Origin of the sequence: Rathayibacter sp. AY1C2 (assembly GCF_002931195.1) — a bacterium.
In the GTDB taxonomy this organism is placed as follows: Bacteria; Actinomycetota; Actinomycetes; order Actinomycetales; family Microbacteriaceae; genus Rathayibacter.
Window position 1 is genome coordinate 54,166 of the sequence record NZ_PSWG01000004.1, and the last position, 55,439, is coordinate 109,604.

The window sequence follows — 55,439 nt, forward strand, 5'->3', positions numbered from 1 at the left end:
AACCTCGAGCTCAAGATCGGCGCGCACGTGATGTTCCTGCGCAACGACTCCGAGCAGCGCTGGGTGAACGGCACGATCGGCCGGGTGACGAAGGTCGCGGGAACGGTGTGGGTCGAGGTGGACGGCGAGGTCCACGAGGTCGAGCCCGCGACCTGGGAGCGCTACCGCTACTCCTACTCCGCCGCGACGAAGAAGCTCACCCGCGAGATCGTCGCCGAGTTCGCGCAGTTCCCGCTCCGCCTGGCGTGGGCGGTCACGATCCACAAGTCGCAGGGCAAGACCTACGACTCCGCCGTGGTCGACCTCGGGCAGCGCGCCTTCGCCCCCGGGCAGACCTACGTGGCGCTCAGCCGCATCACGAGCCTCGAGGGGCTCTACCTGACGCGGCCGCTCCGGCCGAGCGACATCATCGTCGACAAGGACGTGCTGCGCTTCATGTCCGAACGGCGAGCCGAGCCGGCCGCCGTCGCGGAGGCGTCCGCGGACTGACGCCCCGCGGAGGAGGTCGGAGCAGGCCCTCAGGCCGCCGCGCAGGTCCGGGCGAGATCGCGGAACAGCTCCGTCGTCAGCCGGTACGCCTCCGCGACCTCCGCGATGACCCGCTCCCGCTCCTCCTCGTCCCAGCCCGCGGCGTCGAGCTGCTCGCGGTAGGTGGCGCGGAAGGCCGACGGTGCGGCGATCTCGCCGAAGAGGAAGAAGCCGACGCCGTTGGTCTCGAAGCCGAACCGCCGCTGCAGCAGCCCGCGGACGATCGCGCAGCCGGAGAGGTCGCCGAGGTAGCGCGTGTAGTGGTGGGCGACGAAGCCGCCGCTCCAGCCCGAGGCCACGGTGCGGATCCGGTCGACGTAGGCGCTGGTCGAGGGCAGCGGGCGGATGCGCTCCCGCCAGTCCTCGCCGACGAGGAAGCGCAGGTCCTCCGCGATCGCGGGGAGCCGGGTGAGCTTGGCCGAGAGGAAGGGCTCCGCGACCGGATCGCCGGCCATGTCCTCCGCCACGGCCTCGAGGGCCTCGTAGACGAAGTAGTGCTGCGAGATGAGCGCGATGTAGTCGTCGCGGCTGCCGGAGCCGGTCATCAGCGAGGTCATGAAGGCGGCGCCCTCGTCGTCCGCGCCGGACTGCCCGATGCGCAGGCGCAGGGCCTCGGAGAACGGGATGACGTTCGACACGGTGGCCTCCCTCGACGACTGAGGTCTGCCTTACCTTAGCCGAGCGGGGCCGCCGGGACCAGAGGGCGTCAGTGCCCGTGTCCGCCGTCGACGACGGAGTGCATCATCCCGCCCATGTCGCCCGTACCGCCCGAGGAGGCGGCCATGGCGGGGGTGGCGAGGGCGGAGACGGTGAGCGCGCCGGCCAGGAGTCCGACGAGAGCTCGCGACGGCGAGACGGCCTTCTCCTCGACGCGCGGAGAGCGGAGCGAGACGGCCACCACGGCGACCGCGATCAGTTGGAGGGCCGCGGCGGCCAGCGCGGGGAGGGGCTCGGCGAGTGCGCCGAGGGCCAGAGCGAGGGCGAACGCCGCCAGGGAGGCGACCGCGACGACCAGCGCGGAGCGCGGAGCGACGATCCGGCCGCGCGCCAGGACGAGGACCGCCCAGAGGATCTCGACAGCACCGAGCGCTCCGATCACCGGGGCCTGCACACCCTCGCCGCCGGCGGCGAGCGAGAGGTGGACGAGCCCGGCGCCGAGTCCGGCGAAAGCGGCGTTGCAGCGGGCCACGGTGATCATGGCGGCTCCTTCGCTGGATCGAGGAAGAAGAGGAGGCCCCGGATCGACACACCGCATCGTGTCGTCCGGGGCCGTTCAGTCCGTCCGCCGCGGAAAACGGCGGGCCCACGGCGGACGGAGTAGAGGGGGGCGGCGGGTGCCGCCCGGGTCAGGCGGTGGCGGCGGTGCGCGTCCTCGCCGTCTTCTCGGTGCCGAGTCCGACTCCCAGGAGCACCAGCGCGCTGGCCAGGTGGAGGAAGTGGTCGGCGGTGTTCAGCGCCAGCACGTTCAGGGCGGTGTCGACCAGGAAGAAGCCGACGATGCCGAGCAGCAGGTACACCGCTCCGACGGTCACGTTGACGGTCTTCGCCGCGGCGACGGTCGACAGGCCCGCGATCAGCAGCGCGCCTCCGATGAGCAGGTGGGCGATGTTGTGCAGCGGGTTCACCTCGAAGACGCCGAGCAGGAGCCCGCCTTCGGTCGAGAGGAACTGCACGCCTCCGGTCACGACGAAGCCGAGGAGCCCGACGACGACGTAGACGGCTCCGAAGAGAGTCGCCAGCAGTCGATTGGGGGATCTGCGCATGGTCTCTTACCTCCTTCGAGCAGCGCCTCTGCGCTGTACTCCCTCTCTTCGTAACCCGGCGCCTGCCGGTTTGGGAACGGGGTGGACTCCGCCGGTCACGGTCAGGACACGAATCGCGATCGCGCGCTCAGCGGCCCTCTCCGGCCCGACGGAGCCCCCGTACAGTGGTGCCGTTCGCAGACGACGGGGGAGTCGCACGGCATGGGATCTCGCAGACGGACGCGGACGGGACTGCTCGTCGTCCCGGTCCTCGTGCTCGCACTGGCCGGCTGCACGCCCGCCGCCGCCTCGCGCGTGGCGGAGGCGCCCGCGCAGGCGGCGTCGGAGGAGCTCGCCTCCGCCCTGTCGGGGTTCCTCGACGAGACGGTCGGCGTCGCCGGCGCGACCGGAGCGGTCGCCGGGGTCTGGTCGCCGTGGGGCGGCAGCTGGGAGGGCGCGGTCGGCTGGGAGTCGGACGAGCGCACCACCGCCCTCACCACCGACGCGCACCTGCGGCTCGGCACCGGCGGCACCGAGGCGATGACCTGCGACGTGGTCCTCGCCCTCGCCGACTCCGGCCGGGTCGACCTCGACGCCGACGTCGGCGAGACGCTGCGCTCCCTGCCCGGCATCGACGGCCTCACGCTGCGCGAGCTCTGCGCGCACACCTCCGGCCTGGCCGACTTCCGCTCGGCGCTCTGGCCGACCGTGCTCCAGAACCCCCCGCGGCAGTGGCCGACGCTCGAGCTGCTCGCCGCGGCCCAGGTGCGCGGCGCCTCGGCCGAGCCTGGAGCGGCGTGGTCCGACTCCGCCACCGGTCCGCTGCTCGCCGGCATCGTCGCCGCGCAGGTGACCGGTCGGAGCATCGGGGAGCTCTACGACCAGTACGTGGTGCCGCGGTACGGGCTGCGGAGCACGGAGCTGCCCGGCGCCTCCGAGGTCGACCTGCCCGCTCCGTCCCCCCGCGGCTATGCGGTCGCGCTCGACCCGGCGACCGGGGAGAAGCGCTGCGACGTGCGCCTCGACGTCACCGCCGCGTCCCCGTCCGCCCTCGGCGCCGCCGGCGGAGCACTGACCGATCTGGAGGACCTCCGGCGGCTGGCGACGGGTCTCGCGGCCGATCCCGCGGACGACGCCATGTGGCGGGACCCGGTCGTCCAGGGCCAGGGCCGCGCCGACTACCTCCGCGCCGGGCTCGGCGGGCACGAGGCGGGACCCCTCCGCGGCTTCTCGGGCCTCGCGCCCGGCTTCGTCACCGCGGCGTACTCCGACCCGGTCTCGGGCCTGACCGTGGCCGTCTCGATCAACAGCTCGACGCCCGGCGGGGACTTCGCCGCGACGGTCGCCCGCACCCTGGCCGCCATCGCGGTCGAGCAGGGAGCCGCGGCGGGAGCCGAGGGCCTGCCCCAGCTCCCGTGGACGGCCGACGGCGAGCGCGGCGCCGTGCAGGGGACCCCGACGCGCTGCTGATCCGGCGGCGCCCTACTCTGGTGCCATGCCGATCACTCCCGACACCAAGGACTGGACCTGGGTCCTCGAGCGCCCGTGCCTCGAGTGCGGTTTCGACGCCTCGCTCGTCGACGCCGACGAGGTCGCCGAGCTCATCCGCGAGAACGCCGCCGCCTGGCCCTACGTGCTCGACCGCGACGACGCGGCGGGCCGGCCCGACGACGAGACCTGGTCGCCGCTCGAGTACGCCGCGCACGTGCGCGACGTGCACCGCATCTACCGCACCCGTGTGCAGCTGATGCTCGCCGGCGACGACCCGCTCTACCCCAACTGGGACCAGGACGTCACCGCCGTGGAGGAGCGCTACGACCAGCAGGACCCCGCGACGGTCGGCCGCGAGCTGGTCGAGGCGGCCGAGCGCATCGCCGAGGTGTTCGACTCCGTCGCCGGTGCCCAGTGGCAGCGCCGAGGCCGCCGCAGCGACGGCGCGGCGTTCACGGTCGACACGATCGCCCGCTACTACCTGCACGACGTCCAGCACCACCTGCACGACGTGCAGGGCTGAGCTCAGGTGTCGATGAGCTGGGGATTGAGGAACGAGAGCGTCCGCGCGTAGGCGAGCGCCGCGGAGGCGGGGCTGACCGCGTCGCGCAGGTTGCCGTTCGCGAAGTGCCGCTGCGTGTCCGGGTAGGTGTGCGCCGTGACCGGCGTCCCCGACTCCTTCAGCCGCCCGACGAACGACTCCGGGTCGTCGCCCGCGGGCCACTCGTCGCTCTGCGCGTAGTGCAGGAGGGTGGGGCACGGGACCAGCACGTGCTCCTCCCCACCGAGGGTGGCGTAGTACGCGACCACCGCGTCCACGAGCCCGGTGCCCGCGGCGAGCAGCCCGAGGCGGCCGCCGAAGCCGAAGCCGATGACGGCGCTGCGCGGCGCCCCGGCCGCGACTCCGGTGCCGACCGCCTCGGCGACGGCGGCGAGGGTGCGGTCCTGCGCGGCCATCGCGGCGAGGTCGCGCGCGTCCTCCGGGGCGAGCGTGGCCCAGCCGTCGTAGAGGTCGGGCACGAGCACGTGGTAGCCGTGCTTCGCCACGGCCTCGGCGAACGGCTCCAGCCACGGCAGGCGCCCGAACACGTCGTGCAGCACGACCACCACGGGCCGGCCGGGGTGCCCGTACTCGAGGGCGACGCCCGGCGACGGGATCTGGACGAGCTCTGTCACCCCTCCACCCTGCCCTCTGCGTCCCGCGATCCCGCGCGCTGCCGCGGATCCGCCCGGCGTGTCGCGTCGAAACGCCGCGCGGGCGCCTCACCGCTCCGCGCGGCCGTGCGGCTTCAGCGGCAGGACGACCTGCTCGCGCAAGTGCTCGTAGACGACCGAGGTGCGCACGTCGGCGACCTCGCGGCGCTGCGTCAGCTCGTCGATGACGAAGGCGTAGAGGTCCTGGTTGTCGCGGACGGCGACGTGGATGATGAAGTCCTCCGAGCCGGAGGTGACGAACACGCCGACCGTCTCGTCGAGGCCGGCGACCCAGTCGCGGAAGGCCTCGATGATCTCGCGCGACGGCGGACGGATGCGGACCGCGATCAGCGCCTGCACGCCGCACCCGAGGGCCGCGAAGTCGAGAGTGAGCGTCGCGCCGGTGATCACGCCGCGGCGCCGGAGGCTCCTCGTGCGGTCGAGGGCGGTGGTCGGCGAGACGTGCACGGCGGCTGCGAGGTCACGGTTCGTGATCCGTGCATCCGACTGCAGGACCTGCAGGATCCGGACGTCGAGTTCGTCGAGTGCCGCTCCTGGGCCGTTCTGCTGGTCGTTCATACGGAGATCCTGCCGCAGGGGACCCCTCCTGCCTACTGTTCGTGACGTCACTGCGCACGAACCGAGGAGCATCATGACCATCCCCGCCCCCGACGCCGTCGGCTTCCACCCCGACGAGATCGACACCGCCGCGCCCACCCGCTCGGCCCGCCTCAAGTGGGTGGTCGTCGTCGACGAGTCCCTCCCCGCCGGCCGCGCCGTGAACGCCGCGATCTGCGTGGGCGCCGCGACGGCCGCGCACGTCGCGGGGCTGCTCGGACCGAGCCCCGCCGACGCGTCCGGATCGCTGCATCCCGGTCTGCCGTGGGCCGGCTGCACGGTCCTCGCCGCCGACGCGGCGACCCTGCTCGCGATCCGCGCGAAGGCCGAGGCGCACGACGGGACGTTCGTCGCCGACACGCCCGCGTCGGCGCAGGCCACCCGGGTGTACGACGAGTACCGGGAGGCGGTGGCGGCGAGCGGCTCCGACGAGCTGCAGTACCTCGCGGTCAGCCTGGTGGGGCCGAGGAACCGGATCGACAGGATCGTCGGGCGGCTGCCGCTGCTGGGCTGACGGACACCGCGGGGCTGCCGGACGCCGCTGCGCTGACGGACGCCGCTGCAGCGCCGGAGGAGGAGCCGCTCGCATCGGGCCGGAGGACCGGCCGCAGACGAGGGGAGAGGAGAGCGAGTGACGGGAATCGAACCCGCGCCATCTGCTTGGGAAGCAGAAGTTCTACCATTGAACTACACTCGCGCGGCGCCGCTCGGGCGCACCAGGACATCGTAGCAAGGCCCGGAGCCGGCCCACGCCCCGGGGTCGCGCCACGCCCTAGGATCGCAGCGTGCTCCTCTCCGACCGCGACATCTCGCTCGAACTCGCCTCCGGCCGCGTGGGGCTCGCCCCGCACGATCCGTCGATGCTGCAGCCGTCGTCCGTCGATGTGCGCCTCGACCGCTTCTTCCGGTTGTTCGACAACCACCGCTACCCGTACATCGATCCGGCCGAGGACCAGCCCGAGCTGACCCGCCTGGTCGAGACGCCGCAGGGCGAGCCGTTCATCCTCCACCCGGGAGAGTTCGTGCTCGGCTCGACCTACGAGGAGGTGTCGCTGCCGGACGACATCGCGGCGCGCCTCGAGGGCAAGAGCTCGCTCGGACGGCTCGGACTGCTGACCCACTCGACCGCCGGGTTCATCGATCCGGGCTTCACCGGCCACGTCACCCTCGAGCTCAGCAACGTCGCGACGCTCCCCATCACGCTCTGGCCGGGGATGAAGATCGGCCAGATGTGCTTCTTCCGCCTCAGCTCGCCCGCCGAGAAGCCCTACGGCTCGGCGGAGTACAGCTCGCGGTACCAGGGCCAGCGCGGTCCGACCGCGTCGCGGTCGGCGCTCAACTTCCACCGCACGGACGTCTACACCGACTGACTCCGGCGCAGGGATCAGGGCGCGGGGGTCAGCCCAGCAGGCGGGGGAGCTGCAGCACGAGCCAGGGGGAGAACGCCCAGGGGGTCGAGCGGACGGCGGCGAGCGTCGCCTCGGCGTCGACCCACTCGTAGTCCATGACCTCGTCGAGGCGCGGATCGAGGGCGTCGCGGCTCGACAGCGTCGCCGTGTAGACGGGGCAGATCTCGTTCTCGACGACGCCGGACGCGTCGACCGCGCGGTAGCGGAAGTCCGGCAGGGCGACCTCCAGCGTGGCCAGCCGGGCGCCGAGCTCGCGCTCGGCCCGGCGGACGACGGCGTCCTCGATCCGCTCGCCCGGGGCGGGGTGCCCGCAGAAGGAGTTGGTCCAGACGCCCGGCCAGGTGCGCTTCTCGAGTGCGCGGCGGGTCACCAGAAGCGCGCCGTCCGGGGAGAAGACGTGGCAGGAGAACGCGAGGTGCAGGGGAGTGGCCGTGTCGTGCACGGTCGCCTTGTCGGCGACCCCCACGGCGTTCCCGGCCTCGTCGAGGAGGACCACCTGCTCGATCCGGTCCGTCTGCACAGTGGCGGCTGGCGAAGTCATACCCGCAAGTCAAGCACGCCGCAACACATCAGCCGGCTTATCGTCCTGGTTCTCTCCTTTGTTAGCCTTCCCACGTGGATACGCGCGACCCCGTGGTTCTGTCCCGGTTGAGGCAGGAGCACGTCGATGCCGTCCTGGACAGGTTCTTCTCGTTGGCGAGGTCCCGGGCGGTGCGTCTCGGACCCCGCTACCTGACCCTCTGGCAGACGCTGGAGGCCAACACCCGCGGCGGCAAGCGCTTCCGCCCGCTGATGGTGATCTCGGCGTACGAGGCTCACGGCGGCCAGGATCCGGAGGCCGCCGCCCACCTCGGCGCGGCGTTCGAGCTTCTGCACACCGCGCTGATCGTGCACGACGACGTGATCGACCGCGACTTCGTGCGCCGCGGCGGCCCGAACGTCTCGGGCAGCTACCGCGACGAGGCGACGACCGCGGGCCTCTCCATCCCGATCGCCGAGCACCGCGGCACCTCGGTGGCCGTGATCGCCGGGGACCTCGCCCTCACCGGCGCCCACCGCCTCGTCGAGGGCGTCGGCGCCTCCGACGGCGTGCGGGCCCGCCTGCTCACCCTGCTCGACGAGGCCGTCTTCGCCTCCGCCGCGGGCGAGCTGGCCGACGTGGACTTCTCCCTCATGCCGGGCATGCCCTCGGTCGACGAGGTGCTCGAGATGGAGCGCCTCAAGACGGCCGTCTACTCGTTCGAGGCGCCGCTGCAGGCCGGAGCGATCCTCGCCGGGGCCTCGGACGCCGCGGTGGACGCCCTCGGCGAGTTCGGCCGCTGGATCGGCATCGCCTACCAGATCGTCGACGACCTGCTCGGGGTCTTCGGCTCCGAGGGGCAGACCGGCAAGACCACGCTGGGCGACCTCCGCGAGGGCAAGCGCACCGTCCTCATCGCCCACGCGGCCGGCACGGACTGCTGGCCCGACATCGAGGCGCTGATCGGCGACGAGCACCTCGCGCCCGAGACCGCGGAGAAGGTGCGCGGCATCCTCGAGGAGTGCGGCGCCCGCAGCTACGCCGAGGGGCTCGCGAACCAGTTCGCAGACCGCGCCTGGGCGGCGCTGGAGACGCCCGCGGTGTCGGAGGCCTTCCGCAACGAGGTCCGCCCGCTCGTGGCCAGCGTGGTCGGGCGCACCCGATGAGCGCTGTCCGCCACGCGCGGATGCGTGCGACGATGCGCTCCGCCCGGCCGAGCCCCCGTACGGTGGCACGATGAGCCGCCAGAGCGAACTGTACGACCGCGTCGCGCACGAGTCGTCCGCGCAGGTGATCCGCCGCTACTCCACCTCCTTCGGGCTGGCCACGCGTCTGCTCGCCCCGGGCGTCCGCGAGCGGGTGGAGGACGTCTACGCCCTCGTGCGCGTCGCCGACGAGATCGTCGACGGCGTCGCCGAGGAGGCCCGTCTCGATCGGGCCGCGGTGGAGGAGTCCCTCGACGCCTTCGAGGCCGAGACCGAGCGCGCGCTCGCCTCCGGCTACAGCTCCAACCTCGTGATCCACGCCTTCGCTCGGACCGCGCGGGCGACCGGATTCGGCACCGAGCTCACCCGGCCGTTCTTCGCGTCGATGCGCGCCGACCTCCGCGAGACCGAGCACACCCCCGAGTCCTTCGAGGCCTACGTCTACGGCTCCGCCGAGGTCGTCGGGCTGATGTGCCTGCACGTGTTCCTCGCGGCGCCGGACGCGGGGCTCGTCTCCGAGGCCGCCCGCGCGCGGCTCGTGGCCGGAGCGCGCCGCCTGGGGGCCGCGTTCCAGAAGGTCAACTTCCTCCGCGATCTCGCCGCCGACGTCGACGGCCTCGGCCGCAGCTACTTCCCCGGAGTCGACCCGCGGGCGTTCTCCGAGCGCGACAAGGCCTCGCTGCTCGCCGACCTCGACGACGACCTCGCCGAGGCCGCAGCCATCGTGGCCGAGCTCCCGCGCTCGAGTCGGCGCGCGGTCCTGCTGGCCCACTCCCTCTTCGCCGCCCTGGCCGACCGGATCCGCGCGACGCCCGCCGAGGAGCTCCTCCGCGCCCGCGTCAGCGTGCCCACGGCCGCCAAGGCGGCGCTCGCGGCCAAGGCGGCCGTGTCGACGCTCGGCCCGCGCCTGGGCCCCGGCCCCGTCCGCGCGACCCGCTCGAGGACCGGCCCGCACCGCGCCGTCGTCATCGGCGGGGGGATCGGCGGACTCGCCTCCGCCGCGCTGCTCGCGCGCGACGGCTACGACGTGACCCTCCTGGAGGCGCGCGAGGCCGTCGGCGGCCGCGCCGGCTCGTGGGAGCACGAGGGCTTCCGCTTCGACACCGGTCCCTCCTGGTACCTGATGCCCGAGGTGTTCGACCACTTCTTCCGCCTCATGGGCACCAGCGCCGAGGAGCGCCTCGACCTCGTCACGCTCGACCCCGGCTACCGGGTCTACAGCGAGGGCGTCGACGAGCCGATCGACGTGCTCGCCGACCTCGAGTCGAACCTCGCGCTCTTCGAGAGCATCGAGCCCGGAGCGGGCGAGCGGATGCGCGCGTACCTCGACTCCGCGCGCGACACCTACGAGATGGCCAAGCGCCGCTTCCTCTACACGAGCTTCTCGTCCTTCCTCCCGCTGCTGCGCCGCGACGTGCTCAGCCGGACCGGGAGGCTCGGCCGCCTGCTGCTCACTCCGCTCGACACGTTCGCGGCGACGGCGGTCACCGACAACCGGCTGCGCCAGATCCTCGGCTACCCGGCCGTCTTCCTCGGCTCCTCGCCGTTCGCCGCGCCGAGCATGTACCACCTGATGAGCCACCTCGACCTCGCCGACGGCGTGCTCTACCCGATGGGCGGATTCACGAAGCTGATCGAGGCGGTCGCCGACGTCGCCGAGGAGGCCGGCGTCACCGTCCGCACGTCCTCGCCCGCGACGCGGATCCTCACCACCCGCTCGCCCCGCGGCCGACGCCGCGGCGCCGAGGTCGTCGGAGTCGAGTTCACGGGCCCCGACGGCACGGAGCGGATCCCCGCCGACCTGGTCGTCAACGCCTCCGACCTCTTCACCACCGAGCAGTCGCTCCTCCCCGAGGAGCTGCGGACCTACCCGCCCGCCTACTGGGAGAAGCGCGAGCCCGGCCCGAGCGCCGTCCTCGTCCTCCTGGGCGTGCGCGGGGAGCTGCCCGAGCTCGAGCACCACACCCTGCTCTTCACGAAGGACTGGCGCGACAACTTCGACAAGATCTTCGGCGAGCACCCGACCGTGCCCGACCCCGCGTCGATCTACGTCTGCCGCCCGAGCGCGACCGACGCGAGCACGGCTCCGGAGGGGCACGAGAACCTGTTCGTGCTCGTGCCGATCCCGGCCGACACCTCGATCGGCCACGGCGGAGTCGACGGCGCGGGCGACGCGCGCGTCGAGGCCATCGCCGACCAGGCCATCGCGCAGATCGCGTCCTGGACCGGCGCGACCGACCTGGCCGAGCGGATCGTCGTCCGCCGCACGATCGGCCCGGCCGACTTCGAGAGCGACCTCGGCGCCTGGCGCGGCTCGATGCTCGGACCGGCCCATGTCCTCTCGCAGAGCGCCTTCTTCCGGGCCGGGAACGTCAGCAGGCACGTCGACGGACTGCTCTTCGCCGGCAGCTCCACGATCCCCGGCATCGGCCTGCCGATGTGCATCATCAGCGCCGAGGTCATGCTCAAGCGCGTGCGCGGCGACGTGTCGACCGAGCCGCTGCCCGTGCGGGAGGCGCCGTCCGCTCCGGTCGCGCCCGTCGCCGTGGGGGAGTAGGCGTGGGGATCCTCTACCTGCTCGCGCTCCTCGTCTCGATCACCGGGATGATCGTGCTCGACCGCCGCTTCCGGCTGTTCTTCTGGGCGGACGCGCGACGCGCGGCGATCGTGCTGCCCGTGGGAGTCGCGTTCTTCCTGGTCTGGGACCTCGTGGGGATCGGCCTGGGTGTCTTCTTCCGCGGAGAGACCTCCTACATGACCGGCCTGCAGATCGCGCCGGAGCTCCCGGTCGAGGAGGTCCTCTTCCTCACCCTGCTCTGCTACCTGACGATGGACGTGCACGGCTTCCTCTCGCAGCGGGTCGCCCGGCGGGCGGAGGCGCGCGCGTGACCTACCTCCTCCTCAACGCCGTGTTCCTCGCGCTGGTGCTGGTGCTGCTGCTGCTCGCGCTGCGCCGACGCGTCCTGCGCCTGCCCGCCGTCCTCGGCACCCTCGCCGTGCTGCTGGTGATGACCGCCGTCTTCGACAACATCATGATCGGAGTGGGCCTGCTGGTCGCCTACGACGACGACCTGATCTCGGGGATCCGGATCGGCGTCGCTCCGATCGAGGACTTCGCCTACGCGATCGCCGCGGCCCTCGCCCTCCCGGCGCTCTGGGTGCTCCTGCCCTCGCGTCGTCGGAGCGAGCCGTGAACCGGCTGCGCGCGCTGTTCGTCTCGAGCCGCCCGCTGAGCTGGGTCAACACCGCCTACCCGTTCGCGGCGGCGTACCTGCTGACCACCCGCGAGATCGACCTCGCCTTCGTGCTCGGCACGATCTACTTCCTCATCCCCTACAACCTCGCGATGTACGGGATCAACGACGTCTTCGACTACGAGTCCGACCTGCGGAACCCCCGCAAGGGCGGCGTCGAGGGCGCCGTGCTCGACCGGAGCGAGCACCGCGCGACGCTGATCGCGGCGGTGGCCACGAACGTGCCGTTCCTGGTGGCGCTCGTGCTGCTCGGGTCACCGGTCTCGTGGCTGGTCCTCGCGATCAGCGTCTTCGCCGTGATCGCCTACAGTGCGCCGGGGCTCCGCTTCAAGGAGCGCCCGTTCGTCGACTCGCTGACCTCGGCGACCCACTTCGTCAGCCCGGCCGTCTACGGGATCGCCCTCGCGGGCACCGTGGTCACCGGACCTCTGGTGGCGCTCCTCGTGGCGTTCTTCCTCTGGGGGATCGCGAGCCACGCCTTCGGCGCGGTGCAGGACATCCTGGCCGACCGCGCGGGCGGCATCGGCTCGATCGCGACCGTGATCGGAGCGAAGGCGACCACGCGCTTCGCCATCGCCGCCTACGTCGCGAGCGGCCTGCTCCTGCTCCTGCTGCCCTGGCCGGGGACCCTCGCGGCGATCCTCGCGGTGCCGTACGCGGTGAGCATCTGGCCGTACCGGTCGCTCGAGGACGCCGAGGCTGAGCGGGCGAACGCGGGCTGGAAGCGCTTCCTCGCGCTGAACTTCCTGACCGGCTTCCTCGTCACGCTCCTGCTGATCGTGTTCTGGATCGCCACGGTCTGATCCGCGGCCGGCGGCGCGCGGGGAGGGGCCTCGCCAGCGTCTCCGCGGGCCGGGCCTCGTCAGTCCCGGCGGGCGGGCGGAGCGAGCCGCGGCTCCGGCACGACGGGGGCGGTGGCCGGCGGGCGGCGCACCGGCAGGAGCAGCACCAGCCCCACGGCGAGGACGAGGACGAGCCCGAGGATGCCCCAGTACTGCACGTTCGCCTCGCCGCTGCCCGAGACGGCCGCGGCGATCGAGACGGCGGCTGCGAAGGCGGCGGGCGCGAGGAACGAGGCCGCCCGCCCGGTGGTCGCGTAGAGGCCGAAGATCTCGCCCTCGCGTCCCTCCGGGATGAGGCGGGCGAGGTAGCTGCGGCTCGCCGACTGCGCCGGGCCGACGAACAGGCACAGCAGCAGGCCGAAGATCCAGAACACCGTGCTCCCCCCGTCGTGCAGGACGAAGACGGCGGTGCCGCAGACGACCAGGCCGATGAGCGAGGCGACGATCACGGCCTTGGGGCCGATGCGGTCGTCGAGCGCGCCGACCGAGATGGTCGCCACTCCGGCCACGACGTTCGCGGCGATGGCGAACAGGATCACCTCGCCGGCGTCGAAGCCGAAGGTGCCCTGCGCCAGCACGCCGCCGAAGGTGAAGACCCCGGTGAGCCCGTCGCGGAACACCGCGCTGGCGATGAGGAAGGCCACGGTGCTGCGGCTCTCGCGCCAGAGGGCGGCGACCTGCGCGAAGAGCGCGCGGTAGGAGGCGATCACGCCGACGCGCTCCGCCCGGCTCGCCTGTGCCGGCGTCTCCGGCACCGCGACCAGCACCGGGAGGGCGAAGACGGCGAACCACACGCCGGCGACCAGGATCGAGACGCGCACGTCGAGGCCGTCGTCCCCCGTCACTCCGAAGAGCCCGACCTCGGGCGAGATGAAGCCGAAGTACACGATCAGCAGCAGGACGATCCCGCCGACGTAGCCCATGCCCCACCCGAAGCCGGAGACGCGGCCGATGGTCGCCCGGGTCGAGACCTGGAGGAGCATCGCGTTGTAGTTGACGCTCGCGAACTCGAAGAAGACCGTGCCGACCGCGAGCAGTCCGAGTCCCAGCCAGAGGAGGGCCGGGTCGGGGCGCACGAGGAACATCAGCAGGATGCAGAGGACGACGACGGCGGAGTGGATCCCCAGCCAGAGCCGGCGGCGCCCGCCGAGGTCGGCCCGGCGGCCGGTGATCGGCGCGATCACGGCGACGACCACGCCGGCGGCGGCGAGGGACCAGCCGAGCGCGGCCGAGACTCCGCTCGAGGTGCCGAAGAGCCCGTCGGTGGTCAGGTAGACGGTGAAGACGAAGGTAGTCACCACCGCGTTGAAGGCCGATCCGCCCCAGTCCCACAGGCCCCAGGCGAGGACGGGCCAGCGGCCGGTGCGCGTCGTCATGGGCCCACCGTAGGGGGAGGAGGTGAACGGCCGGAAGCGGCGGGACCCGCGAGTCTGAGAGTTGAGCCGATGCGACTCAACTTCTTGCCTCCGGACTTGACGCGAGACGACGGATGCGTAAACTTGAGCGTGCGGGGCTCAACTCCCGCAGAGGATTCCGCACCACCCGTCAACTGACCGGCAGCCGCCCGCGCGACGCCGATCGCGAAGGAGAACAACGCATATGTCCCGTGCCGTAGGCATCGACCTGGGAACCACCAACTCTGTCGTGGCCGTCCTCGAGGGAGGCGAGCCCACCGTCATCGCCAACGCCGAGGGCTTCCGCACCACGCCGTCCGTCGTGGCGTTCACCAAGGACGGGGAGGTGCTCGTCGGCGAGACCGCGAAGCGCCAGGCCGTCACCAACGTCGACCGCACCATCGCGTCGGTCAAGCGCCACATGGGCACCGACTGGACCTTCGGCGTCGAGGACAAGAAGTACACCCCGCAGGAGATCTCGGCCCGCATCCTGGGCAAGCTCAAGCGCGACGCGGAGCAGTACCTGGGCGACAAGGTGACCGACGCGGTCATCACCGTCCCGGCCTACTTCAACGACGCCGAGCGCCAGGCGACCAAGGACGCCGGCGAGATCGCCGGCCTCAACGTCCTGCGCATCATCAACGAGCCCACCGCGGCCGCGCTGGCCTACGGCCTCGACAAGGGCAAGGAGGACGAGCTGATCCTCGTCTTCGACCTCGGCGGCGGAACGTTCGACGTCTCCCTCCTCGAGGTGGGCAAGGACGACGACTTCTCGACCATCCAGGTCCGCGCGACCTCGGGCGACAACCGCCTCGGCGGCGACGACTGGGACCAGCGCGTCGTCGACCACCTGGTCAAGCGCTTCAAGGACTCGACCGGCGTCGACGTCTCGAAGGACAAGATCGCTCGCCAGCGCCTCAAGGAGGCCGCGGAGCAGGCGAAGAAGGAGCTCTCCTCGAGCACCTCGACCAGCATCCAGCTGCCCTACCTCTCGCTCACCGAGAACGGCCCGGCGAACCTCGACGAGACGCTCACCCGCGCCAAGTTCGAGGAGCTCACCAGCGACCTGATCGAGCGCACCCGCAAGCCCTTCACCGACGTCATCGCCGAGGCGGGCGTCAAGGTCGAGGACATCGCTCACGTGGTCCTCGTCGGCGGCTCGACCCGCATGCCGGCCGTGGCCGAGCTCGTCAAGAAGCTCACCGGCGGCAAGGAGCCCAACAAGGGCGTCAACCCGGACGAGGTCGTCGCCGTCGGCGCTGCGCTGCAGGCCGGCGTCCTCAAGGGCGAGCGCAAGGACGTCCTCCTGATCGACGTGACCCCGCTCTCGCTGGGCATCGAGACCAAGGGCGGGATCATGACCAAGCTCATCGAGCGCAACACCGCGATCCCGACCAAGAGGTCCGAGACCTTCACCACGGCCGACGACAACCAGCCGTCCGTCGCGATCCAGGTCTTCCAGGGCGAGCGCGAGTTCACCCGCGACAACAAGAACCTGGGCACGTTCGAGCTGACCGGCATCGCGCCGGCCCCGCGCGGCATCCCGCAGGTCGAGGTCACCTTCGACATCGACGCCAACGGCATCGTCCACGTGTCCGCGAAGGACAAGGGCACCGGCAAGGAGCAGTCGATGACGATCACGGGCGGCTCGTCGCTGCCCAAGGACGACATCGACCGCATGGTCCGCGAGGCCGAGGAGCACGCCGCCGAGGACAAGGCCCGCCGCGAGGCCGCCGAGATCCGCAACAACGCCGAGACCCTGGCGTACTCGATCGACAAGCTGATCAAGGACAACGAGGACAAGCTGCCCGAGGACGTCAAGTCCGAGGTGCAGGGAGACGTCGACGCGCTGAAGACCGCGCTCGCCGGCGACGACGACGCGGCCGTCAAGACCGCGTTCGACGCCCTCAACGCCTCGCAGACCAAGATCGGCCAGGCGATCTACTCCCAGGACCAGGCCGCGCAGAGCGCCCCCGCGGAAGCTCCGGCCGACGGTGACAAGAAGGACGACGAGGACATCGTCGACGCCGAGGTCATCGATGAGGACGAGCCGAAGGACACGAAGTAGCCATGGCAGCCGAGAACGAGCCCCAGGACCTCCCCGAGGAGCAGCCGGCCACCGGCGGCGAGGCGGGAGCCGAGGCGGCCCAGGACGCCCAGGACCAGGAGGGCCTCATCGAGGCCGAGGGGCCCGACGTCGAGACCAGCCTCTCGGACGCCGACCTCTCGTTCCTCTCGGGACAGTCCAGCGCCGAGACGCTCGCGGCCGAGCACCTCGCCGACCTCCAGCGGGTGACCGCGGAGTACGCGAACTACCGCAAGCGCACCGAGGCCAACCGCCAGGTCGACAAGGAGCGGGCGATCGGCGACGCGGTGAAGGTCATCCTCCCCGTGCTCGACGACCTCGACCGCGCCGAGAAGCACGGCGACCTCGCCGAGGGCGGGCCCTTCACGGCGATCGCGCAGAAGCTGCGCGGCGGAGTGGAGAAGCTCGGCCTGGTGAAGACCGGCGCCGTGGGCGACCTGTTCGACCCGAACATCCACGAGGCGATCTTCCAGCAGCCCACCCCCGGCGCCGAGACTTCCACGGTCGCGGACGTCGTCGAGGCGGGCTACTACCTCGGAGGCTCGCTGCTGCGGGCCGCCAAGGTGGTCGTGGCAGTCCCCGCCGACTGACCCCGCCACCGGCACCACCACCGCGGAGGACCCCGCCCCGCTCGGCAGCACGCTGCCGGACCGGGGCGGGGTCCCTCGCCGCATTCGACACAGGAAGAGGCACATGGCCAGCCAGGATTGGTTCGACAAGGACTTCTACAAGGTCCTCGGCGTGTCCAAGGACGTCTCCGCCGCGGACCTGAAGAAGACCTACCGCAAGCTCGCCCGCCAGTTCCACCCCGACTCCAACCCGGGGGACGCGAAGGCCGAGGCGCGCTTCAAGGAGATCAGCGAGGCGTACACCGTGCTCTCGGACGCCGAGCAGCGCAAGGAGTACGACCAGATCCGCGCCATGGGGGGCGGAGCGCGCTTCACCGCGGGAGGCCAGCCCGGAGGGTTCGACGACGTCTTCGGCGGCATGTTCGGCCAGGGCGGGCGCACCTCCTACAGCACCCAGCAGGGCCCGCCGCCCGGCTTCGAGGACATCCTCGGCGGCATGTTCGGCGGCGGAGGCAGCCGCTTCGGCCAGCCCAGCGGCGGCTACCGCGGCTTCGGCGGCCCGCAGAAGGGCGCCGACGTCACCGCCAGCACCACCATCGACTTCCGCACCGCGACCCGGGGTGACACCGTCCAGCTGCAGACCGGCGACGGGCGCACCCTCTCGGTGCGCATCCCGGCCGGCGTGGCCGACGACCAGAAGATCCGCGTCCGCGGCAAGGGCCGCCCCAGCCCGGACGGCGGCGATCCCGGCGACCTGGTGCTCACCGTCTCGGTCCGCAAGCATCCGGTGTTCGAGCGCGACGGGCTGAACCTGCGCGTGACGGTCCCCGTGACCTTCGTCGAGGCCGTCTTCGGCGCGACGATCGAGGTGCCGACCCTCGGCGGCGAGCCCGTCAAGCTCCGGGTCGCCGCAGGCACCCCGAGCGGCCGCGTCCTGCGCGTCAAGGGCCGCGGCGTCACGACCCCCAAGGGCACGGGCGACCTGCTCGCCGTCCTGCAGGTCGCCGTCCCGAGCCACCTGTCCGCCGCCGCCCGTGAGGCCCTCGAGGCCTACGCCGCCGCCGAGCCGGACGAGGACCCGCGCGAGGACATCCTGGAGAAGGCCCGCTACTAGCACCGGATCGGCGCGACCGGTCGGAGGAGGAGACATGGACGAGAACACGCCCGTCTTCGCGATCGCCGTCGCCGCCGAGCTGGCGGGGATGCACCCGCAGACGCTCCGGCAGTACGACCGGCTCGGGCTCGTGAGCCCGACCCGCACCGCGGGCAAGTCGCGCCGCTACTCGATGCGCGACGTGGTGCAGCTGCGCGAGGTCGCCCGGCTCTCCTCCGAGGGCGTCTCTCTCGAGGGCATCGCGCGCATCCTGCAGCTCGAGAACCAGGTGCAGTCGCTCTCGCAGCGGGTGCGCGAGCTGGAGTCGGCCCTCGCCGACGAGCTCCTGAACCGGCCGGGCCGCCGCGTGTTCGCCGCCGGACTCGAGGGGGACGTGGTCACTCTGCGCCACGGCACGCGCGCGCAGCGCCGGACCGAGCTGGTCGTCTGGCGCCCCGCGCCACGATCAGGGGCCGCCGACGACGCCACACCCTGAACGAGGGGTAGCCTGACCGGGCGCCGCCCCGTCATCACGGCGCCCGTCCCTCCGCTCGGGGCGGAGAGCAGGAGGACCGCCGTGGACCACGACAGCAGCACCCCGCGCGACGAGCGCGACGCCCGCCGGGAGCAGGCCGCCCAGGAGCAGGTCCCCCAGGAGCAGGCGTCGGACGCCTCGCGACAGGAGCAGGCGCCGGACGCCACGCGCGCGTCCCGCAGGACGCCCGTCGTCCCCGACAACGGGTTCTCCCGCGAGTCCTACGCGATCCACGCCACCCGCAGCGACCTCCCCCTCTTCTCGGATGCGCTGAACGCCGGCCGCGACGACTCCGGCTGGCTGTCGTCGCTCTCGAGCACCCTCGCCGGTCCCACCGGGCCGGTCGGCTCCCCGGACTCGGCCGCCGAGACGGCGCAGGCCGCGCTCGACCGCCGCACTCGCCGTCGGAGCGACGAGTCCGACTCCTGAGCCGCGGCTCCGGCTAGTCGCGCAGGCGCGTCGCGGCCATCCGGGCGTCGACCAGGCGGCCGCCGCTGAGGCGGGCGAGGATCACGGAGCCGAACGGCAGCGCGCGCACGAGGGGCAGGCCCTCGACCCGCTCCTCGTCCGTGTAGCCGAGGAGGACGTACATCCCGACCACGGCGATCGCGGCGATCGTCGCGACCCGCGCCGGGATCTGGTCCATCGTGCCGCCTCCGCCGTCGATCGGCTCGGCGAGCGTGACGCACATGAGGAAGATCGACGCGTAGACCGCCAGGTGCACGTGGGAGCGGCTCCACGGGCGCGCGAGCGCGGCGATCGGCAGGATCCAGAGGGCGTACCAGGGGTGGATGGCGGTCGACGCCGTCACGAACGCGAGCAGCGCACCGGACAGGCGGGCGAGCGGATCGATGGAGCGCCGCGACAGCATGAGGCGCGCAGCGATCAGGCCGGCGAGCCCGAGCGCGAGGATCTTGACCACGGCGATCGCCGCGGCGGGGTCGTGACCGGTGAACTCGACGGCGCGGGAGACCGAGACCGTGACGAACGACATCGGCGCGTACCAGTGCAGGATCGAGCCGGGCACGACCATCGCCGCGACCCAGCCGACCCCGACGCCCGCGAGCAGCCCGACGGCGACCACGAGGCCGAGCGCTCCGGCGCCCGTCCAGAGCCAGCCGCGGGCGCGCTCGCGCCACGTCGCGTCGTGGCGCAGCCACAGCAGCGCGAGCACGGGGAGCGCGATCACGGCGATCGGCTTGATCGCGATCGCTCCGGCCATCAGCACGACGGCGGCGATGCGCCGGTCGGTCTGGGCGTAGTAGAGCGACGCGAGGATGAGCGCCAGCATCACGGAGTCGTTGTGGCCGGCGACGACGAAGAGCACGAGGGTCAGCGGGTTGGCGACGATCGTCCAGGCGGTGAGCGGGACCGAGAGGCCGCGCAGGCGCGCCAGGCGGAGCGCGTAGACGGCCATGACGGCCACGCCGGCGACCGACACGGCGCGGAGCATCGCGATCGAGAGCTCGGGTGCGCCGTAGCCCGCGAACTGCACCGCGGTGCGCTCGATCAGGAGGTAGAGGGGCCCGTAGGGCGTGGGCGTGTCGGCCCAGAGCGGGTCGACGCCGAGGTCGAACCAGCCGGGGAGCGTCGCGACGCCGTGGGTGTAGGGGTCGATGCCCTGGGTCATCAGGCGACCCTGCGCCACGTAGGAGAACATGTCGTGGCTGAACAGCGGCACCGTCACGAGGAGCGGAGCGGTCCAGGCGAGGGCCGCCACCACGATGGTGCGGACGGTGCCGGGACCCGCCGCGAGCGCGACCGTGCGCAGGCGGAGCCACGCGATCAGCAGCAGCATCCCGCCGCCCACGACGAGGGCGCCGCTGGACTCGGTGAGCCAGCCCGTGGCGCGGATCGAGGCGACGAGAGGCCAGTCGCGGATGGGCGAGCCGGCGGGCAGGTAGCCCACACCGAGCGAGCCGAGGAGGATCGCGATCGAGCCCAGCAGGCCCGTCGCCAGCGGTGCGGCCTCCATGAAGCGGAGCCGCGGTCGGCGCTGCCGTCCCGTTGCCCGGGCCGTGTCCGGCCGCTCGATCGTCCCCCGTGAAGCCATCGGAGCCACGCTAAAGGATGGGACTCCGAAGTGCATGGACGGCCGGTGAACGGTTGATCAGTCGGCGCTCAGGTTGTACAAGCACCCGCACGCGGACCGATCAGGGCAGGCGCGGCACCGGGGCCGGCTCCGCGAAGCGCAGCTGGTTGCCGAACGGATCGATCACGTCGAGCGCGAAGCCGAACGGGGTGCGGGTGATCCGCGGGTTGAGGTAGGGGTACGCCTTCGCGTCGAGCTCGGCGTGCAGCTCGCGGACTCCGCGGAGGGCGACGTGCACGGCGGCGCCGGGACTGCCGTCGCGGTGGTGCTCGCTGAGGTGCAGGCGGAGCCCCGAGCGCGACACCTGCAGGTAGAGGGGGGCGTCGAGCGCGGCGCGGTGCTCCCAGTCCACCTCGAAGCCGAGGTAGTCGACGTAGAACTCGCCCGCCTTGGCGACCGAGAAGATCCGCAGGATGGGCACGGCCGCCTCCAGCCGGACCGGCTCGAGCCGGTCCGGCTCCTCCGCGCTCGACCGGTCCCGTGCACGCCGTCTCGTCTCCACGCCACGAGGCTAGCCGCCCCGCGGTCGGCCCGGCGCCGGAGGGTCAGTCGACGAGATCGAGAGCGCGCAGCAGCCGGAGGGTCTCGACCCCGGCGGGCGGGCAGCGGCCCGCATCGGAGCCGTCGACCCAGTGCAGCGAGTCGATCTCGCCGCTCGGGCGCGCCTCGCGGTCGAGCTCGGCGGCGAAGACGCTCATGTGGACCTCCCGCCCCTCCGGCTCGCCGTGCGCCTGGGTGCGGACGGTGAACAGGGGCTCGAGGCCGAGCGCGACGGCGCCGAGCTCCTCGCGGGCCTCGCGGGCCGCCGCCTCGATCCCGCTCTCGCCCTCGTCGACCTTGCCGCCGGGGAGGTAGAGGACGTCGCGGCCCCGCGCCGTGACCATCAGGACGTGCCGGTCGCGGAGGACGGCGACGGCGGACACGACGATCGGCGGGAGGGTGCTCATCCGCTCATCATGCCCGCCGCGGGCGGACCGTCGCGGCGCCCCCGCGGCTACCATGGGGGCACACCAGAAGGACGCGCGCAGCCGGCGCGCGCCGGGGCCCCGTGCGCCCGAACAGCTGAGGAGCAACCCGTGGCAGAACCCACCACCCTCGACAAAGTCATCACCCTCGCGCAGCACAGGGGATTCGTCTTCCCCTCGGGTGAGATCTACGGGGGCACCCGCTCCGCGTGGGACTACGGGCCGCTCGGCGTGGAGTTCAAGGAGAACATCAAGCGCCAGTGGTGGAAGACCTTCGTGCAGGGCCGGGGCGACGTCGTCGGCCTGGACTCCGCGGTCATCCTGCCCACGGCGATCTGGCACGCCTCGGGACACGTCGGCGTCTTCTCGGACCCGCTGACCGAGTCGCTGATCACCCACAAGCGCTACCGCGCCGACCACCTCTTCGAGAAGTACGAGGAGGTCAACGGCCACCCGCCCGTGAACGGCCTCGCCGACATCCCGGACCCGGAGCACCCCGACAAGGTCGGCCAGTGGACCGAGATCAAGCAGTTCTCGGGCCTGATGAAGACCTACCTCGGCGTCGTCGACGACGAGTCGGGGCTTCACTACCTGCGTCCCGAGACCGCCCAGGGCATCTTCACCAACTTCGCGAACGTGCTGCAGAGCGCCCGTCGCAAGCCGCCCTTCGGCATCGGCCAGATCGGCAAGGCGTTCCGCAACGAGATCACCCCCGGCAACTTCATCTTCCGCACCCGCGAGTTCGAGCAGATGGAGCTCGAGTTCTTCGTCGAGCCCGGCACGGACGAGGAGTGGCAGGAGACCTGGATGCAGCTCGCCTGGGACTGGTTCGTCGGGCTCGGGATGAACCCCGAGAACATCCGGCAGTACGAGCACCCGAAGGACAAGCTCTCCCACTACTCCAAGCGCACCGTCGACATCGAGTACCGCTTCAGCTTCGCCTCGGGCGAGTGGGGCGAGCTGATGGGAGTCGCGAACCGCACCGACTACGACCTCAAGACGCACATCGAGCACTCGGGCAAGGACCTCTCGTTCTTCGACCAGAACAAGAACGAGCGCTACGTGCCGTTCGTGATCGAGCCGTCGTTCGGTCTCACCCGCGCGCTCATGGCGTTCCTCGTCGACGCCTACGAGGAGCAGGAGCTGCCGCCGAACGCCAAGGGCAAGGTCGAGACGCGGACCGTGCTGCACCTCGACCCACGCCTGGCGCCGGTGAAGGTGGCCGTGCTGCCGCTCTCGCGCAACGAGGCACTCTCGCCGCTCGCGCGCCGCGTCGCCGACCAGCTGCGCCAGCTCTGGAACGTCGACTTCGACGACTCCGGAGCGATCGGCCGCCGCTACCGCCGCCAGGACGAGATCGGCACCCCGTACTGCGTGACCGTCGACTTCGACTCGCTCGAGGACGACGCCGTGACCGTCCGCGACCGCGACACGATGAAGCAGGAGCGCATCCCGCTCGAGCAGCTCGAGTCGTACCTCTTCACCGGGCTCCGCGGGGCCTGACACTCCTCCCGGGACGCCGCCGACCGGACGGGCCGGCGGCGTCCCGCCGGGCGCGGTCCAGCCGGCCCTGCGGTCAGCGCTCGCGGGCGAGCAGGGCGAAGACGAGGGTCGAGGTCCACTCGCCCTTGCAGAACTCGTCCTCCCGGTGGTGCGCCTCGAGGCGCATCCCGAGGCGCTCGCAGAGGCGGGCGGAGGCGGTGTTCCGAGCGTCGAGCTGCGCGATCACGCGGTGCGCGCCGAGGGTGTCGAACGCGAGGTCGAGCAGCGCCCGGGCGGCCTCGGTCGCGTAGCCGCGCCCCTGCGCCTCCGGGTGCAGCACCCAGCCGATCTCGACCGCCTCCTGCTCGACGGACGTCGCGATGAGCGTGAGGTCGCCGATCATCCGCCCGGCGAGGACGCCCTCCCGGGGGACGATCGCCAGCACGGCCACGTCGCCGTCGGCGGCGAGCCGTGTCGAGGGGAGGCGGCGCTGCAGGTGCGCCCGCGACTCCTCGGGGGTGCGCACCGGCCAGCGGAGGAACCGGACGGCGTCGGCGTCGCCCTGGTAGCGCGCGTGGTCCTCGGCGTCCTCCGGTCCGAGGGGACGCAGGAGCAGGCGCTCGGTGAGCAGCGGCGCGGAGCGCAGCGGCTCCGCATCGAAGGGGAGCCGGAGGCTCACGCGGTGGCGGCGTCCGCGTCGGGGCGCGCGGCGGCGGCGGGCTCGGCCGGGACCTCGACGCCGAAGAGGGCCTCGAGCCCGGTGAGGTACGCCTCCTGGGCTCCGGCGCGCGCGTAGTCGCGGGCGCGGACGCTCGGGGTGTGCAGCAGCACGCCGGCGAGGTGGCGGAGCGCCTGCTCGGTGCGGCCGTCCTCGTCGCCGCGCGAGCGGGCCCGCTCGATCTCGGCGTCGAGCGCGTCGAACACGTGGGCGCGCAGGGCGACGACGGCCGGAGTGAGGCTCTTCTCGTCGGCGACGTCCGAGAACTTCCGGGCCGCCTTGTCGACGAGCGCGCGCGCCTGCTGCGACGCGTCGAGCACGTCGAGAGGTGCGTGCAGGCTGATCGTCTCGAGGTCGAGGAGCTCGACGCCGGCGACCGAGGTGACGTCGGAGGCGACGTTGCGCGGCAGGCCCAGGTCGATCACGAGCTGGCGCTCGCGGGAGAAGCCCTGGAGGCGCCCGGCGGCGAGCAGGGCGGCGTCGAGCACCGGCTCCTGGGTCGTGGTGCAGGTGATGACGATGTCGGCCGAGACCGCCTCGAGCGCGAGATCGGAGGCGGCGATGGGCCGGAGCGAGCGGCGGGCGGCGAAGCCCTCGGCGCGGCCGGAGGGGGAGTGCACGGCGATGTCGACCACTCCGCGGTCGCGCAGGGCCGCGACGGTCGCCCGCGCGTAGCTGCCGGTGCCGACGAGGAGGACGCGGGCGGCCCGCCAGTCGGTGACGCGGCTCGCGGCCAGGTCGAGCGCGAGGCGCACGATCGAGCGGCCGGCGCTGCCGAGGCCGGTGCGGTTCTTGATGCCGCGCGAGGTCTGCGAGGCGCGCTGGAACAGCCGCTCGAGCTCGGAGGAGGTGGTGCCGAGGCGGCGCGCCTCCTCGAGGGACCGGCGGACCTGGCCCGCGATCTCGCCCTCGCCGACCACGACGGACTCGAGCCCGCTGGAGACGGCGAAGAGGTGCTCGGCCACCCGGTCGCCCGAGACGACGTCGACGCTCCCGCGCAGCTCGTCCTGCTCGACGCCGGTCGCGGCGCTGACGGCGGCGGTGGCGGCCTCGACGGCGACGGCCTGCGCGGCGGTCAGCGGCTCCTCGATGTCGAGATAGGCCTCGAAGCGGTTGCAGGTCGCGACGACGACGGCTCCGGAGACGAAGTCGATCCCCTCGGAGAGGGCCGCGGTCACGGCGGAGGAGTCGACGGAGAGCTTCTCGAGGAGATCGAAGCTGGCGTTCTTGTGCGACGCCGTCAGACACAGAAGCACCACGTCAGTCTACCCGCGCTCTGCGGGGCGGGGTCCCGGACTGGGGAGGAATGCACGGATGCGCCTGGAATAATGCCGCGGTGACCTCCCCCACCGACGGCCTGCTCGATCCGCTGCACCCCCTCTCCGCCGGCCGCACGGCCGACTCGCTGCTCCTGCGCGCCTACCGCTCCGAGCGGGGCGAGAGGACGCCCGTCTGGTTCATGCGCCAGGCCGGCCGCAGCCTCCCGGAGTACCGGGCCCTGCGCACCGACACGAAGATGCTCGACGCCTGCCTCGACCCGGCGCTGGCGAGCGAGATCACCCTGCAGCCGGTGCGGCGCCACGGAGTGGACGCGGCCATCTTCTTCAGCGACATCGTGATCCCGCTGCGGCTCGCGGGCGTCGGCGTCGACATCGTCCCCGGGCGCGGTCCGGTGCTTGAGAAGCCGGTGCGCACGGCCGCCGACGTCGCCGAGCTCGCCTCGATCGACCCGTCCGTGCTCGACGAGACGCTCGAGCCCATCCGCGAGGGCGTGCGCCGCACCGTCGCGGGCCTCGGCGACACCCCGCTCATCGGCTTCGCCGGCGCTCCCTTCACCCTGGCCGCCTACCTGGTGGAGGGCGGCCCGTCTAAGGACCACCTGCGCGCGCGGACGATGATGCACGCCGACCCCGCCGCCTGGGCCCAGCTGATGGAGTGGACCGCCGAGGTCACCGGCCGCTTCCTCCGCGCGCAGGTGCTCGCAGGGGCCAGCGCCGCGCAGCTCTTCGACTCCTGGGCCGGGGCGCTCTCGCTCTCGGACTACACGACCCACGTCGCTCCCGCCTCCGCGCGCGCCCTCGTCCACGTGCGCGACCTCGCATTCGACCACGGGGAGACGCGCCGCAACGTCCCGATCGTGCACTTCGGCGTCGGCACCGGCGAGCTGCTCGGAGCGATGCACGGCATCGGCGCGGACGTGGTGGGCGTCGACTACCGGATCCCGCTCGACGAGGCCAACCACCGCCTCGGCGGCTTCGTGCCGGTGCAGGGCAACGTCGACCCGGCGCTGCTGACCGCGCCGTGGGAGGTCCTCGAGTCCCACGTCGACGACGTGCTCCGCCGGGGCCTGAGCGCCCCCGCGCACGTGCTCAACCTCGGCCACGGCGTGCCGCCCGAGACCGACCCCGACGTGCTCACACGCCTCGTCGCGTTCGTGCACGCCTGGCGGCCGTGAGCGAGGAGCGCCCCCGCGACGCGGCGTCGTACGACGTCGCGGTCGTCGGCGGCGGAGTGGCGGGGCTCGCCGCCGCCGCGGAGTGCCTGCGCATCGGCCTGCGCGTCGTGGTGCTCGAGGCGGGGGAGCGGGTCGGCGGCTCCGTCTCTCCGCTCGCCCTGGCCGGAGCCGCGCTCGACGCGGGCGCCGAGAGCTTCGCCACCCGCGGCGGCCACGTCGAGCGGGCGCTCGCCGCGCTGACCCTCGACGGCGTCCCGCTCGCCGAGTCGATCGTCGAGCCCCGGACGCACGGCTCGTGGCTGCACCTCTCGGGCGGCCGCTCCGTGCCGTCGCCCCGGGCCGGCATCCTCGGCATCCCCGGCACGCCGCTCGCCCCCGACGTCGTGCGGGCGATCGGCCGCCGCGGCGCCTGGCGCGCCTGGCTCGACACCCTGATGCCGGTGCTGCGCATCGGCCGCGCGCACTCCCTCGCCGAGCTGGTGCGCACCCGGATGGGCGAGCGCGTGCTCGAGGACCTGGTCGCGCCGGTCGTCTCCGGCGTCTACTCGAGCCGGCCGGACGACATCGACGTCGACCTGGCCGCACCCGGACTGAACGGCGCGCTCACCCGCGCGGGCTCCCTCGCCCGGGCCGTGGCCGCCCTCCGCGCGAACCTCCCGGCCGGAGTCGCGGTCCGCGGGCTCGAAGGCGGGATGCACCGCCTGGTCGCCGCGCTGGTCCAGCGGATCGACTACCTCTCCGGCGAGATCCGCACCGGCGCCTCCGTGCAGCGGCTCGAGGGCTCCGACGGGGACTTCGTCCTGACCCTCGCCGACGGCGCTCTGAGCGCCCGAGCGGTGATCGTCTCGACCCCGGAGCGCGACGCCCGGGCGCTGCTCGCCGGCCTCGCTCCCGCCGTCGCGGAGCGCGCCGACGAGGCGCTTCACGACTCCGTCGAGCTGGTGACCCTGGTCCTCGACGACGCCCGCCTGGACGCAGCCCCCCGCGGCTCCGGCGTGCTCGTGGCGCCCACCGCCACCGACGTCACGGCCAAGGCGATCACGCACGCGACCGCGAAGTGGGACTGGCTGGCCGCCTCCCTCCCTCCCGGCCGCCACGTGCTGCGCCTCTCCTACGGGCGCCCGGGCGAGCGCCCGCCGCTCGAGGGGCGCACCGATGCCGAGGCGGCCGCGATCGCCCTGCTCGACGCCTCGACGCTGCTCGGACTCGCCCTCGATCCGGCGTCGCTCGTCGACTCCGCCCGGGTGCGCTGGGCCAACGTCCGGCCCGCCGCGGCGCTGGGCCGCCGCGCGCACCTGGAGGCGTTCCGCGAGGCGCTCCTCCCGATCGAGGGAGTCGCCGTGACCGGCACCTGGATCGCGGGCACGGGCCTCGCCTCGGTGCTCCCGCACGCCGCCGAGACGGCCGCCCTTATCCGGCGCCGACTGGTGCGTCAAGGAGTCGGGCTGCCGAGCGACGCCCGCGACGCCGACGGCTACTCTTAGGCCCAGGCATCCGCGCGAGCGTGCGGCGTGCCCCGGCACGAGTGGTCACCGACCGCGTGGACGATCGCGAGAGCGACCCAGGACGAGGAGTAGGCGTGAAGGGCAAGATTCTTTTCGTGGCAGGAGCCGCAGCCGGGTACGTGCTGGGAGCACGTGCCGGCCGCAAGCGGTATGAGCAGATCGCCTCGGCGGCAGGCCGCTTCTGGCGGACCCAGCCGGTGCAGGACGTCGCGGGCGCCGTCGGCGGTGCCGCGAAGACCCAGCTGAGCAGCGTCTCGGACAAGGCGTACGAGGTCGTGCGCTCGGTGGTCGTCAAGGCCGTGTCCGGCGGCAGGAAGGCCCAGGGGGCGAGCGACGCGGAGGCGTCGGCGGCTGCCCGCAAGGCGGCCTCGAAGGTCGACGAGGCCGCGGCGTCGGCCGGCTCCGGCGGGTCGACGACGTCCACCTCCACCAGCAGGGCCTAGTGCTCATCCCTCCGGCCGTGCCAGGCGCGCGCCGGCCGGCACGTCCCACCCTCGAGGAGCTCCCGTGGTGAACGAACGCAATCCCAAGAACGCCCGATCACTGGGGGAGCTGGTCAGCGACCTGCCCGGCCTCGTGATCGAGCTCGTCAAGGCCGAGGTCGCCTCGCTGAAGAACGAGCTGGCGGGCAAGGCGAAGAGCGCGGGTCTGGCCGTCGGCCTGTTCGCGGTCGCAGCCTTCCTCCTCCTGACCGCGTGGGCGACGCTGGTCGCCTTCGCGATCATCGGCATCGCCTCCTGGCTGCCGGCTTGGCTGTCGGCGCTGATCGTGACGGTCTTCTTCCTCCTGGTGGCCGTGATCCTCGCCCTCGTCGGCGTGCGCACCATCAAGAAGGCCGTGCCGCCGGTGCCGCAGGACTCGATCGACAGCATCAAGAAGGACGTCCAGGCGTTCAAGGGAGTGGGCAGCTATGACAACTGAGCGATCCGTCAGCAGCACCACGCCCCGCTTCGTCGACCCGGCCGAGCTGAAGCCCGGCCAGCTGAAGGCCGACATCGAGCGCGCCCGCTCCGAGCTCGCCGCGACCCTCGACGCGATCGAGTACAAGGTCAACGTGCCGCGCAAGGTGCGTACCGCCCAGCGGACGATCGAGCGCAAGCTCCAGGTCGTGCGCCGCCAGAACCCCTCCGCGCTGATCGCCGGAGCGGTCGGCGCCGCCGCCGCCGTGGGCCTCGTCGTCTGGGGCGTCGCGAAGCAGATCATCGAGGACTGAGTGCCGGAGGGCCCGGGGCGCTAGCGTCCCGGGCCCTCCGGCGCCAGAGCCCCCGCCGCTTTTGTGCATCGGCACGAGCGGAGGGATGATGGATCAATGACCGATCAGACCGCCGGCACGGCGGGTCCCGTTCAGTCCGCCCCCGACACGAGCGCCGCCGCTCCGGCGCCGCAGCCCCCCGCCGATCAGGATCACTCCGATCAGGCCCTGGGATACACGCTCTGGGCGGTTCTCCGCAGGGATCCCGCACGTCCGTTCACCCTCTCCAGCGACGCCGTGGATCCCGCGGTGAAGCAGTACGAGCACCTCGTCGCCCAGCTCGAGGGCGAGGGCGTGACCGTCCGCGGCACCTACGACGTCTCGGCCCTGCGCGCGGACGCCGACATCATGCTGTGGCTCACGGGCCCGGCGCCCGAGGAGCTGCAGCGGGCCTACCGCGAGCTGCGGCGCACGGAGCTGCTGGTCGGCCTCCTGCCGACGTGGAACGCGATGGGCGTGCACCGCGACGCCGAGTTCAGCTCGAACCACCTCCCCGCCTACATGCGCGGGAAGGCGCCGGCCCGCTGGCTCACGGTCTACCCCTTCGTCCGCTCCTACGAGTGGTACATCCTCCCCGAGGAGGAGCGCCGCGCGATGCTCGCCCAGCACGGGCGCCAGGGCTCGCGGTTCCGCTCCGTCCTGACCAACACGGTCGCCTCGTTCTCACTCGGCGACTACGAGTGGATCCTCGCCCTCGAGGACGAGGAGCTCGTCAACCTCGTCGACCTCATGCGCGACCTGCGCGCCACCGAGGCCCGCCGCCACGTGCGCGAGGAAGTCCCCTTCTACACAGGACGGCGCATCGACGCCGACCAGATCGCCGAGGTGCTCCGATGAGCGACACGACAAGCGAGCCGATCCTCGTCCGCGGGGCCACCCCCGCGGCGGCGTCCGGCCCCGAGCACGTCGAGGTCCCCGTGGCGTACGACGCGATCCTCCTCGCCGGCTTCGGCGGGCCCGAGGGTCAGGACGACGTCATCCCGTTCCTCCGCAACGTCACCCGCGGCCGCGGCATCCCGGAGGAGCGCCTCGAGGAGGTCGCCCACCACTACCGCCACTTCGGCGGCGTCAGCCCGATCAACGCGCAGAACCGTGCGCTGAAGAAGGCGCTCGAGGCCGAGCTCGCGAACCGCGGCATCGACCTCCCCGTGCTCTGGGGCAACCGCAACTGGGCGCCCTACATGAGCGAGGCCGTCGCCGAGGCGAAGGAGCGCGGGTTCACCAACCTGCTCGCCATCGCCACCAGCGCGTACTCCTCCTTCTCGTCCTGCAGGCAGTACCGCGAGGACTACGCGGCGGCGCTCGACGCGACCGGCCTCGAGGGCGGGCTGCGGATCGACAAGGTGCGCCAGTTCTTCGACCACCCCGGCTTCGTCATGCCGTTCATCAAGGCCGTCCACGACGGGCTCGACGAGCTGCGCGAGCGGATGCCCGACCTCGATGTCACGTCCGAGGTGGAGGTGCTGTTCTCGACGCACTCGATCCCCATGGCCGACGCCGAGCGCAGCGGACCCCACGAGCGCCACGACGACGGCACCGTCGTCGACGTGCACGAGTTCGGACCGGGCGGCGCCTACGAGGCGCAGCACCTCGCCGTCGCCGAGGTCGTCATGGCCGCCGCCACGGACGAGGACGTGCCCTGGCAGCTGGTCTACCAGTCGCGCTCCGGCCCGCCCACCCAGCCCTGGCTCGAGCCGGACATCAACGACGCCATCGCTGAGCTGCCGGCCCGCGGCCGCCGCGCGCTGCTGATCGTCCCGCTCGGCTTCGTGTCCGACCACATGGAGGTCATGTGGGACCTCGACAACGAGGCCCTCGAGACCTCGGAGGAGCACGGTCTCGTCGCGCTCCGCGTCGCGACCCCCGGCACGGACCCGGTCTACGTCTCCGGCCTGATCGACCTGGTCCTCGAGCGCGTCAACGGCGTGCCGACGGAGGACCGGCTCTCGATGACGGCGCTCGGCCCCTGGTACGACGTCTGCCGCCCCGGCTGCTGCGAGAACGTGCGAGCGGGGTTCAAGCCCGCCCTGGCGGGAGTCGCACCGTGATGAGGAGTCGTCTGTCGTGAGCATCAGAGTCGGCACCCGCGCGAGCGCGCTCGCAGTGGCGCAGACCCGGATGACGGCCGATCTGATGTCGGCCGCCGCGGGGGTCCCCGTGGAGCTGGTGCGCATCGAGTCGGACGGCGACCGCATGCGCGGCTCGCTCGCCTCCCTCGGCGGCACCGGCGTGTTCGTCAGCGCCCTGCGCGACGCGCTGCTCGCCGGGCGCTGCGATGCGATCGTGCACTCGCTGAAGGACCTGCCCACCGCTGCGGTGGAGGGCCTGCTGCTCGGAGCGGTCCCCGAGCGGGAGGACCCGCGCGACGCGCTCTGCGCCCGCGACGGGCTCACCCTGGCGACCCTGCCGGTCGGAGCCCGCGTGGGCACGGGCTCGCCCCGCCGGCGCGCGGCGCTGCTGGCCGCCCGTCCGGACCTCGAGATCGTGGACATCCGCGGCAACATCGACACCCGGCTCCGGAGGGTGCTGCCCGGCAGCGACTCGCCGCTGGACGCGATCGTGCTCGCCCTGTCCGGCCTGCGCCGCCTCGGCCGGGTCGACGCGATCACCGAGGTGCTCGGCTTCGACGTCTCCCCGCACGCCCCCGGTCAGGGAGCGCTGGCCATCGAGGTGCGCGACGAGGAGCCGTCGGAGGAGCTTCGCGCCGCTCTCGCAGCGGTCGAGCACGTGCCGACCCGCGCGGCGATCACGGCCGAGCGGTCGCTCCTCGCCTCCCTCGAGGCCGGGTGCGCCGCTCCGATCGGGGCCTCCGCGGTCGTCGAGGAGGACCGCGTCGTCCTGCACGGCGTGGTCTTCGCCGTCGACGGCGCGGCGTCCCTCGCACGGGAGGTCGCGGAACCGGTCGATAACGGTTCGGTCGGCGGTGGTCGACACCGGGCGGATCCGCAGTATGGTGGTCGCGAACTGCCCGTCGTCGAAGCCGCGTTCCGTTGCGGCTCTCTGCTCGCTGACGCGCTTCTCGGTGCGGGTGCCGCCGAACTCGCACCCCTGGGAGCCCCTTCGTGATCGTCCCCGCCGCCTACTCCCAGTGGGAGAAGCCGTTGCAGGGGTGGCGCATCCTCGTCCCCCGCGGAGGCCCGTGGGGGGACGGTGTCGCCGCCGCTCTCCGAGCCAAGGGAGCCTCGCCCGTCGTCGCTCCGATGATCAACTTCGCGCCGACCGACGACTTCCCCGCGCTCGAGCAGGCCCTCGCCGACCTCGAGGCCGGCGCCTTCGACTGGATGACCGTCACGAGCGCCACCACGGTCGATGTCCTCTCCCTCCTGCGCACCACCGTGCCCGCGAGCACCAAGGTGGCGGCGGTCGGCGAGACCACGGCGGCCGCGCTCGTCGCCGCCGGGTACTCCGTCGACCTCGTCCCCTCCGAGGACAACTCCGCCCGCGGCCTCCTGGCCGAGTGGGAGGAGGCCACCGGCGGCCGACACCCCCTGCGCGTGCTGACGCTGCGGTCCGAGATCGCCAAGCCGCTGCTCACCGAGGGCCTCACCCGCATCGGGCACGACGTGCGCTCCGTGGTCGCCTACCGCACGGTCGGTGTCCCGGTGGAGGAGCGCGTCGTGGCGGATGTCGCCGGCGGAGCCGTGCACGCGATCCTCGTCACCTCGGGCAGCGTGGCGGAGCAGGTCCAGAAGCAGCTCGGCCCGGTGCCCGAGTCGATCCTCGTCGCCGCGATCGGGCCGCAGACCGCGAAGGACGCCCGCGCCTTCGGCCTGCGCGTCGACGTCGTCGCCGACGAGCGCTCGGCCTCCTCCCTCATCGACGCGGTCGCCGCCGTCGCCACGGAGCGCGCTCCCCGCTGAGCCGCCTCTCCGGCGCGACGTCGGCCGGGAGGGGCGGGCCTCGCCCCACAGGCCGGGGACCCGCCTCTCGGCTGACGTCCTGCGTCCGGAGCACCTCCACGGGGTGGGGCGTCCGCGCTCCCGGGGGGTGCTCGGCGGGGCGGGATTACGCTGGAGGACATGACTGCCATCCGCCCGCGCCGCCTCCGCACGTCCCCCGCACTCCGCCGTCTCGTCCAGGAGACGCGCATCCACCCGGCGCAGCTGATCCTGCCCCTCTTCGTGGCCGAGGGGATCACCGAGGCCCGGCCGATCGGGTCGATGCCGGGGGTGATGCACCACTCGCTGGACAGCGTCCGCGGAGCGGTGACGGAGGCGGCCGAGGCGGGGATCGGCGGTGTGATGCTGTTCGGCGTGCCGACCACGCGCGACGCGGTCGGCTCCGGTGCGACCGACCCCGACGGCGTGCTCAACGCCGGGACGCGGGTCGTCGTGGAGGAGGTCGGCGACGCGCTGGTCGTGCAGACCGACCTGTGCCTGGACGAGTTCACCGACCACGGCCACTGCGGTGTCCTCGACGACCGCGGGCGCGTCGACAACGACGCCACGCTCCTCCGCTACGAGGAGATGGCGCTCGCCCAGGCCGAGGCCGGCTCCCACCTGCTCGGGCTCTCGGGGATGATGGACGGCCAGGTCGGAGCGATCCGCGCCGCTCTCGACGGCGCCGGGCACCTGGACACCGCGATCCTCGCGTACTCGGCGAAGTACGCCTCCAGCTTCTACGGTCCGTTCCGCGAGGCCGTGCAGTCCACGCTCGAGGGCGATCGCCGCACCTACCAGCAGGACCCGGCGAACCGCCGCGAGGGCCTGCGCGAGGCGACCCTCGACCTCGCCGAGGGCGCCGACGTGGTGATGGTGAAGCCGGCCATGAGCTACCTCGACGTGCTCTCGGACGTCGCCTCCGTCTCGGACGTGCCGGTCTGGGCGTACCAGGTGTCGGGGGAGTACGCGATGATCGAGGCCGCCGCCGCGAACGGCTGGATCTCGCGCGAGCCCGCGATCCTGGAGTCGGTCACGGGGATCCTCCGCGCGGGGGCCGACGCGGTTCTCACCTACTGGGCCGTCGAGATCGCCCGCGACCTGCTGAAGTAGCCGCTCCTCCTCCCGGGAGCGAGCCTCGGCGTCTCGTCCGAAAGCGCTCCTCCGGCGCGAGGGCGCCGGGCGGCGCGCGTACCCTGGAGGGGTGACCACCTCGGCGAACGACACCCTGTACGAGCGTGCCCGGCACGCGATCCCCGGAGGCGTCAACTCGCCCGTCAGAGCGTTCCGCTCGGTCGGCGGGACCCCGCGCTTCATGGTCTCGGCCGCCGGCCCGTACATCACGGACGCGGACGGGCGCGAGTACGTCGACCTCGTCTGCTCATGGGGCCCTGCCGTCCTCGGGCACGCGCACCCCGAGGTCGTCGCGGCGGTGCAGGAGGCGGCCGCCCGCGGTCTCTCGTTCGGCGCGTCCACTCCCGCCGAGACGGATCTCGCCGAGCTGGTCGAGGCGCGGATCACGGCCGGGGGAGTCTCGCCGATCGAGAAGCTCCGCCTGGTCTCCACCGGCACCGAGGCGACGATGACGGCGATCCGCCTCGCCCGCGGCGTCACCGGCCGCGACCTGCTGATCAAGTTCTCCGGCCACTACCACGGCCACTCCGACGGGCTGCTCGCCGATGCCGGCTCCGGTCTCGCGACCCTCTCGCTGCCCGCCTCCGCCGGCGTCACGGCCGTGACCGCGGCCCAGACGATCGTGCTGCCGTACAACGACCTCGAGGCGGTGCGCGCGGTCCTGGCCGAGCGCGGCGCCGACATCGCGGCGGTCATCACCGAGGCCGCGGCCGCCAACATGGGCGTCGTCGCTCCGGACCCGGGCTTCAACGCGGCCCTCGCCGAGCTCGTGCACGCGAACGGATCGATGCTGATCATGGACGAGGTGCTGACCGGCTTCCGGGTGAGCGCCGGCGGCTGGTGGGGGCTCGAGAACCGCGGCGCCGAGGCTCCGTACCGGGCCGACCTCTACACCTTCGGCAAGGTCATCGGCGGAGGGATGCCGGTCGCGGCTCTCGGCGGCCGTGCGGACGTCATGGACCACCTGGCACCGCTCGGGCCGGTGTACCAGGCGGGCACCCTCTCCGGGAACCCGGTCGCGGTGGCCGCGGGCATCCGGACGCTGCAGCTGGCCGACGACGCGGTCTACGCCTCGCTGGACGCCACGGCGCTGACCCTCCAGCGCGAGGTGTCGGCGGCGCTGACGGCCGAGGGCGTCGCGCACACGGTGCAGACGGCCGGGAGCCTCTTCAGCTTCATGTTCACGGACCTGGGCCGGCCGGTGCGCGACTACGCCGAGGTCCAGGCGCAGGAGTCGTTCCGCTACCCGGCGTTCTTCCACGCGATGCTCGACGCGGGCGTCTCGCTGCCGCCGTCGGTGTACGAGGCCTGGTTCGTCTCGGCCGCGCACGACGACGCGGCGATCGGGCGGATCGTGGACGCGCTGCCGGCGGCGGCGAAGGCCGCGGCGGCCACTCGGGCGTAGGCTCCGGGGCCACCCGCGGATCAGTCGGAAGGCGCCCGCCGCGCTGAAGCGGCGGACGTCCCGCGCGCCCGGCCGCCGGCGTGCGGCGACCGGGCAGGGGCCCTCAGCCCCGGCGCGAGACCGACTTCGGCAGCACGAACACCAGCGCGAAGGCGGCGACCGCCATCAGGGTGCTGAGGAGCATCGCGGGAGCCGCGGCGTCGAGGAAGCCCGAGGCGACCGTGTCCGGACCCGTGATGACGAGGCTCCCGAACAGCACGCTGCCGATGACCGCGATGCCCACGGCCGAGCCGATGCGCTGGATCGCCGAGATCACGCCGCTCGCCGCGCCCGCGTCCTGCGGGTCGACGGTCGAGACGATGAACTGCACGTTCGGGGCGATGAAGAAGCCGTTGCCGAGGCCCGCGATCAGCAGCGGCGGCAGGAGCTGCCAGTTGCTGATCGAGTCCGGGGTCGCGGTCAGCAGCACCAGCCAGACCCAGCCGAGCCCGATGGCGAGGAGTCCGCTGCCCATCACCAGGACGTTGCGCCCCAGGCGCGCGGTCATCCGGTTGCTCTGCGAGGAGCTGATGATGCTGCCGATCGCGAAGGGGATCGACACCAGGCCCGACTCGAGCGCGGTGTGGCCGAGGCCCGACTGCCAGAGCAGCGAGATGGTGAAGAAGATGCTGGTGAAGGCCGCGAAGTAGACCAGCGCGAGGATCACGCCTCCGGTGAAGGCCGGGTGGCGGAACAGCGACGGCGGCACCAGGGGAGCGCGGCCGCGGCGGACGTGGAGGACCTCCCAGGCGCCGAACGCGGCGAGGAGCAGGACTCCGCCGGCGATCGAGAGGAAGGTCCACAGCGGCCAGCCCTCGTCCTCGCCCTGGATGAGCGGGACGAGCAGGGCGACCAGGCCGCCGGAGACGAGGACGAGGCCGAGCCAGTCGACGCCTCCGCTCGGGGCGCGGTCGCCGGCCTCGAGGTCGCGGCGGGCGGGGAGGAGGACCGCGGCGGCGATCAGGGTCGCGACGCCGATGGGCAGGTTCACCCAGAAGACCAGGCGCCAGCCGTTCTCGTCGCCGAAGGCCTGGATGATCAGGCCGCCGATGATCGGGCCGAGCGCCGACGAGACGCCGAGGACCGCGCCCATCACCGCGAAGGCCTTGCCGCGCGAGGGGCCGCGGAAGAGGAGCTGGATGTAGGCGTTGACCGCCGGGACGAAGACGCCGCCCGCCAGGCCCTGCACGATGCGGGCGATGACGAGCTGGGTGTCGTCCGCGGCCAGTCCGCACGCGAAGCTGGCGACGGTGAAGAGGGCGATGCCGCTGACGAAGACCCACTTGTGCCCGAAGCGGTCGCCGAGGCGGCCGGCGGGGATGAGGGCGAGGCCGAACGCGAGGGCGTAGCCGGAGATGATCCAGGAGAGCGTCGACTCGGAGGCGTCGAGCGTGGTGCGGATGGTGGGCAGCGCCACGTTCACGATCGTCGTGTCGAGCAGGGCGATGAACATGCCCGCGAGCAGGACGATCAGCGAGCGCCAGGCGCGCTTGTCGGGGGCGGGAGGGGCGCCGGTCGATCGGGCGGTCGACGTCTCGGTCATCGCAGGAGTGCCTTTCGAGCAGGGGGGGGGGAGGGGGTGGTCCGTCAGACCTGTTCGAGGGACGCGACCGGATGTCAATGCTCGCAGGAGAAACCGGGTTTCCGCACGCCGGGATCTGTAGGGGCCTTCAGGCGGAGGGCGCGCCGCAGGCTCGCCTCGCGGGGCGTCAGCGGATGCGCGACTCCGCCAGACGGGCGCAGTCGATGCAGAGCTCGGCCGTGGGCCGGGCGGCGAGGCGGGCGGCCCCGATCGGGCGGCCGCACGAGGCGCAGTCCCCGTAGCCGCCGGTGCCGAGGCGGGCGCGAGCGGCGTCGAGCTCGCGCGCCGTGCGGGCGAGAGCGTCGCGGACTCCGGCCATCCGCGACCACTCGGCCGAGAGCGGCGTGCCCTCCGGGTCGTGCTCGTCATCGGCGGTGCCGTCGGCACGGTCGCGCAGGAGCTCGGCCAGCGAGGCCTCGAGCCGGGCCGCCTCGTCGCGCGTCTCGGCCTGCCGCTCGGCCAGCAGCGCGTCGAGGAGGCGCGCCTCGTCCGGATCCATCGGCATCCGACCATGCTGCCACCCACGCGGGCGGCGGGGCATCGTTGTGCGATCCGGCGCTGACCCGGCGGCGGGCGGCGGGGCAGACTAGAGGCATGCCCGTCGTGACCGTGCTCCCCGACCGCCTCGAACTCCGCCTCACCGCGGCCGAGCGACTGCTCGCGTTCCATCGCAGCGACGTCGTCGTCGACCGGTCGAGCATCCGCTCGGCGACGGTCACCGAGGACCCCTGGATCTGGGTGCGGGGCATCCGCGCGCCGGGCACCGCGGTGCCGCTCACGCTCGCGGCCGGCACGTGGAAGTTCCACGGCGGCAAGGACTTCCTGCTGATCAAGCGCACCGCCTCGGCCGTCGTGATCGACCTGGTCGACGAGGACTACTCCCGCCTGATCGTGAGCACCAAGCACGCTCCCGAGCTGATCGCGGCCCTCCAGCTGGGGACGACGACCGCGGCGATCCCCGTGATCGAGACCGACGACCTCGTGATCGTCCCCGAGGTCGCCGAGCAGGCGGAGCGGGCCCAGGCGGCCGCCGCGGAGAAGCGCGCGAAGAAGAAGGCGAAGGCGGCGGAGGCCGCGGCCGTGGCCGCGGAGGCGGCGGGTCCGGCGACGGTGGTCGAGGGCCGGGAGGCTGCGAGCGGCGGGAGCGCGGCGGCAGCGGCGACCGCGGCTCCGGAGGCGGACGGCGCCGCGGAGGACGTCGCGGCTCCGACGGAGTCAGCAGCGGGGGCCGCTCCGAAGAGCCCGAAGGCCACTCCGAAGGCCGCTCCGAAGACGAGTGCTCGGACCGCCGCGAGCACGCCGGCCGGGTCCGGGGGATCCGCGCCCGTGGACGTCATCGGCTCCGAGCCGATCGAGTCCGCAGCCCCGGTGAAGCCCGCGGAGCCGAGGCCCGCCGAGCCGAAGCCCGCGGAGCCGAAGCCCGCCGAGCCGAAGTCCGCGGGATCGAAGCCCGCCGAGCCGAAGCCCGCCGGATCCGAGTCCGCCGAGCCCGCCCCCGCGAAGCCGGCTCCGGCCGCGAAGCCCGCGCCGAAGCCCCGCACGCCGGCGAAGCCCCGCGCCGCGCGCCCCGACTCCTCCGTCGGTCACGCGTCGGCCGAGCCGAGCGGCGCCACCGAGGCTGCGGAGTAGCGCACCGCCGCACGAGCAGCCGCCCCGCAGCGCCGGCCGGGGCGCCCCCTCCTCCACGCTCGAGGCGGGCGGACGCCCTCCGGCGACGCCGTGCACTCAGGCGCGGACATCCACCAGCGTCCGACCATGCGAGCGGCCGGCGAGCACGTCCTCGGCCGCGTCGACCGCCCCGCCGAGCGGCACCGTCGTCGTCAGCTCGTCGAGCAGCTCCAGGTCGAGGTCGTGAGCCAGGCGGCGCCAGGCCTCCTCGCGGAGCTTGCGCGGCGCCTCCACCGAGTTGATGCCGGCCAGCGTCACTCCGCGCAGGATGAACGGCATCACGCTCACCGGCAGGTCCGGCCCCTGCGCGAGACCGCATGCCGCCACGGTCCCGCCCCACCGCGTCTGCGCGAGGGCGTTCGCGAGCGTGTGCGAGCCGGCGGAGTCCACCGCTCCCGCCCAGCGCTCGGACTGCAGCGGCTTCCCGCCCTCCTGCACCTCGGCGCGGTCGATGACGTCGGAGGCGCCCAAGCGCTGGAGCAGAGCGCCGTGCTCGCCGAGCCGGCCGGTCGAGGCGACGACCTCGTGGCCCAGGCGCGCTAGGAGCGCGACGGCGAGCGACCCCACGCCTCCCGAGGCCCCCGTCACCAGGACGGGACCGCTGCCCGGCCGCACGCCGTGCCGCTCGAGCGCCAGCACGGCCAGCATCGCCGTGAAGCCCGCGGTGCCGATCGCTCCGGCCCGTGCCGCCGAGATGGCGCCGGGAAGCCGGAGCAGCGACGCGGAGTCGACACGCGCCCGCTCGGCGAGCCCGCCGTCGTGGCGCTCGCCGAGGCCGGCGCCGTTGAGCACCACCCGGTCGCCGGAGTCGAAGCGCTCGCCCGCCTCGCCGTCCGCGTACTCCACGGTGCCGACCAGGTCGATGCCGGCGACGAGCGGGGTGCGGCGCACGATCCCGGGCCGCCCCGCCAGCGCCAGGGCGTCCTTGTAGTTGACGCTCGAGTACTCGACGGCGATCGACACGTCGCCGTGCGAGCGGTCGGGATCGTCGCGCTCGAGGAGGCGGGCTCGGTTGGGGGTGTCGGTGTCGGAGTCGGAGTGCCGCTCGACGACGATGGCTCGGTACATGGGCCCACGCTACGCCCGCGGGCCCGCGGCCGGGCGGTCAGTTCAGGGGCCGGGTGCCCTCGGGGAGCGATCCGCCGGAGTAGAGGGCGGAGGCCGCGTCCTGGAGCGCCGTCAGGGCGACGCGCTGCGTCCACGGACCGTAGGAGACGCGGGCCAGCCCGAGCTCCTCGAAGCGGGCGGGGGACTGCGATCCGGGGACGCCGATGACGCTGACCCGCTGCCGCCCGAGGGCGGCGACGAGGGACTCCAGCTCGGCGTCCTGGAGCAGCCCGGGGACGAAGAAGCAGGTGGCGCCGGCGTCGAGGTAGGCGCGGCCGCGCTCGACGGCGTCGGCCAGGACCTCATCGCGGTCGCGGTCGCCGGCACGGAGGAGCACGTCCGTGCGGGCGTTGAGCGCGAAGGGCACCGCCTCCTCCTCGGCCGCGGCGACGGCCTTCTCGACCGCCCGCAGCGCCTCCGGGAGCGGCTTCGCCTGGTCCTCGAGGTTCGCGCCCACGACGCCGATCCCGATCGCGCGCCGGACCGTCTCGCCCGCGTCGCCGTAGCCCGCCTCGAGGTCGGCCGAGACCGGGACCTCGACGGCGGCGACGATGCGCTCGATCATGCCGAGGTGCAGCTCCAGCGGGATCCGCTCGCCGTCCTCGTAGCCGAACGCCGCCGCGATGGAGTGGCTGGCGGTCGCGAGCGCCCGGGTCTCCGGGAGCGCGGCGATCGTGGTCGCGCTGATCACGTCCCAGACGTTCACCACCTGCAGCAGCTCGGGGGCGGTGTGGAGGTCGACGAGGGTGCGTCCGCGCGCTTCGATGCTCATGGCACGAGCGTAGGGCCCGCGTGCGCGGCGCAGGCCGCCGCATCGCAGTCCGCGCACACGACGAGCTGGGCGCGGCAGGAGAGGTCGGTGCAGTTGCGCATCCGGCTGGTCGGCGCGGCGCACGAGGTGCAGTGGCCGAGCACCTCGGCGTCGGGGGAGAAGGAGACGGAGCCGCGGCCGTCGAAGACGTACAGGGCCCCCTTCCACAGCCCGCGGTCGCGCCGCGCCTCGGCGTAGCGGACGACGCCTCCGTCGAGCTGGTACACCTCGCCGAAGCCGCGCGCCGTCATCAGGCTCGACAGCACCTCGCAGCGGATGCCGCCGGTGCAGTACGTGACGACGGGCCGGCCCTTGAGGTGGTCGTAGACGCCGGCGTCGAGCTGCTCGACGAACTCGCGGGTGCTGGAGACCCCCGGCACGATCGCCCCCTCGAACCTGCCGATCTCGGCTTCGAAGGCGTTGCGGCCGTCGAAGAGCACCACGTCGTCGCGCTCGGCGACCAGGGCGTCCAGCTGGTCCGGGTCGAGCCGCGGCGCCGTCCCGACGACCCCGTCGGCGTCGACCCGCAGCTCGTCGGGCGCGCCGAACGAGACGATCTCGTCGCGCACCTTCACCGAGAGACCGGGGAAGTCGAGGCTGCGGCCGTCGTCGTCGAGGCCGGAGCCGTCGCTCCACTTCACCTCGAGCCCGTGGAAGGCCGAGTGCTCACGGGTGCGGCGGACGTAGCGCTTCAGGGCGTCCATGCCGCCGCCCAGCGTGCCGTTCACCCCGTGCTCCGAGATCAGCAGGCGCCCGCGCAGGCCCAGCGACTCGCACAGCTCGCGCTGCCACAGCCGCACGGACTCGGGGTCGGCCAGCGGCACGAAGCGGTAGAACAGCAGGATCTTCGGCAGCACCGGCACATCCTACGAGGACGTCCGGACCGGGGCGCGGCGTGTGGCAGCATCGTCGGGTGCCCGACGCCTCCGCCCCCGTGCCGCACTCCCGCCTCGAGGACGTCTTCGGTCTCGTCACCGGTGCGTTCGTCGTGTCGCTCGGCCTCTACCTGCTGCGCGCGAGCCAGGCGGTCACGGGCGGCACCGCGGGTCTCGCACTGCTGCTGGGGTACCCGCTCGACATCCCGTTCGGCGTGATCCTCGTCACGGTCAACGTGCCGTTCCTCGCCCTCTCGCTGTGGAAGAAGGGCTGGCGCTTCACGCTGCGGACCATGTTCTCGATCGTGCTGGTCTCGGTCCTGGCGGGGCTGCACCCGCTGGCGTTCGGCGAGCTGCGGATCGAGCCCGTCTACGGCGTCCTCACGGGCGACGTGCTCGCGGGGATCGGCCTCCTGATCCTCTTCCGGCACGGGTCGAGCCTGGGCGGATTCAGCATCGTCGCCCTGATCGCGCAGGAGCGGCTCGGCTGGCGGGCGGGCTACGTGATGATGGCGCTCGACGCGTGCGTGGTCGCGGCCGCGCTGCTGGTGGTGCCTCCGCTGAACGTGCTGATCTCGGCGGCGGGAGTGGTGGTGCTCAACCTGGTCCTGGCGTTCAACCACCGGCCCGGGCGCTATCTCGGGTCCTGACCCCCTCCGCAAGCCCTTCGGCGCGCACCGCCGGGTTCCTAGGCTGAGGGCGCGGGCCCCCGCCCGCCCTTCCCGAACGGAGAAACCGGATGTCCGACTGGACCTACGACCCCTACGCCCGCCTCGGCGAGGTGCCGACCTTCGCGCTCGAGAGCGACGACATCGCCGACGGTGCGCCCCTGTCCGCCCGCCACTACGGCGAGGGCTCCGGCGGCGAGGACGTCTCGCCGCACCTGCGCTGGTCGGGAGCCCCCGCCGATACGAAGAGCTTCGCCGTGACGGTGTTCGACCCCGACGCGCCCACCGGCTCCGGCTTCTGGCACTGGGCCGTCTACAACCTCCCGGCCGACACCACGGAGCTCCCGACGGGAGCCGGAGCCGCCGGCTTCGAGCTGCTCCCGGCGGGCGCGCAGACGCTGCCCAACGAGATGCGGCTGCGCCAGTTCGTCGGAGCGGCGCCGCCGGACCGCGAGCACCGCTACTTCTTCGTGGTGCACGCCCTCGATGTCGAGTCGCTCGACCTCGACCCGGAGTCGACGCCGGCGATCCTCGGCTTCAACGCGCACTTCCACGCCCTCGCGCGGGCGCAGATCGTCGCCACGGCGACGCCGGACGGCGCGAAGGACTGACCGCTCCGCGGGGAGCGCGCGCTACCCGAAGAGGGTGCGCGCCTCCTCGTAGCGGGCGTCCGGCACCGTCTTGAGGGTGCCGAGCGCCTCGGCGAAGTCCACGTGGTAGATGTCGGTGCCGCGCAGGGCGACCATGCGGCCCCAGTGCTCGGCGACGACGGAGTCGATGGCGGCCATGCCCAGGCGGGTCGCGAGGACGCGGTCGAACGCGGTGGGCGTGCCTCCGCGCTGGATGTGGCCGAGCGTGGTGGCGCGGGTCTCGATGCCGGTGCGCTCCTCGATGAGCGGAGCCAGCAGCTCGCCGATGCCGCCGAGGCGGGGCCGGCCGAAGGCGTCGAGGCCGCGCTCGGAGTGGGCGTCGTCCATCGTGTCGAGCGAGAAGCCCTCGGCGACCACGACGAGCGGTGCGCGCCCGCGGTCCTGCGCGCTCTGCACCCACTCGACGATCCGGTCGAGGGAGGTGCGCTTCTCCGGGATGAGGATGACGTGGGCGCCCGCGGCCATGCCGGAGTGCAGGGCGATCCAGCCGACGTGGCGGCCCATGACCTCGGCGACCATGCAGCGGCCGTGCGAGTCGCCGGTGGTGCGGAGGCGGTCCATCGCGTCGGTCGCGATGCCGACGGCGGTGTCGAAGCCGAAGGTGTAGTCGGTGGCGCCGAGGTCGTTGTCGATGGTCTTCGGGACGCCGACGATCTTGAGGCCCGCGTCCGTGAGGCGCTTGGCCGCGGCCAGGGTGCCCTCGCCGCCGATCGCGATGATCGAGTCGATGCCGTTGCGGTCCATCATCTCGGCGATCTTCTCGGGGCCGCCGTTCTCGCCCTCGAAGGGGTTCGTCCGGCTGGTGCCGATGATCGTGCCGCCCTGCTTGGCGATGCCCTGGATCTCGGGGCGGCCCAGGGGCAGGAGGTCGCCGTCGACCACTCCGCGCCAGCCGTTCCGGAAGCCCACGAACTCCTGGTCGTAGACCTTGATGCCCTTGTAGACGGCACCGCGGATGACGGCGTTGAGGCCGGGGCAGTCGCCACCGGAGGTCAGGATCCCGATCTTCACCCGCTCAGGTTAGAGGACCCGGTGAACGGATGTGCACGCGGACGACGACGGGCCCTTCCTCGCCGCCTCGAGGAAGGGCCCGTCGTCGTGCTCTGTGCTGGTGGGACTAGGTCGTGACGAGCTCGCCGTTGACGCCGCGGGGGAAGAATCCGCCGGTGCGCGTGCCGGCCGCGGGGTTCAGGTACACGATGTTGAGGACCTGGCCCGGGGTGCGGCTGAACGCGATGGAGCTGCCGTCGGTCGGGACGATGTTCGCCTGGCCGTTGACCTTGACGCCCTGGTCGAGGTCGGTCTTGCCGTCGAGGCTGTCGCGCGCGTCGGAGAGCTTGTTCGCCGAGTCGGACAGGTCGGCGGCGTAGATCGCCGAGCGGATCGCGCCCGCGTGGTACGCCTCCACCGCGAGGATGCCGGCGGCCGCGTCGAGGTAGGTCTTCGACTGGATGAGCGGGGCGGCGCCCTTGTAGGCGGTCACTCCCACGTCCTCGAAGACGAAGGCGCCGAGCAGGAAGTTCGACTCGCTCGCGAACGGGTCGAACGACTGACCGGCCTTGATCAGCCCCGCCGCAACGGCGGCGGAGTTGAAGCTGTCCTTCAGGTTGATCGCCGGGCGAGCCACCTTCGCGGTGCCCAGCGCGGCCCGCAGGAACTGCACGTGGGCCTTCTCGTCGTTCGCGACCTCGGTGGCGAAGCTCTTCAGCCACGGGGTCTTGAAGTCGACGGGGCGGCCGCCGATGACGCCGCCGGGCGTGCCCTTGCCGGTCACGTCCGAGCCGCCGAGGCCGGTGCCGTAGACGGCGCGGAGGTAGAACTCGGCCTCGAGGTACTCGAGGTTGAGGGCGAAGTTGAGGATCGAGGCGTCGCTGGGGCCGCTGGCAGCGACCTCCTCGGCGGAGGCGGTGGGCGCGGCGAGGGCCGCGGCTCCGATGCCGAGGCCGGCGACGCCGGTGGCCTCGAAGAAGCGGCGACGGTCGAGAGCGGTCTCAGAGCTCTTGACGATCGCGTTGCGGATGAAGGTCGTGTCGAACATGTGCGCATCTCCAGTGTTAGGCGGGTGCCGGGCAGCTGGAGCGCCGCCGCGACAGCGCGAAGCTACGCCCGGGACCGACCTGCTGACCAGTGGAAACGGGCGATCGGATCCGCGCATGTGTTCACGCCGTCTGAACCAATCCGCCGGGCGTGTCGCTCCGAACACGTCGTGGATGGGGGTTCTGCGGAGGAGCGTCCGATCCGGTGTCGGAGCCGCCGGTTAGCATCACTGCGTGTCGATCCCCGCCCCCGCTCCCGAGCCCTCCTGGGCGACGGTCTACGCGCCGTCGGAGCCCGTGAGCCTCGAGCTCACCCTCCGCACGCTGCTGCGGGGCTCGGGCGACCCGACCATGCTCCTCGACGCGTCCGGCTTCTGGCGGGCGTTCCGCACGCCGCTCGGCCCGGGCACCCTGCATCTGCGGCAGGCGGTGGACGGCGCGGTCCACGCGCGCGCCTGGGGCGGGGGAGCGGAGTGGCTGATCGACGCGGTCCCCGAGCTCCTCGGCCACGGCGACGACTGGAGCGGGCTCGACCTGTCGGCCCACGCGCCGCTCGCCGAGGTGCTCCGCCGCTCGGCGGGCCTGCGCCTCACGCGCGCGAACCTGGTGTTCGAGATGCTCGCGCCGTCGGTCCTCGAGCAGAAGGTCACGAGCACGGAGGCGTGGCGCGCCTACCGGGTGCTGGTGCGCCTCCACGGGGAGCCCGCCCCGGGGCCGGTCGCTCTGCACGTGGCTCCGAGCGCGCAGCAGTGGCGACGGGTGCCCTCGTGGGACTGGCACCGCGCGGGAGTGGATCCGCGGCGCTCGCGGACCGTCCTCACCGCCGCGCTCGTCGCCTCCGGCCTCGAGCGGACCCTCGCGCTCGGGCGGGGCGGCGACGAGGTCGCCCGCCGGCTGCAGTCGGTGCCGGGGATCGGGCCGTGGACGGCGTCCGAGGTGATGATGCGCGCCCACGGCGATCCGGACGCGGTGAGCGTGGGCGACTACCACCTGGCCGCGGCCGTCGGCTTCGCGCTCACGGGCCGGCTCGGGGTCGACGACGACGGCATGCTCGAGCTCCTCGAGCCGTGGCGCGGGCACCGGCAGCGGGTCATCCGGCTGATCGGCTGCAGCGGAGCGAGGAAGCCGCGGCACGGCCCGCGGATGACCATCCAGGACCACCGCCGGCACTGATCCGCTCCTCCACAGGGGCGGCTCGCAGGCGAGTCGGCGCGACCACCGCGTCACGCCGCGTTCGCGCGGCGGGTCGGGCTTAGCCTCGGAGGATGCAGCAGTCGACGACCCCAGGTGTGCCCGGCAGCGACCCGGAGCGTGAGCCCGACGACGCGGCCGTGCGGAGCGGGGTCGACGCGACGATCGGTGGTCGGACGCCCGAGGGCGGCACGGAGTCGGACGACGAGGTCGAGGTAGGTGAGGCCCGCGACTCCGTGAGCGGGGACGTGGCCGAGCCTCAGGACGAGCAGGAGTCCGACGCTGAGGACGAGGACCTGCGCGAGTCCGGTGTTCAGGACGAGGACGAGGTCGTGCGCGACGCTGAGGACGAGGTCCTGCGCGGGCCCGACGCCGCGTCGGAGTCGGAGCTCGCCGCGCCCGCCGCCGCCGAGCCCGAGGTCGACGACCGCCCGATGATCGAGCGCGTCGAGTCCCTGGTCCGCCGCTGGATCGCGCGCAGCGGCGAGTTCCCGGTCGAGCCCGCCGCCCAGCGGCTCGCGGGCGTGCTCCAGGACCCGAACGGACTCGACTTCACCGTCGGGTTCGTCGACGGCGTCGCCCGGCCCGAGGACCTCTCGGTCGCGGCCGAGAACCTCGCGGCGCTCACCGCGAAGACGCCCGCCTTCCTCCCCTCCTACCTGCGCGCCGCGATCAGCACCGGCGGCGCCGTCGGCCCCGTGCTGCCCTGGGTGGTCGTGCCCGCGGCCCGCCGGGTCCTCCGCCGCCTCGTCGGGCACCTCGTGGTCGACGCCTCGGAGGCGCGTCTCGGTGCGGCCGTCGCCGCGCTGCGCGAGGGCGGCGACCGGCTCAACCTCAACCTCCTCGGCGAGGCCGTGCTCGGCGAGCGCGAGGCCCGCCGCCGCCTCGAGGGGACCCTCCGCCTGCTCGAGCGGCCGGACGTCGACTACGTCAGCGTCAAGGTCTCGAGCGTCGTCAGCCAGCTGTCGATGTGGGCCTTCGAGGAGGAGGTCGACCGCGTCGTGGAGCGTCTCACCCCGCTCTACCAGGCCGCCGCGTCCGGAGCCGACCCCACCTTCATCAACCTCGACATGGAGGAGTACCGCGACCTCGACCTGACGGTCGCCGTGTTCCGGCGCCTCCTCGAGCAGCCGGGCATGCTCGACCTCGAGGCGGGCATCGTCCTGCAGGCCTACCTGCCCGACTCCGTCCGCGTGCTCGACGAGCTGACCGAGTGGGCGCAGGAGCGCCGGGCCCGCGGCGGAGCCCCGATCAAGGTGCGCGTCGTGAAGGGCGCGAACCTCGCGATGGAGCGGGTCGATGCGGCCCTGCACGACTGGCCGCTCGCGACCGTCGGCAGCAAGGTGGAGGCCGACACGAACTACAAGCGCCTGCTCGACCGGGCCCTGCGGCCGGAGCGCGTCGACGCGGTGCGCGTGGGCGTCGCCGGGCACAACCTCTTCGACCTCGCCTGGGCGTGGCTCACGGCGACCGAGCGCGGGGTGACCGGCGCGGTCGAGATCGAGATGCTGCTCGGGATGGCGACCGGGCAGGCGCGCGCCGTCCGCGAGGACGTGGGACGCCTCCTCCTCTACACGCCCGTCGTGCACCCGCACGAGTTCGACGTGGCCATCTCGTACCTCATCCGTCGGCTCGAGGAGAACAGCAGCCCCGAGAACTTCCTCTCGGCCGCGTTCCGCCTCGACGACGAGGAGGTGCTGCAGCGGGAGCTCGGCCGCTTCCGCGCCTCGCTCGAGGCCCTCGACGACTCCGTCCCGCCGCCGAACCGCACGCAGGACCGCCTGCGGGAGTGGTCCTCCGGCTCCGGCCGCCGCCTCGTGCAGGAGCACGCCCGCGCCGGCGAGCGGGCGCAGGACCCGGCCGCCGCGGGCCTGACGCAGGCCGTCCTCGGCCTCAGCCGCGGCTCCGGTGCGGCCGCCGCGACCGCGGGCTTCCACAACGAGCCCGACACCGACCCCGCCCTCCCCGGCAACCGACGCTGGGCGCGCCTGATCACCGAGCGCATCGCCGGGTCGACCATCGGAGCGGGCACGGCCGACGCCGCACGCGTGAGCACCGAGGCGGAGCTCCAGGAGGTGCTGCGCACGGTGTCCCGCCGCGCGGAGCGCTGGGGCGAGCGCCTGGGCTACGACCGAGCGGCCGTGCTCGACCGCGCCGGCCTCGTCCTCGCCGCGAACCGCGACCGCCTGATCGAGGTGATGGCCTCCGAGACCGGCAAGACGATCGCCGAGGCCGACCCCGAGGTCTCCGAGGCCATCGACTTCGCCCACTACTACGCCACCCGCGCCCGCGAGCTCGACGCCGTCACCGGGGCCACCTTCGTCCCCGCGCGGGTCACCGTCGTCGCTCCGCCGTGGAACTTCCCGGTCGCCATCCCGGCCGGATCGATCCTCGCGGCGCTCGCCGCCGGCTCCGGAGTCGTGGTGAAGCCGGCGCCCCAGGCCCGCCGCTCGGCGGCTGTGCTCGTCGAGGCGCTCTGGGACGCGGGCGTCCCGCAGGAGCTCCTCGCCCTGGTCGACCTCGACGAGGAGGAGCTGGGACGGGCGCTGATCACCGACCCCCTCGTGGACCGCGTGCTGCTCACCGGCTCCTACGAGACCGCCCGCCTCTTCCGCTCCTGGCGGCCCGGCCTCGCACTGCAGGCCGAGACCAGCGGCAAGAACGCGATCATCGTCACTCCCCACGCCGACTACGACCTCGCCGTCGCCGACATCGTCCGCAGCGCCTTCGGGCACGCCGGCCAGAAGTGCTCCGCCGCCTCCCTGGTGATCCTGGTCGGCTCGGTCGCCCGCTCCAAGCGCTTCCGCGCCCAGCTGGTCGACGCCGTCACGTCGCTCCGCGTCGGCCGGCCCGACGACCCGTCGGCGGTGATGGGGCCGCTCATCGAGGAGCCCACCGGCAAGCTCCTGCACGCGCTCACCACGCTGGGCGGAGGCGAGTCGTGGCTCGTCGAGCCGCAGCGGCTCGACGAGAGCGGCACGCTCTGGTCGCCCGGGATCCGCGAGGGCGTCACCGAGGACAGCTACGTCCACCTCACCGAGTTCTTCGGCCCGGTGCTCGGGATCATGCACGCGGCGACCCTCGAGGACGCCGTCCGGATGCAGAACGGCACCGAGTACGGGCTCACGGCCGGGCTCCACTCCCTGCACGCCGACGAGCTCGCCCTCTGGATCGACTCGGTCGAGGCGGGCAACCTCTACGTCAACCGGGGCATCACCGGAGCCATCGTCCGGCGCCAGCCCTTCGGCGGCTGGAAGCGCTCGTCCGTCGGCGGCGGCGCGAAGGCGGGCGGACCCAACCACCTCATCGGCCTCGGCTCCTGGAAGCCCTCGCCCGCGCGCTCCTCCTCGACGCTGCACCTGCGCGGCCTCGACGACCGCGCGCGCCAGTTCATCGAGGCGGCCCAGTCCTCGCTCCGGTTCGAGCAGTTCGACCTGCTCCGCCGCTCCGCACTCTCCGACCAGCTCGCCTGGGCGACCGAGTTCGGAGTCGTCACCGACATCTCGAAGGTCGGCGTCGAGCGCAACCTGTTCCGCTACCTCCGCGTGCCGATCGCGCTGCGCCTGGCCGACGGCGGCGACCTCGGAGAGCTCCTCCGCGTCATCGCCGCGGGCCTGCTGACCCGCTCCCGGATGGACATCTCCACGTCCCTCCCGCTCCCGCCGCGGGTCCAGGAGATGCTCGGCGGCGACGAGCTCGCCGAGATGGCGGGCCTCGTCCCGCGCATCGTCGTCGAGACCGACGCCCAGTGGCTCGAGCGCGCCGCGGCCGGCCGCATCACGGCGCCGCGCATCCGCATCATCGGCGACATCGTCTCCGACCGCGTCGACGGCTATGCGGGCCCGCAGGCCCCCGGCAGCCCGACGCACGGACAGCAGGCCGTCGTCCGCCGATCGTCCGACTCGACCGGCTCCTTCACCGACGTCGTCGCCGGCATGACCCGCGGCAGCACAGGCAAGCCGGTCCCGCTCACCCGCGCCGACGGATCCCGCGTCCCCCTCGCGACCGCCCTCGCCGGAGCCCTCGGCGGCGCCCTCGACACCGCCGTCTACGCCGACCCGGTCACCCCCGCCGGCCGCGTCGAACTGCTGCCCTTCCTCCGCGAGCAGGCGATCTCGATCACGAACCACCGCTTCGGCAACCCGATCGATCTGAGCGACGACGTGCTGTAGTCGATTCCACGCCCGTCCCTGACGGGCGTGGCGCGGTCGGCTTCTCGACGGGGTGCGTTCTGTGGAGCGGGGGACGTTCGGCTACAGCGATCCGCTGGTACGCGGATCGCTGGTTCGCCTCGGGGGCGGTGCTCGCGGGGATGGTGTGGATCGGGCGGGGCGCGGTCGGCTTCTCGACGGGGTGCGTTCTGTGGAGCGGGGGACGTTCGGCTACAGCGATCCGCTCGCACGCGGATCGCTGGTTCGCCTCGGGGGCGGTGCTCGTGGGGATGGTGTGGATTCTGTGTGGCGCGGTCGGCTTCTCGACGGGGTGCGTTCTGCAGGGCGGGGTGCGTTCGGCTGCAGCGATCCGCTGGTACGCGGATCGGCGGTTCGCCTCGGGGGCGGTGCTCGCGACGATGGTGGGATCAGGCGGGCGCGGGTCGGCCTCCCGACGGAGCCTCGGGACGCGGCTCGACGAGGGGCGACGGGGGACTTACTTGTCGCGGCAAGTAGTGGGTAGGGTGGGGGGATGAGTGCGCCCGAGACACGCTGGCTGACGCCCGATCAGCTCGACGCCTGGCTGCGCTTCATCGCGGTCGTGGAACTGCTGCCGGGCGCCCTCGACACGCAGCTGCAGCGCGACGCGGGGCTCACGCACTTCGAGTACCTGACGCTGGCGATGCTGTCCGAGGCGCCCGACCGCGCCCTCCGGATGACCACGCTCGCCGCCCGCACCAACGCGACCCTGCCCCGGCTCTCGCACGTGGTGACCCGCCTCGTCGCCCGCGGCTACCTCGAGCGCCGCCCCTGCGCCTCCGACGGCCGCGCCACGAACGCGGTGCTCACCGACGCCGGCCTCCAGAAGATCGTCGACACGGCGCCCGGTCACGTCGCGACCGTGCTGGCCGACGTCATCGATCCGCTCGACGCCGAGCAGATCCCGCAGCTGGCCGACATCATGTCGCGCATGCTCGCCCGGCTCGACCCCGAGGGCAGGATGACGGTCGACGCCGTGCGCTCCTCGCTCGGAGACCCCGACACCCGCTCCTGCTGAGCGCACCGACCCCTCGCTCCCGGGGCGGACCGGCCTCGGCCGCGGCTGGATCCGTGTACAGGGACTCCCGGACGTGGCCGTCAGGGTCCACGAGGCCGCGCGCCCGTATGGAGCCGAGGTCCTGCACCGCGACCGGCTCGGCGCCGCTGGAGGCCGGCCCGTTCCCGACCTCCTCCCGACTGCCGACGCTCACCGCGAAGAGGGCCTGCACCTGGGAGCGCGCGTCGATGATCTCCTTCGACCTGGAGGTCGAGAAGGAGGGGTGCGGGACGACCATCGCGGACACGTTCTCGGAGGCGACGGAGCAGGCGGCGTCGTCGCTGAACAGAGGACTCAGGCCTGAACAGAGGATTCAGGCTCCGGCCGAGCGCCGGGGAGAACGCCCTCGAGCGCTCCGGATCCGTGAACGGGAGGTCGACGAGGATCGAGTCGACGGCCCCCCGCATCCGTACGGCGATCGGCCGCGCGACACGCGGGAGTCCGTGCCATCATCGCCTCGTGCAGTTCACCACGACGCTCTTCCAGATCGGCAACAACACCGGCATCGAGGTGCCGCCCGAGGTCCTCGAGGCACTCGGCGGCGGCAAGCGTCCCGCCGTCGCGGTGACGGTGAACGGCTACCGCTTCACCAGCACGGTCGGAGCGATGGGCGGACGCGCGCTCATCCCGTTCTCGGCCGAGAAGCGCCGCGAGACGCAGCTCGCCGGCGGTGACGCGATCGACGTCGTGATCGAGCTCGACACCGCGCCGCGCGAGGTCGCCGTGCCGGAGGACCTGGCGTCCGCGCTGGCCTCAGCGGGCGCTGCGGAGCGCTTCGCCGCGCTCTCGCCGAGCGCGCGGAAGGCCCACGTCACGTCGGTCGAGGGCGCGAAGGCCGCCGAGACGAGGGCGCGCCGCGTCGCCTCGATCGTCGCGGCGCTCGTCGGCTGACGGGCGCGCCACGGTCCGTGACGCGACCTCCCCGCCGGATAGGCTGCCTCCGGCGCCCCACGGCGGAGCGCCCTGGAAGCGGAGTCGGGGGACTTGATGGGTGCGGTTCGGCGTTGGGTGTTCCCGATCGTGTGGATGGTCATCATCGGAGCGGCGAGCATCGCCCTGGTGAAGATCGCGTTCTTCCCGGACGGCGCGGCCGAGGCCGATCCGACGCAGCCGACCGGTGAGATCACCGAGCCGACCGTCACGGTCGCCCGCGGCACGGTCACCAACGACCTCACCCTCCAGGGCACCGTCGCCGCCGACCCCGCCGTGCCGCTGAAGGCGACGGCGGCCGGAACGGTCGACGACGTCTACGTGCAGCAGGGCGCGGCCGTCGCGTCGGGCGATCTCATCTACGACATCCGCGTCGAGACTCCGCGCGACCCGGTCGAGACGACCGGCCCGGACGGCGCCGTCACCCTCACCCAGCAGGAGCCCTCCGTGCGCTTCGAGCGGGTCTACGCCGCGACCGGCGGCACCCTCAGCGCCCTCGGCGTCATCCACGACCAGGCCGTCACGGTCGGCGAGGTGACCGGACAGGTCGCGCCGCCGAGCTACGCCGTCACCGGCACGATCGACGCGCAGCAGCTCTACCGCATCCAGAACCGGCCGACAGAGGCGCAGGTCGCGATCACCGGCGGGCCCGCCGGCTTCACCTGCACCGACCTCACCATCAGCACCCCTCTCGCCGGAGCCGGCGAGGGCGGCACGACCGGCGGAGCGACGGACGGCGGCGGTGGAACCTCCACCGGCGGCTCCGGCACGAGCTTCACCTGCCAGGTGCCGACGGAGGTCACCGTGTTCCCCGGGCTTGCCGCCTCGGTGACTCTCGCGGGAGGCAAGGCGGAGGACGTCCTCGTCGTGCCGACCACCGCGGTCGAGGGCACCGCCCAGTCCGGCGTCGTGTTCCGCCGGGCGGACGACGGCAGCACCGAGGAGGTCCCGGTGACGCTGGGACTCACCGACGGCAGCTCCGTCGAGATCACCGGCGGAGTGGAGGAGGGCGCCGAGCTCCTGCAGTTCGTGCCGGGCGCGGAGGAGGCTGCTCCCGACGTCCAGCTGGGCGGCGACTGCATCGCGCAGCCCGACGGCTCGGTCTTCTGCTCGTGACGATCCTCCGGCTCGAGGGTATCCGCAAGGTCGTCCCGCTGCCCGACGCGCCGCCGCTGACGATCCTCGACGGAGTCGATCTCGAGGTGGGCGAGGGCGACCACGTCTCGGTCGTGGGCCGCAGCGGTTCCGGCAAGTCGACGCTGCTCAACATCCTCGGACTCATCGACGAGCCCACCGAGGGGCGGATGCTGCTCGAGGGTGCTCCCACCGAGACCCTGTCCTCGCGGGCCCGCGCGCGCATCCGCGGCGGCAGCATCGGCTTCATCTTCCAGCAGTTCAACCTGCTGGAGGGGCGGACCGCCCGCGAGAACGTGATGACGCCGCTGCTCTACGCGACCGGATCGGAGTTCTGGCGCCGCCGCGACCTCGCGGCCGAGATGCTGGAGCGGGTCGGCCTCGGGCACCGCGTGGACTCGATGCCCGGGCGCATGTCCGGCGGCGAGCAGCAGCGGATCGCGATCGCCCGCGCCCTGGTGCGCCGACCGCGGCTGATCCTCGCCGACGAGCCGACGGGCGCCCTCGACACCGACACCGGCGAGAGCGTGATGGGCCTGCTCGACGAGATCGCCCGCGAGTCCGGCTCCGCGCTGGTCACCATCACCCACGACCCGGCCATCGCGGCGCGGGCCGAGCGCCACTACCGGCTCGACCACGGCCGCCTGGGCTCGACCGCGGATGCGGGCCCCGTCGCCGAGGGGGTGGTCCTCTGATGCGCGCGCTCGTCGGGATCGCCGGCGCGATCGTCGAGGCGTGGACCGAGCTGCGGATCCACCGCGGCCGCGTGCTGCTCTCGCTGATCGGAGTCGCGGTGGCCGTCGCCGCCCTGACCGCGGTCGTCGCCGCCGGTGGCATCGCCCGCCAGGCCAGCATCGAGCAGGCCGAGCGCTCCAGCGGGCGCCCGGCGAGCCTCTTCCTCTCCGCCTACCCCTCCGGCACCGGCACCGCCGAGGTGGATGCCGACGCACTCCAGGCCGCGTGGACCGGTGCGCTCGAGCGCTACTCCATCACCTACGCGAGCCGCTCGACCTACGGCAGCGCGCGCGTCCAGTTCGCCGACGGCGCCGTCGACGTCGCGGTGCAGGCGGTCGACCAGCCCTTCGCCGAGATGCACCGGCTGAAGATCGTGGACGGCTCCTGGTTCACCGCCCGCGACTCCCAGCGCCTCGCTCCCGCACTCGTCGTCAACGAGCGCTTCTGGGAGCGGATCGGGAGCCCGGATCTGCGCACCCACCCGGTGGTCACCCTGCTCGGCTCCGAGCGCGACGTCACGGGCGTGGTGGTCGGCGTGACTCCCTCCTCGCAGTTCGAGACGGATCCGTCGATGATGATGCTCGCGGACGCCTACCCGGCGGTCGCCCGCGACGCCGACCCGCAGTACGGCGGGCAGGGCGTGCCGAACTACGAGATGTGGGTGCCGCTCGACCTGGCCGAGCCCCTCGCCGCGGCGGTGGAGCGCGACGTGGCCGGCGCCCTGGGATCCGACTTCGAGGTGTCGGTCGACCGGCAGGACTACCTGGTCTACGACTCCGACCCCTTCGGCGTGCTGACCTGGGTGATCGGCGGCGTGGCGGGCCTGGTGCTGGCGCTCGGCGCGCTCGGACTGCTCAACATCGCCCTGGTCACCGTCCGGCAGCGGATCCGCGAGATCGGCATCCGGCGCAGCTTCGGCGCCTCCTCCGGCCGCATCTTCTTCTCGATCATGATGGAGAGCGTCGTGGCGACCGTCGTCGCGGGAGTGGTCGGCGTGACGGTCGCGGTCATCCTCGTCACCAACCCGTGGACGGTGGCCTTCGTGCAGGACAACGGGATCGCCGACATCCCGCCTTTCCCGGCCGAGGCGGCGCTGCTCGGGCTCGGGGCGGCGACCCTCGTCGGCGCGCTCGCGGGCCTGGTGCCGGCGATCGTCGCCGTGCGGGTGAAGGTGATCGACGCGATCCGCTACTGAGGCCCGCCGAGGGTGACGACGAGCTCGTCGCCCTCGAGCGCGGCGCGCGCGTCGGAGTAGTGCGCGATCCGGGGCAGCCCCCGGGTGCTCGCACTCTCGTGGCTCCCGACGACGATCACGCGCATGCCCGCGTCCAGACCCGCCCGGATGCCGGCCTCGGCGTCCTCGAACACCAGCGCTTCCTCGGGGGAGACGCCGAGCAGGG

General features: G+C 73.1%; 57 protein-coding genes and 1 tRNA gene (2 of these 58 only partly in view). 37 read left to right on the forward strand and 21 right to left on the reverse strand.

The features are described 5' to 3' along the window. Positions 1-489, forward strand: partial view of an ATP-dependent RecD-like DNA helicase gene (locus tag C5C55_RS04615; protein ID WP_104233073.1) — the 3' portion only. 813 nt of this gene lie to the left of the window's left edge; the window shows 489 of its 1,302 coding nt (coding positions 814-1,302); its start codon lies off the left edge, out of view; it ends in the stop codon at positions 487-489. A gap of 29 nt (positions 490-518) precedes the next feature. Here C5C55_RS04615 and C5C55_RS04620 read toward each other — a convergent pair whose 3' ends face one another. From C5C55_RS04620 to C5C55_RS04630, 3 genes are all read right to left on the reverse strand, one after another. Further along, a complete protein-coding gene (locus C5C55_RS04620) occupies positions 519-1,166 on the reverse strand; it encodes a heme oxygenase (biliverdin-producing) (RefSeq protein WP_104226125.1) in 648 nt (215 codons plus the stop codon). 68 nt (positions 1,167-1,234) lie between these two features. Next, entirely contained in the window at positions 1,235-1,726 is a 492-nt protein-coding gene (locus C5C55_RS04625) for a hypothetical protein (protein WP_104233074.1), read from the reverse strand. A gap of 148 nt (positions 1,727-1,874) precedes the next feature. Beyond that, positions 1,875-2,291: a DUF4383 domain-containing protein gene (locus C5C55_RS04630; protein WP_104222905.1), complete on the reverse strand. Its 417-nt coding sequence runs from the start codon at positions 2,289-2,291 to the stop codon at positions 1,875-1,877. Positions 2,292-2,492: 201 nt separating this feature from the next. On the opposite strand from C5C55_RS04630, the gene C5C55_RS04635 reads away from it, so the two are divergent. Together C5C55_RS04635 and C5C55_RS04640 are read left to right on the forward strand one after the other, a co-directional pair. Further along, entirely contained in the window at positions 2,493-3,740 is a 1,248-nt protein-coding gene (locus C5C55_RS04635) for a serine hydrolase (protein ID WP_104233075.1), read from the forward strand. Between the two features lie 25 nt (positions 3,741-3,765). Then, a complete protein-coding gene (locus C5C55_RS04640; protein ID WP_104222903.1) occupies positions 3,766-4,284 on the forward strand; it encodes a DinB family protein in 519 nt (172 codons plus the stop codon). Positions 4,285-4,286: 2 nt separating this feature from the next. Here the strand turns inward: C5C55_RS04640 and C5C55_RS04645 are convergent, their stop codons facing one another. Both C5C55_RS04645 and C5C55_RS04650 read right to left on the reverse strand, forming a co-directional pair. Further along, entirely contained in the window at positions 4,287-4,937 is a 651-nt protein-coding gene (locus tag C5C55_RS04645) for a dienelactone hydrolase family protein (protein ID WP_104233076.1), read from the reverse strand. 87 nt (positions 4,938-5,024) lie between these two features. Then, positions 5,025-5,534 carry an Lrp/AsnC family transcriptional regulator gene (locus tag C5C55_RS04650; protein WP_104233077.1) on the reverse strand — a complete coding sequence of 170 codons (510 nt, stop codon included), beginning with the start codon at positions 5,532-5,534 and terminating at the stop codon, positions 5,025-5,027. 73 nt (positions 5,535-5,607) lie between these two features. On the opposite strand from C5C55_RS04650, the gene C5C55_RS04655 reads away from it, so the two are divergent. Continuing rightward, a complete protein-coding gene (locus tag C5C55_RS04655; RefSeq protein WP_104233078.1) occupies positions 5,608-6,087 on the forward strand; it encodes a DUF2000 domain-containing protein in 480 nt (159 codons plus the stop codon). A 112-nt stretch (positions 6,088-6,199) separates the two neighbouring features. On the opposite strand, the gene C5C55_RS04660 is transcribed toward C5C55_RS04655, so the two are convergent. After that, a tRNA-Gly gene (locus tag C5C55_RS04660) sits at positions 6,200-6,270 on the reverse strand. An 88-nt stretch (positions 6,271-6,358) separates the two neighbouring features. On the opposite strand from C5C55_RS04660, the gene dcd reads away from it, so the two are divergent. Next, positions 6,359-6,943, forward strand: a complete 585-nt coding sequence (dcd, locus tag C5C55_RS04665) for a dCTP deaminase (RefSeq protein WP_104222898.1) — start codon at positions 6,359-6,361, stop codon at positions 6,941-6,943. Positions 6,944-6,971: 28 nt separating this feature from the next. Here dcd and idi read toward each other — a convergent pair whose 3' ends face one another. Beyond that, on the reverse strand, positions 6,972-7,523 hold the full coding sequence (idi, locus tag C5C55_RS04670; protein WP_104222897.1) for an isopentenyl-diphosphate Delta-isomerase: 552 nt from the start codon (positions 7,521-7,523) through the stop codon (positions 6,972-6,974). A gap of 170 nt (positions 7,524-7,693) precedes the next feature. On the opposite strand from idi, the gene C5C55_RS04675 reads away from it, so the two are divergent. The 5 genes from C5C55_RS04675 to C5C55_RS04695 all read left to right on the forward strand — a co-directional run bounded on the left by C5C55_RS04675 (position 7,694) and on the right by C5C55_RS04695 (position 12,764). Then, entirely contained in the window at positions 7,694-8,668 is a 975-nt protein-coding gene (locus tag C5C55_RS04675; protein WP_244229492.1) for a polyprenyl synthetase family protein, read from the forward strand. Positions 8,669-8,738: 70 nt separating this feature from the next. Beyond that, the gene (crtI, locus tag C5C55_RS04680) at positions 8,739-11,264 is read left to right on the forward strand and encodes a phytoene desaturase family protein (RefSeq protein WP_104233079.1); all 2,526 of its coding nucleotides are present in this window, start codon (positions 8,739-8,741) and stop codon (positions 11,262-11,264) included. A 2-nt stretch (positions 11,265-11,266) separates the two neighbouring features. Beyond that, positions 11,267-11,596, forward strand: coding sequence for a lycopene cyclase domain-containing protein (locus C5C55_RS04685; RefSeq protein WP_104222894.1), 330 nt, complete (start codon positions 11,267-11,269; stop codon positions 11,594-11,596). After that, positions 11,593-11,901 (forward strand): lycopene cyclase domain-containing protein, encoded by a 309-nt coding sequence (locus C5C55_RS04690; RefSeq protein WP_104233080.1) that lies wholly within the window; start codon positions 11,593-11,595, stop codon positions 11,899-11,901. Before C5C55_RS04685 ends, C5C55_RS04690 begins: the two co-directional genes overlap by 4 nt. Continuing rightward, a complete protein-coding gene (locus C5C55_RS04695; protein WP_104222892.1) occupies positions 11,898-12,764 on the forward strand; it encodes a prenyltransferase in 867 nt (288 codons plus the stop codon). The genes C5C55_RS04690 and C5C55_RS04695 overlap by 4 nt, the downstream gene beginning before the upstream one ends. Before the next feature lie 59 nt (positions 12,765-12,823). On the opposite strand, the gene C5C55_RS04700 is transcribed toward C5C55_RS04695, so the two are convergent. Then, the gene (locus tag C5C55_RS04700; RefSeq protein WP_104233081.1) at positions 12,824-14,179 is read right to left on the reverse strand and encodes an MFS transporter; all 1,356 of its coding nucleotides are present in this window, start codon (positions 14,177-14,179) and stop codon (positions 12,824-12,826) included. Positions 14,180-14,402: 223 nt separating this feature from the next. On the opposite strand from C5C55_RS04700, the gene dnaK reads away from it, so the two are divergent. The 5 genes from dnaK (at position 14,403) to C5C55_RS04725 (ending at position 18,909) form a co-directional block, all read left to right on the forward strand. Next, positions 14,403-16,265: a molecular chaperone DnaK gene (dnaK, locus tag C5C55_RS04705; protein WP_104233082.1), complete on the forward strand. Its 1,863-nt coding sequence runs from the start codon at positions 14,403-14,405 to the stop codon at positions 16,263-16,265. A 2-nt stretch (positions 16,266-16,267) separates the two neighbouring features. Further along, positions 16,268-16,873 carry a nucleotide exchange factor GrpE gene (locus C5C55_RS04710; RefSeq protein ID WP_104222889.1) on the forward strand — a complete coding sequence of 202 codons (606 nt, stop codon included), beginning with the start codon at positions 16,268-16,270 and terminating at the stop codon, positions 16,871-16,873. Between the two features lie 103 nt (positions 16,874-16,976). After that, positions 16,977-17,966, forward strand: a complete 990-nt coding sequence (locus C5C55_RS04715; protein ID WP_104222888.1) for a DnaJ C-terminal domain-containing protein — start codon at positions 16,977-16,979, stop codon at positions 17,964-17,966. Between the two features lie 34 nt (positions 17,967-18,000). Beyond that, positions 18,001-18,441, forward strand: coding sequence for a heat shock protein transcriptional repressor HspR (locus C5C55_RS04720; protein ID WP_104226135.1), 441 nt, complete (start codon positions 18,001-18,003; stop codon positions 18,439-18,441). Positions 18,442-18,522: 81 nt separating this feature from the next. Next, positions 18,523-18,909 (forward strand): hypothetical protein, encoded by a 387-nt coding sequence (locus C5C55_RS04725; protein ID WP_104233083.1) that lies wholly within the window; start codon positions 18,523-18,525, stop codon positions 18,907-18,909. Positions 18,910-18,922: 13 nt separating this feature from the next. Here C5C55_RS04725 and mptB read toward each other — a convergent pair whose 3' ends face one another. The 3 genes from mptB to C5C55_RS04740 all read right to left on the reverse strand — a co-directional run bounded on the left by mptB (position 18,923) and on the right by C5C55_RS04740 (position 21,519). Next, positions 18,923-20,533: a polyprenol phosphomannose-dependent alpha 1,6 mannosyltransferase MptB gene (mptB, locus tag C5C55_RS04730; protein ID WP_146080889.1), complete on the reverse strand. Its 1,611-nt coding sequence runs from the start codon at positions 20,531-20,533 to the stop codon at positions 18,923-18,925. A gap of 100 nt (positions 20,534-20,633) precedes the next feature. Continuing rightward, positions 20,634-21,074, reverse strand: a complete 441-nt coding sequence (locus C5C55_RS04735) for a glyoxalase superfamily protein (protein ID WP_208543318.1) — start codon at positions 21,072-21,074, stop codon at positions 20,634-20,636. Positions 21,075-21,117: 43 nt separating this feature from the next. Then, entirely contained in the window at positions 21,118-21,519 is a 402-nt protein-coding gene (locus tag C5C55_RS04740) for an NUDIX domain-containing protein (RefSeq protein WP_104233085.1), read from the reverse strand. A 129-nt stretch (positions 21,520-21,648) separates the two neighbouring features. Between C5C55_RS04740 and C5C55_RS04745 the strand changes: the two genes are divergently transcribed. Next, complete coding sequence (locus C5C55_RS04745) at positions 21,649-23,040, forward strand: glycine--tRNA ligase (RefSeq protein WP_104226140.1); 1,392 nt, start codon at positions 21,649-21,651, stop codon at positions 23,038-23,040. A 73-nt stretch (positions 23,041-23,113) separates the two neighbouring features. On the opposite strand, the gene C5C55_RS04750 is transcribed toward C5C55_RS04745, so the two are convergent. After that, complete coding sequence (locus C5C55_RS04750; protein WP_258059379.1) at positions 23,114-23,698, reverse strand: GNAT family N-acetyltransferase; 585 nt, start codon at positions 23,696-23,698, stop codon at positions 23,114-23,116. After that, entirely contained in the window at positions 23,695-24,993 is a 1,299-nt protein-coding gene (locus tag C5C55_RS04755; protein WP_104233167.1) for a glutamyl-tRNA reductase, read from the reverse strand. Before C5C55_RS04755 ends, C5C55_RS04750 begins: the two co-directional genes overlap by 4 nt. Positions 24,994-25,043: 50 nt before the next feature. Between C5C55_RS04755 and hemE the strand changes: the two genes are divergently transcribed. The 11 genes from hemE to hemL all read left to right on the forward strand — a co-directional run bounded on the left by hemE (position 25,044) and on the right by hemL (position 35,366). After that, complete coding sequence (gene hemE / locus C5C55_RS04760; RefSeq protein ID WP_104222882.1) at positions 25,044-26,192, forward strand: uroporphyrinogen decarboxylase; 1,149 nt, start codon at positions 25,044-25,046, stop codon at positions 26,190-26,192. After that, positions 26,189-27,676, forward strand: a complete 1,488-nt coding sequence (locus tag C5C55_RS04765; RefSeq protein WP_258072499.1) for an NAD(P)/FAD-dependent oxidoreductase — start codon at positions 26,189-26,191, stop codon at positions 27,674-27,676. The genes hemE and C5C55_RS04765 overlap by 4 nt, the downstream gene beginning before the upstream one ends. A 95-nt stretch (positions 27,677-27,771) precedes the next feature. Then, a complete protein-coding gene (locus C5C55_RS04770; protein ID WP_146076613.1) occupies positions 27,772-28,140 on the forward strand; it encodes a hypothetical protein in 369 nt (122 codons plus the stop codon). Between the two features lie 67 nt (positions 28,141-28,207). Next, positions 28,208-28,618 (forward strand): phage holin family protein, encoded by a 411-nt coding sequence (locus C5C55_RS04775; protein ID WP_244229489.1) that lies wholly within the window; start codon positions 28,208-28,210, stop codon positions 28,616-28,618. Next, the gene (locus C5C55_RS04780; protein ID WP_104222879.1) at positions 28,608-28,910 is read left to right on the forward strand and encodes a DUF3618 domain-containing protein; all 303 of its coding nucleotides are present in this window, start codon (positions 28,608-28,610) and stop codon (positions 28,908-28,910) included. Before C5C55_RS04775 ends, C5C55_RS04780 begins: the two co-directional genes overlap by 11 nt. A 96-nt stretch (positions 28,911-29,006) precedes the next feature. Further along, on the forward strand, positions 29,007-29,786 hold the full coding sequence (gene hemQ / locus C5C55_RS04785; protein ID WP_104233087.1) for a hydrogen peroxide-dependent heme synthase: 780 nt from the start codon (positions 29,007-29,009) through the stop codon (positions 29,784-29,786). Then, on the forward strand, positions 29,783-30,997 hold the full coding sequence (locus C5C55_RS04790) for a ferrochelatase (protein ID WP_104233088.1): 1,215 nt from the start codon (positions 29,783-29,785) through the stop codon (positions 30,995-30,997). The genes hemQ and C5C55_RS04790 overlap by 4 nt, the downstream gene beginning before the upstream one ends. 16 nt (positions 30,998-31,013) lie before the next feature. Further along, entirely contained in the window at positions 31,014-32,015 is a 1,002-nt protein-coding gene (hemC, locus tag C5C55_RS04795; protein WP_104233089.1) for a hydroxymethylbilane synthase, read from the forward strand. Further along, entirely contained in the window at positions 32,015-32,809 is a 795-nt protein-coding gene (locus C5C55_RS04800) for a uroporphyrinogen-III synthase (RefSeq protein ID WP_104222950.1), read from the forward strand. Before hemC ends, C5C55_RS04800 begins: the two co-directional genes overlap by 1 nt. 159 nt (positions 32,810-32,968) lie before the next feature. Continuing rightward, on the forward strand, positions 32,969-33,940 hold the full coding sequence (gene hemB, locus C5C55_RS04805) for a porphobilinogen synthase (protein ID WP_104233090.1): 972 nt from the start codon (positions 32,969-32,971) through the stop codon (positions 33,938-33,940). A gap of 91 nt (positions 33,941-34,031) precedes the next feature. After that, a complete protein-coding gene (hemL, locus tag C5C55_RS04810; protein WP_104233091.1) occupies positions 34,032-35,366 on the forward strand; it encodes a glutamate-1-semialdehyde 2,1-aminomutase in 1,335 nt (444 codons plus the stop codon). A gap of 103 nt (positions 35,367-35,469) precedes the next feature. On the opposite strand, the gene C5C55_RS04815 is transcribed toward hemL, so the two are convergent. Both C5C55_RS04815 and C5C55_RS04820 read right to left on the reverse strand, forming a co-directional pair. After that, positions 35,470-36,948 carry an MFS transporter gene (locus tag C5C55_RS04815; RefSeq protein ID WP_104233092.1) on the reverse strand — a complete coding sequence of 493 codons (1,479 nt, stop codon included), beginning with the start codon at positions 36,946-36,948 and terminating at the stop codon, positions 35,470-35,472. Positions 36,949-37,114: 166 nt separating this feature from the next. Then, the gene (locus C5C55_RS04820; protein WP_258060010.1) at positions 37,115-37,492 is read right to left on the reverse strand and encodes a TraR/DksA family transcriptional regulator; all 378 of its coding nucleotides are present in this window, start codon (positions 37,490-37,492) and stop codon (positions 37,115-37,117) included. Between the two features lie 89 nt (positions 37,493-37,581). Here C5C55_RS04820 and C5C55_RS16935 point away from each other — a divergent pair, with 89 nt between their 5' ends. Beyond that, positions 37,582-38,616, forward strand: a complete 1,035-nt coding sequence (locus C5C55_RS16935; protein ID WP_308471102.1) for a hypothetical protein — start codon at positions 37,582-37,584, stop codon at positions 38,614-38,616. A gap of 96 nt (positions 38,617-38,712) precedes the next feature. Here the strand turns inward: C5C55_RS16935 and C5C55_RS04830 are convergent, their stop codons facing one another. From C5C55_RS04830 to C5C55_RS04840, 3 genes are read right to left on the reverse strand one after another with little or no spacing between them, the layout of a single operon-like run. Further along, a complete protein-coding gene (locus tag C5C55_RS04830; RefSeq protein WP_104233093.1) occupies positions 38,713-39,723 on the reverse strand; it encodes an MDR family oxidoreductase in 1,011 nt (336 codons plus the stop codon). Between the two features lie 37 nt (positions 39,724-39,760). Beyond that, positions 39,761-40,534, reverse strand: a complete 774-nt coding sequence (locus C5C55_RS04835; RefSeq protein ID WP_104233094.1) for an isocitrate lyase/phosphoenolpyruvate mutase family protein — start codon at positions 40,532-40,534, stop codon at positions 39,761-39,763. Then, positions 40,531-41,430 carry a rhodanese-related sulfurtransferase gene (locus tag C5C55_RS04840; protein ID WP_104233095.1) on the reverse strand — a complete coding sequence of 300 codons (900 nt, stop codon included), beginning with the start codon at positions 41,428-41,430 and terminating at the stop codon, positions 40,531-40,533. The genes C5C55_RS04835 and C5C55_RS04840 overlap by 4 nt, the downstream gene beginning before the upstream one ends. Before the next feature lie 56 nt (positions 41,431-41,486). Between C5C55_RS04840 and C5C55_RS04845 the strand changes: the two genes are divergently transcribed. Both C5C55_RS04845 and C5C55_RS04850 read left to right on the forward strand, forming a co-directional pair. Beyond that, complete coding sequence (locus C5C55_RS04845) at positions 41,487-42,098, forward strand: YitT family protein (RefSeq protein ID WP_244230588.1); 612 nt, start codon at positions 41,487-41,489, stop codon at positions 42,096-42,098. Between the two features lie 89 nt (positions 42,099-42,187). After that, positions 42,188-42,727 (forward strand): YbhB/YbcL family Raf kinase inhibitor-like protein, encoded by a 540-nt coding sequence (locus tag C5C55_RS04850; protein ID WP_104233096.1) that lies wholly within the window; start codon positions 42,188-42,190, stop codon positions 42,725-42,727. Positions 42,728-42,748: 21 nt separating this feature from the next. On the opposite strand, the gene C5C55_RS04855 is transcribed toward C5C55_RS04850, so the two are convergent. Continuing rightward, on the reverse strand, positions 42,749-43,777 hold the full coding sequence (locus C5C55_RS04855) for a 6-phosphofructokinase (protein WP_104233097.1): 1,029 nt from the start codon (positions 43,775-43,777) through the stop codon (positions 42,749-42,751). 106 nt (positions 43,778-43,883) lie between these two features. Further along, the gene (locus C5C55_RS04860) at positions 43,884-44,804 is read right to left on the reverse strand and encodes a ferritin-like domain-containing protein (RefSeq protein WP_104222865.1); all 921 of its coding nucleotides are present in this window, start codon (positions 44,802-44,804) and stop codon (positions 43,884-43,886) included. Between the two features lie 232 nt (positions 44,805-45,036). On the opposite strand from C5C55_RS04860, the gene C5C55_RS04865 reads away from it, so the two are divergent. The 7 genes from C5C55_RS04865 to C5C55_RS04900 all read left to right on the forward strand — a co-directional run bounded on the left by C5C55_RS04865 (position 45,037) and on the right by C5C55_RS04900 (position 55,234). After that, a complete protein-coding gene (locus tag C5C55_RS04865; protein ID WP_258072500.1) occupies positions 45,037-45,975 on the forward strand; it encodes a DNA-3-methyladenine glycosylase in 939 nt (312 codons plus the stop codon). Positions 45,976-46,427: 452 nt separating this feature from the next. Further along, positions 46,428-50,165 carry a proline dehydrogenase family protein gene (locus tag C5C55_RS04870; protein WP_219812987.1) on the forward strand — a complete coding sequence of 1,246 codons (3,738 nt, stop codon included), beginning with the start codon at positions 46,428-46,430 and terminating at the stop codon, positions 50,163-50,165. A gap of 511 nt (positions 50,166-50,676) precedes the next feature. After that, complete coding sequence (locus tag C5C55_RS04880; RefSeq protein ID WP_104233099.1) at positions 50,677-51,201, forward strand: MarR family winged helix-turn-helix transcriptional regulator; 525 nt, start codon at positions 50,677-50,679, stop codon at positions 51,199-51,201. Between the two features lie 498 nt (positions 51,202-51,699). After that, a complete protein-coding gene (locus tag C5C55_RS04885; protein ID WP_104233100.1) occupies positions 51,700-52,131 on the forward strand; it encodes a YdeI/OmpD-associated family protein in 432 nt (143 codons plus the stop codon). A gap of 135 nt (positions 52,132-52,266) precedes the next feature. Next, positions 52,267-53,286, forward strand: coding sequence for an efflux RND transporter periplasmic adaptor subunit (locus C5C55_RS04890; RefSeq protein WP_104222862.1), 1,020 nt, complete (start codon positions 52,267-52,269; stop codon positions 53,284-53,286). Continuing rightward, positions 53,283-53,999: an ABC transporter ATP-binding protein gene (locus tag C5C55_RS04895; protein WP_104233102.1), complete on the forward strand. Its 717-nt coding sequence runs from the start codon at positions 53,283-53,285 to the stop codon at positions 53,997-53,999. The genes C5C55_RS04890 and C5C55_RS04895 overlap by 4 nt, the downstream gene beginning before the upstream one ends. After that, a complete protein-coding gene (locus C5C55_RS04900; RefSeq protein WP_104233103.1) occupies positions 53,999-55,234 on the forward strand; it encodes an ABC transporter permease in 1,236 nt (411 codons plus the stop codon). The genes C5C55_RS04895 and C5C55_RS04900 overlap by 1 nt, the downstream gene beginning before the upstream one ends. Here the strand turns inward: C5C55_RS04900 and C5C55_RS04905 are convergent. Next, on the reverse strand, positions 55,228-55,439 hold the 3' end of the coding sequence (locus C5C55_RS04905; protein ID WP_104233104.1) for an HAD-IA family hydrolase. It continues 445 nt past the right edge of the window; only the last 212 of its 657 coding nucleotides appear in the window; its start codon lies off the right edge, out of view; it ends in the stop codon at positions 55,228-55,230. The genes C5C55_RS04900 and C5C55_RS04905 overlap by 7 nt on opposite strands.

Bases quoted from the DNA above. Each gene is read 5' to 3' on its own strand.
- C5C55_RS04890 (WP_104222862.1), top strand. From the start codon at position 52,267: ATGGTCATCATCGGAGCGGCGAGCATCGCCCTGGTGAAGATCGCGTTC.
- C5C55_RS04740 (WP_104233085.1), bottom strand. From the start codon at position 21,519: ATGAGCACCCTCCCGCCGATCGTCGTGTCCGCCGTCGCCGTCCTCCGC.
- hemB (WP_104233090.1), top strand. From the start codon at position 32,969: ATGACTGCCATCCGCCCGCGCCGCCTCCGCACGTCCCCCGCACTCCGC.
- hemQ (WP_104233087.1), top strand. From the start codon at position 29,007: ATGACCGATCAGACCGCCGGCACGGCGGGTCCCGTTCAGTCCGCCCCC.
- C5C55_RS04655 (WP_104233078.1), top strand. From the start codon at position 5,608: ATGACCATCCCCGCCCCCGACGCCGTCGGCTTCCACCCCGACGAGATC.
- idi (WP_104222897.1), bottom strand. From the start codon at position 7,523: ATGACTTCGCCAGCCGCCACTGTGCAGACGGACCGGATCGAGCAGGTG.
- C5C55_RS04640 (WP_104222903.1), top strand. From the start codon at position 3,766: ATGCCGATCACTCCCGACACCAAGGACTGGACCTGGGTCCTCGAGCGC.
- C5C55_RS04715 (WP_104222888.1), top strand. From the start codon at position 16,977: ATGGCCAGCCAGGATTGGTTCGACAAGGACTTCTACAAGGTCCTCGGC.
- C5C55_RS04700 (WP_104233081.1), bottom strand. From the start codon at position 14,179: ATGACGACGCGCACCGGCCGCTGGCCCGTCCTCGCCTGGGGCCTGTGG.
- C5C55_RS04835 (WP_104233094.1), bottom strand. From the start codon at position 40,534: ATGAGCATCGAAGCGCGCGGACGCACCCTCGTCGACCTCCACACCGCC.
- dnaK (WP_104233082.1), top strand. From the start codon at position 14,403: ATGTCCCGTGCCGTAGGCATCGACCTGGGAACCACCAACTCTGTCGTG.
- C5C55_RS04790 (WP_104233088.1), top strand. From the start codon at position 29,783: ATGAGCGACACGACAAGCGAGCCGATCCTCGTCCGCGGGGCCACCCCC.
- C5C55_RS04635 (WP_104233075.1), top strand. From the start codon at position 2,493: ATGGGATCTCGCAGACGGACGCGGACGGGACTGCTCGTCGTCCCGGTC.
- hemE (WP_104222882.1), top strand. From the start codon at position 25,044: ATGCACGGATGCGCCTGGAATAATGCCGCGGTGACCTCCCCCACCGAC.
- C5C55_RS04830 (WP_104233093.1), bottom strand. From the start codon at position 39,723: ATGTACCGAGCCATCGTCGTCGAGCGGCACTCCGACTCCGACACCGAC.
- mptB (WP_146080889.1), bottom strand. From the start codon at position 20,533: ATGGCTTCACGGGGGACGATCGAGCGGCCGGACACGGCCCGGGCAACG.
- C5C55_RS04630 (WP_104222905.1), bottom strand. From the start codon at position 2,291: ATGCGCAGATCCCCCAATCGACTGCTGGCGACTCTCTTCGGAGCCGTC.
- C5C55_RS04820 (WP_258060010.1), bottom strand. From the start codon at position 37,492: ATGCCGATGGATCCGGACGAGGCGCGCCTCCTCGACGCGCTGCTGGCC.
- C5C55_RS04870 (WP_219812987.1), top strand. From the start codon at position 46,428: ATGATCGAGCGCGTCGAGTCCCTGGTCCGCCGCTGGATCGCGCGCAGC.
- C5C55_RS04720 (WP_104226135.1), top strand. From the start codon at position 18,001: ATGGACGAGAACACGCCCGTCTTCGCGATCGCCGTCGCCGCCGAGCTG.
- C5C55_RS04625 (WP_104233074.1), bottom strand. From the start codon at position 1,726: ATGATCACCGTGGCCCGCTGCAACGCCGCTTTCGCCGGACTCGGCGCC.
- C5C55_RS04900 (WP_104233103.1), top strand. From the start codon at position 53,999: ATGCGCGCGCTCGTCGGGATCGCCGGCGCGATCGTCGAGGCGTGGACC.
- C5C55_RS04880 (WP_104233099.1), top strand. From the start codon at position 50,677: ATGAGTGCGCCCGAGACACGCTGGCTGACGCCCGATCAGCTCGACGCC.
- C5C55_RS04780 (WP_104222879.1), top strand. From the start codon at position 28,608: ATGACAACTGAGCGATCCGTCAGCAGCACCACGCCCCGCTTCGTCGAC.
- C5C55_RS16935 (WP_308471102.1), top strand. From the start codon at position 37,582: ATGCCCGTCGTGACCGTGCTCCCCGACCGCCTCGAACTCCGCCTCACC.
- crtI (WP_104233079.1), top strand. From the start codon at position 8,739: ATGAGCCGCCAGAGCGAACTGTACGACCGCGTCGCGCACGAGTCGTCC.
- C5C55_RS04650 (WP_104233077.1), bottom strand. From the start codon at position 5,534: ATGAACGACCAGCAGAACGGCCCAGGAGCGGCACTCGACGAACTCGAC.
- C5C55_RS04815 (WP_104233092.1), bottom strand. From the start codon at position 36,948: ATGACCGAGACGTCGACCGCCCGATCGACCGGCGCCCCTCCCGCCCCC.
- C5C55_RS04710 (WP_104222889.1), top strand. From the start codon at position 16,268: ATGGCAGCCGAGAACGAGCCCCAGGACCTCCCCGAGGAGCAGCCGGCC.
- C5C55_RS04860 (WP_104222865.1), bottom strand. From the start codon at position 44,804: ATGTTCGACACGACCTTCATCCGCAACGCGATCGTCAAGAGCTCTGAG.
- C5C55_RS04850 (WP_104233096.1), top strand. From the start codon at position 42,188: ATGTCCGACTGGACCTACGACCCCTACGCCCGCCTCGGCGAGGTGCCG.